General features: G+C 60.2%; 34 protein-coding genes (1 of these 34 running past the window's edge). 14 read left to right on the top strand and 20 right to left on the bottom strand.

All coding sequences use genetic code 11. From position 1 onward, the window contains the following. The 4 genes from H0921_RS11535 to H0921_RS11520 all read left to right on the top strand — a co-directional run. Positions 1-2,154, top strand: partial view of an SMP-30/gluconolactonase/LRE family protein gene (locus H0921_RS11535; RefSeq protein ID WP_194538237.1) — the 3' portion only. The gene continues 975 nt to the left of window position 1, outside the view; 2,154 of the gene's 3,129 nt are visible here — the last part of the coding sequence; its start codon lies off the left edge, out of view; it ends in the stop codon at positions 2,152-2,154. Positions 2,155-2,520: 366 nt separating this feature from the next. After that, the gene (locus tag H0921_RS11530) at positions 2,521-3,531 is read left to right on the top strand and encodes a DUF1559 domain-containing protein (RefSeq protein ID WP_194538356.1); all 1,011 of its coding nucleotides are present in this window, start codon (positions 2,521-2,523) and stop codon (positions 3,529-3,531) included. 120 nt (positions 3,532-3,651) lie between these two features. Then, the gene (locus tag H0921_RS11525) at positions 3,652-5,160 is read left to right on the top strand and encodes a TIGR02996 domain-containing protein (protein ID WP_194538236.1); all 1,509 of its coding nucleotides are present in this window, start codon (positions 3,652-3,654) and stop codon (positions 5,158-5,160) included. 201 nt (positions 5,161-5,361) lie between these two features. Next, positions 5,362-6,159 (top strand): DUF1559 family PulG-like putative transporter, encoded by a 798-nt coding sequence (locus H0921_RS11520; protein ID WP_194538235.1) that lies wholly within the window; start codon positions 5,362-5,364, stop codon positions 6,157-6,159. Positions 6,160-6,359: 200 nt separating this feature from the next. Here H0921_RS11520 and H0921_RS11515 read toward each other — a convergent pair whose 3' ends face one another. From H0921_RS11515 to H0921_RS11500, 4 genes are all read right to left on the bottom strand, one after another. Further along, a complete protein-coding gene (locus tag H0921_RS11515; RefSeq protein WP_194538234.1) occupies positions 6,360-7,199 on the bottom strand; it encodes a PEP-CTERM sorting domain-containing protein in 840 nt (279 codons plus the stop codon). Between the two features lie 366 nt (positions 7,200-7,565). Continuing rightward, positions 7,566-10,493, bottom strand: a complete 2,928-nt coding sequence (locus H0921_RS11510) for an ABC transporter permease (protein ID WP_228499507.1) — start codon at positions 10,491-10,493, stop codon at positions 7,566-7,568. Further along, complete coding sequence (locus H0921_RS11505; RefSeq protein ID WP_194538232.1) at positions 10,493-11,470, bottom strand: ABC transporter ATP-binding protein; 978 nt, start codon at positions 11,468-11,470, stop codon at positions 10,493-10,495. The genes H0921_RS11510 and H0921_RS11505 overlap by 1 nt, the downstream gene beginning before the upstream one ends. Positions 11,471-11,580: 110 nt before the next feature. Then, positions 11,581-12,615 (bottom strand): phosphoglycerate dehydrogenase, encoded by a 1,035-nt coding sequence (locus H0921_RS11500; RefSeq protein ID WP_194538231.1) that lies wholly within the window; start codon positions 12,613-12,615, stop codon positions 11,581-11,583. A 752-nt stretch (positions 12,616-13,367) separates the two neighbouring features. Between H0921_RS11500 and rsfS the strand changes: the two genes are divergently transcribed. After that, the gene (rsfS, locus tag H0921_RS11495) at positions 13,368-13,775 is read left to right on the top strand and encodes a ribosome silencing factor (RefSeq protein ID WP_228499475.1); all 408 of its coding nucleotides are present in this window, start codon (positions 13,368-13,370) and stop codon (positions 13,773-13,775) included. A 146-nt stretch (positions 13,776-13,921) separates the two neighbouring features. Here the strand turns inward: rsfS and H0921_RS11490 are convergent, their stop codons facing one another. The 4 genes from H0921_RS11490 to mnmA form a co-directional block, all read right to left on the bottom strand. After that, positions 13,922-14,281, bottom strand: coding sequence for a hypothetical protein (locus tag H0921_RS11490; RefSeq protein ID WP_194538230.1), 360 nt, complete (start codon positions 14,279-14,281; stop codon positions 13,922-13,924). A 348-nt stretch (positions 14,282-14,629) separates the two neighbouring features. Further along, positions 14,630-15,874: a methylation-associated defense system AAA family ATPase MAD3 gene (mads3, locus tag H0921_RS11485; RefSeq protein ID WP_228499472.1), complete on the bottom strand. Its 1,245-nt coding sequence runs from the start codon at positions 15,872-15,874 to the stop codon at positions 14,630-14,632. Positions 15,875-16,046: 172 nt separating this feature from the next. Beyond that, on the bottom strand, positions 16,047-17,399 hold the full coding sequence (gene dcuC, locus H0921_RS11480) for a C4-dicarboxylate transporter DcuC (protein WP_194538347.1): 1,353 nt from the start codon (positions 17,397-17,399) through the stop codon (positions 16,047-16,049). Between the two features lie 6 nt (positions 17,400-17,405). Further along, complete coding sequence (mnmA, locus tag H0921_RS11475) at positions 17,406-18,503, bottom strand: tRNA 2-thiouridine(34) synthase MnmA (RefSeq protein WP_194538229.1); 1,098 nt, start codon at positions 18,501-18,503, stop codon at positions 17,406-17,408. A gap of 1,071 nt (positions 18,504-19,574) precedes the next feature. Between mnmA and H0921_RS11470 the strand changes: the two genes are divergently transcribed. Continuing rightward, entirely contained in the window at positions 19,575-20,276 is a 702-nt protein-coding gene (locus tag H0921_RS11470; RefSeq protein ID WP_194538228.1) for a carbonic anhydrase, read from the top strand. A 230-nt stretch (positions 20,277-20,506) separates the two neighbouring features. Continuing rightward, the gene (locus H0921_RS11465; RefSeq protein WP_194538227.1) at positions 20,507-22,177 is read left to right on the top strand and encodes a SulP family inorganic anion transporter; all 1,671 of its coding nucleotides are present in this window, start codon (positions 20,507-20,509) and stop codon (positions 22,175-22,177) included. Between the two features lie 528 nt (positions 22,178-22,705). Here H0921_RS11465 and H0921_RS11460 read toward each other — a convergent pair. Beyond that, entirely contained in the window at positions 22,706-23,425 is a 720-nt protein-coding gene (locus H0921_RS11460) for a YdjY domain-containing protein (protein ID WP_194538226.1), read from the bottom strand. A gap of 709 nt (positions 23,426-24,134) precedes the next feature. On the opposite strand from H0921_RS11460, the gene H0921_RS11455 reads away from it, so the two are divergent. The 5 genes from H0921_RS11455 to H0921_RS11435 all read left to right on the top strand — a co-directional run bounded on the left by H0921_RS11455 (position 24,135) and on the right by H0921_RS11435 (position 31,079). Next, positions 24,135-25,118 (top strand): AAA family ATPase, encoded by a 984-nt coding sequence (locus H0921_RS11455; RefSeq protein WP_194538225.1) that lies wholly within the window; start codon positions 24,135-24,137, stop codon positions 25,116-25,118. 210 nt (positions 25,119-25,328) lie between these two features. Continuing rightward, complete coding sequence (locus H0921_RS11450) at positions 25,329-26,756, top strand: arylsulfatase (RefSeq protein WP_194538224.1); 1,428 nt, start codon at positions 25,329-25,331, stop codon at positions 26,754-26,756. Positions 26,757-26,831: 75 nt separating this feature from the next. Next, positions 26,832-28,196, top strand: a complete 1,365-nt coding sequence (locus H0921_RS11445; RefSeq protein ID WP_194538223.1) for a DUF58 domain-containing protein — start codon at positions 26,832-26,834, stop codon at positions 28,194-28,196. Beyond that, complete coding sequence (locus tag H0921_RS11440) at positions 28,193-29,128, top strand: UbiA family prenyltransferase (RefSeq protein ID WP_194538222.1); 936 nt, start codon at positions 28,193-28,195, stop codon at positions 29,126-29,128. The genes H0921_RS11445 and H0921_RS11440 overlap by 4 nt, the downstream gene beginning before the upstream one ends. 298 nt (positions 29,129-29,426) lie before the next feature. Then, positions 29,427-31,079: a M2 family metallopeptidase gene (locus tag H0921_RS11435; protein ID WP_194538344.1), complete on the top strand. Its 1,653-nt coding sequence runs from the start codon at positions 29,427-29,429 to the stop codon at positions 31,077-31,079. 166 nt (positions 31,080-31,245) lie between these two features. Here the strand turns inward: H0921_RS11435 and H0921_RS11430 are convergent, their stop codons facing one another. The 11 genes from H0921_RS11430 to H0921_RS11380 form a co-directional block, all read right to left on the bottom strand. Next, positions 31,246-33,681 (bottom strand): PDZ domain-containing protein, encoded by a 2,436-nt coding sequence (locus H0921_RS11430; RefSeq protein ID WP_194538221.1) that lies wholly within the window; start codon positions 33,679-33,681, stop codon positions 31,246-31,248. Between the two features lie 68 nt (positions 33,682-33,749). Then, complete coding sequence (locus tag H0921_RS11425) at positions 33,750-34,997, bottom strand: S1C family serine protease (protein WP_194538220.1); 1,248 nt, start codon at positions 34,995-34,997, stop codon at positions 33,750-33,752. A 166-nt stretch (positions 34,998-35,163) separates the two neighbouring features. Further along, positions 35,164-37,017 carry a S1C family serine protease gene (locus H0921_RS11420; RefSeq protein WP_194538219.1) on the bottom strand — a complete coding sequence of 618 codons (1,854 nt, stop codon included), beginning with the start codon at positions 37,015-37,017 and terminating at the stop codon, positions 35,164-35,166. A gap of 140 nt (positions 37,018-37,157) precedes the next feature. Further along, positions 37,158-38,417, bottom strand: coding sequence for an NPCBM/NEW2 domain-containing protein (locus tag H0921_RS11415; RefSeq protein ID WP_194538218.1), 1,260 nt, complete (start codon positions 38,415-38,417; stop codon positions 37,158-37,160). Positions 38,418-38,685: 268 nt separating this feature from the next. Further along, positions 38,686-39,795 carry a hypothetical protein gene (locus tag H0921_RS11410; protein ID WP_315851884.1) on the bottom strand — a complete coding sequence of 370 codons (1,110 nt, stop codon included), beginning with the start codon at positions 39,793-39,795 and terminating at the stop codon, positions 38,686-38,688. A 313-nt stretch (positions 39,796-40,108) separates the two neighbouring features. Then, positions 40,109-42,196 (bottom strand): hypothetical protein, encoded by a 2,088-nt coding sequence (locus H0921_RS11405; protein WP_194538217.1) that lies wholly within the window; start codon positions 42,194-42,196, stop codon positions 40,109-40,111. Between the two features lie 382 nt (positions 42,197-42,578). After that, positions 42,579-46,019: a hypothetical protein gene (locus tag H0921_RS11400; RefSeq protein ID WP_194538216.1), complete on the bottom strand. Its 3,441-nt coding sequence runs from the start codon at positions 46,017-46,019 to the stop codon at positions 42,579-42,581. Between the two features lie 99 nt (positions 46,020-46,118). Next, on the bottom strand, positions 46,119-49,598 hold the full coding sequence (locus H0921_RS11395; RefSeq protein ID WP_194538215.1) for a vWA domain-containing protein: 3,480 nt from the start codon (positions 49,596-49,598) through the stop codon (positions 46,119-46,121). Between the two features lie 86 nt (positions 49,599-49,684). After that, positions 49,685-52,561, bottom strand: coding sequence for a BatA domain-containing protein (locus H0921_RS11390; RefSeq protein WP_194538214.1), 2,877 nt, complete (start codon positions 52,559-52,561; stop codon positions 49,685-49,687). Positions 52,562-52,773: 212 nt separating this feature from the next. Then, on the bottom strand, positions 52,774-53,718 hold the full coding sequence (locus H0921_RS11385) for a DUF58 domain-containing protein (RefSeq protein WP_194538213.1): 945 nt from the start codon (positions 53,716-53,718) through the stop codon (positions 52,774-52,776). A gap of 107 nt (positions 53,719-53,825) precedes the next feature. Beyond that, positions 53,826-54,899, bottom strand: a complete 1,074-nt coding sequence (locus H0921_RS11380; RefSeq protein WP_194538212.1) for an AAA family ATPase — start codon at positions 54,897-54,899, stop codon at positions 53,826-53,828. A 460-nt stretch (positions 54,900-55,359) separates the two neighbouring features. On the opposite strand from H0921_RS11380, the gene H0921_RS11375 reads away from it, so the two are divergent. Together H0921_RS11375 and H0921_RS11370 are read left to right on the top strand one after the other, a co-directional pair. Then, a complete protein-coding gene (locus tag H0921_RS11375) occupies positions 55,360-56,259 on the top strand; it encodes a MauE/DoxX family redox-associated membrane protein (RefSeq protein ID WP_194538211.1) in 900 nt (299 codons plus the stop codon). A 440-nt stretch (positions 56,260-56,699) separates the two neighbouring features. Further along, on the top strand, positions 56,700-57,671 hold a 972-nt coding region (locus tag H0921_RS11370), incomplete at its 3' end, for a hypothetical protein (RefSeq protein ID WP_194538210.1).

Genomic DNA, 57,671 nt, shown 5'->3' with positions numbered 1-57,671 from the left:
GTCATCAATGCTGCCAAAGATAGTATCCAATTCTCCCCCGGCGAGGCGAAAAAATCCCTGGCACGCGTCGCACCCGTGTACCAGCTTTACGGCCAGGCGGACCGCCTGCGGCATGTGATTTTCGATGAAGGACACGGTTATAGCAAAGCGATGCGGGAAGCGATGTACGGCTTTATGTGCCTGCACCTCAAAGGAGAAGGAGATGGCAGTCCGATTCCTGAACCGCCTGCCACACCCGAAAAACCGGAAGACCTCCGCTGCTATCCGAATGACACCCGGCCCAAGGAATTTGTGACGGTCCCGAAACTGGCCTTCCAGGAGGCTCGGCGAGCGGTGGAGGCAGCCGATCAGCGGCTACAAGCCGGTAAGTGGGACGAGGCACGGGGGTGGTTGCAGCGTTGGCTTGAAGAGGAAAGTCGAGCCTGTGGCGGAAAGCTGCATCCTCAGGTCGAGAAACATGCCGACGGGAGCCGCACTGTCCAGTGGCAACCTGCCCCTGGCATCACCTTGACAGCGCGGCTGGAATCCGGAAAGTCCCAGGTGATTGTGATGCTCCTGCATATGGATGGCGCCCAGGCTGCCCGGCAGAGCCAGCTATACCACCTGGCCCAGCGTTCCGGTTTGCGCGTGGTGACCCTGGATTTGCGCGCGACCGGACCCTTGGCGCCAGAACGCAATCGCGTAGGCCGGGCGGTCGATCATAATGCCGCCCAGTGGGGCCTATGGCTGGGCCGGCCGCTCTTCCAGCAATGGCTGTGGGATATCCACTCCCTGGTACGGGTCCTGCGGGACATGGGGGAGGTCGCCGAACGCAGCATTCTCTACGTGGGAGAGGGGCCAGCGGGGCTACTGGCTCTGGCCGCTGCTGCCGTCAGTCAGGATGGCGTGGAGTACGGAGCCGCCGCTGTCAACAGTCCTGTCACCCTGATGACCGATCGCCCTTACGAGAATTTCCGCCTTGGCCTGATCGTACCGGGCTTGTTCCGCATGTGCGGCGATGTGCCTCACCTGGCAGCCCTCGCGCGGATCACCCCCTTGGCCATCGCAGGGGGGACAGATCCGCAAGGCCGACCCCTGGGGAGTGCCGAAGTTCAAGCCGCCTACCGCCGCACCGTGGAAGCGGCCCAACGCGATAAGCAGGTCCAGCGGCGCATCATCTTCACTACCCCGGAGAAACTGTTTGTGGACCTCGGAGTAGCTACGGTCCAGGAGTTTACCAATCATCCCATCTTCGAGCCAGGGGCCAGATTGCAAGTCCTGAGTGCACCGGGAACCGCTGGCGAAGGACCGGCTTGGGACCCGCAATGGGGCGTACTTACCAGTGGCGCCAAAGGCATCTATCAGTGGACGCCGGATGGCCAGTCACGCCTCTGGAGGGAAAAAGCGGGCACTAATGGCCTGCTCTTCGACCGGGATGGCACCCTTGTCTGCTGTGAACCCGCCTTCCGCTCCGTCTCGCGCATCGACCGCCAGGGCAAACGGACCGTCCTGACCGATCGCTTCAACGGCAAGAAGTACAATCAGCCCAACGATCTCACTATTGATTCCCGTGGACGGATCTACTTTTCCGATCCCCGTTATGGCGACCGCTCAGATATGCAACAGCGGGACGAGCAGGGACGGACCATCGAAGGAGTTTACCGCATTGACCCGGATGGGAGCGTCCATCGCGTTCTGGGCCGAGAGGTCGAGCGTGCCAACGGCGTGCTGGTGTCGGCGGATGACCGCTATCTGTTCGTGGCCGACAACAACAACGATACGGTTGGCGGGGCACGCAAACTGTGGCGCTTCCGCCTTAAGCCCGACGGCACGGTGGAGCCGAAGAGCCAGAAACTGCTTTACGACTGGGGTCAAGGACGTGGTCCTGACGGGATCAAACAGGATGTGCAGGGCCGCCTCTATGTCGCCGCCGGTTTGAATCGGCCTCATCCCCCAGCCGAACCTGCAACCAATGTTCCGGGCGGCATCTATGTCATCGATCCAGCAGAGGGGCAACTCCTGGCATTCCTACCCGTTCCCACCGACGAAGTGACGAACTGCGCCTTTGGCGGCGACGACCGGCGTACCTTGTTCATCACCGCCGGCGGGATTCTCTACAGCATTCGTACCACGACACCTGGCCGAATCCTCTGGCCGCCTCGAAGTCGGGACTGACCTGGTCCTCGCTCTGGCGGCTGGCCTAACTTCAGCGTCCCCATCAACGGATGGGGTGTGAGTGTGCAATATGCAAGTTAATCATGGTAAATCCATTACCTGGTGATGAAGTCATGGTAATACACATGATTAATTTGGGTTTCAATATGTAAGGTAATAATAACAAGACAATCAGCAATTAAGATATTCCAAAGGGATAGACAAAACTGCTGAGCACGGAGATGATGGGAGGTGGAGCGACGGGGAGAGAGTCGCGGTTCCTGACGGGGCAGGAGTACTTCCAGAAAGATAGACAGACAGACAGCGGCAGTTCGTGAATATCGTGGATTACAGCCGGCGGAGAGAGCCACGGTGGAGGGACGGACCATGGGACCACGGGGCAAGCCGGGATTTACTCTGATTGAGCTATTGGTGGTGATTGCGATTATCGCCATCCTTATTGGACTGCTCCTACCGGCTGTGCAGAAGGTGCGTGAAGCTGCATCGCGGATGACCTGCGCCAACAACTTGAAGCAATTGGCCTTAGCCCTGCATAGTTACCACGACAGTAACGAACGTTTACCCGGAGCTGTCGAGCAAGGAGGTGGCCGTTACAGTTCGCTGTTCGTGGAGGTTCTGCCTTACATTGAGCAGGACCCACTTTACAAGCAGTGGGATTTCACGACACCGTTGACGAATGGAACCACGGGCCGGTCTGCCACGCGGATTAAGGTTTACCTCTGTCCGAGTCATCCAGAGGCGGATCGCACGATAACCCTCGGCAGCGGAGCGTATGCCTTCACGACTTATGGTGGCAACGGCGGAACCCGGCCCTTTCCGCCGGCACTCTCGCCCGTAGACGGGGTGTTTCACACCACAGGGCCTGGTTCGCAACCAGTACCGAATCAACGGGGCGTGAAGTTGGAACACATCAAGGATGGGACGAGCAACACGCTGATGCTGGGGGAGCGGATCATTGGGGATGGTAATCTGGACACGTTTTTGGGGGCGTGGTCTGCCGGGGTCATAACTCCGCCGCCAGACCCTCCGCTGCAGAGCGTCGCCGCTTACGCCGTTTGGGCGCCGCCGCCGGGTCCCAACGCCGCGGGCGGGTTATTGGGAGCGACAGCGCCGATCAATTATCGGCATGGGACGATCTGGTCGCCGCCGGCTTCCCCCTTTCCCGGCGTACCACCGCCGCCTCCGCCGCCTGTTCCGTGGAGCACGCTCGGTCCCCAATGGTGGGCACGCTTGGCCGCCTACGGCAGCTTCCATCCCCACGGAGTCAATGTGGCTCTAGCGGATGGTTCCATCCGTTTCCTCTCGGCTACGACTTCACTGCCGACTCTGGCAGCTCTCAGCACGCGAGCCGCTGGTGATCTGGCCACTCTCGAATGACAGGTTAGCCAGAGGACGGTCAAGAAAGTTTGCCCAATACGCAGGGGTTGTGCCGAGAGCCGGTGATTCGGCATCAGTCCGCCTGACATTCGCTTGGCATGCAATGCATAGCAGCTTACGATGACGCGTATGAATGAGCACAATCACTTCCAGCAGTTGCTCTGGAACAACCCCGACGACGATCTGCCTTACCTAATTTACGCGGATTGGTTAGAAGAACGGGGAGAAGCAGCCCAGGCGGAATATCTGCGCTTGGAATGTCGCTTGCGGCAACTCGCAGGCCATGATTCAGAGTTGCTGGACGGCATCCACCGGCGCATCGAATTATCCCTGGCGCTTCCTTCCGCCTGGCTGGCTGTCCACCGCCGCTTCACCGAGGTGGATTTCTGGCATTGGCCTCAGAGGGAACGATGCTACCAGCAGCCCACACCTCCTGTCTTGTGTGCACTGTCTTGTTGCCAGGATGTCCAGGCAGCCCGACGGCATGTCAACAAAGTCCGGCAGAAAGGTTTGTATCGCGCTGTGGAAATCCTCGTGAATCGGAATGCCCGTCCCCTCCACAGGCTGCAAGAGATTCCAGAATTGGGGGACTATGACATCCTGATCGTCAGACTGATGACAGAGGAAGCTCGGTGGGTGCGGCCTGCCCTTCAGGCTTTGACCCACTTCCCGCCCCCAGTCCGCTGGAAGACCTTGTTCCTGGAGTGTAGCGACTGGACGGCGGAGATCGTCGAATGGCTCCAGGAAGCCCCGGCCTGGCAGGGACTACGGCATCTTCACTTGCTCGTGTTTCCGACCAGCGGTCTGGATGAACCGCACCTCTGGCAGCGCTTGTACCAGGCGCACTGGCTCCGCCACTTACGCGGCTTGCGGTTGCAACTTCCATCTCCCCAGGCTTACGAATCCTTGCTCGCTTGCGGCCCTTGGCCCCACGTGCAATGGCTGGAATGGGATTTGTTGGATCTTCTGGCCCACGTAGAGCAGGTAGAGGTGCCCCTGGGCCACTTGGCGCAAGCCTTTCCGAATCTCCGGGGTTTGCGCGTCATGGGCGGCCTGGCAACTCCCGGCAAGGCCCAGGAATCATCCGGTGCCTGGCCCCACCTTCGCTTCCTGGATTTGCGACCTTCCAGGAATGCGCCTGCCCTGCTAGGCGCCCTGCAAGCCCAGCCGCTATGCACCCAGTTGCAGGAATTGAGCCTGATGTTACCGGCAGATTTCCCCAAGCAGCTATTGGTCCAATTCTTCACCGGTACGCGTTGGCCAGCCTTGCGGAGCTTGTCTCTCTGGGGGCCAGTGGCTTCGGTCCGCCTCTGGCAAGCCATCCGTTCCCATCCTGATCTACAGCAATTACGTTACTTGCACCTTGGAGGAGTCTGGTCCGCCCCGGAAGCTCCTCAGACGGTGCGGACATTATTCCGCTACGGATCCCTGCCCCATCTTCTCCATCTCGGCCTGAGCGGTCTTGCTGTGTCTGCTTCGAGCGTCCAAGATTTGGTGGCTCGGCATTGCCACAACCTTCGCCTTCTGAACCTGGGAGCCTGCCGACTCTTGGGAAAAACGCCATTACGCCGCCGCTTTCGCCACCCCCTGTCTTATCCTCACATCTTTTGGCCGGCTTCCTTACAGTGAACACCGACAGACTGAGGGGACCACGAATTTTCTCGCTGACATCTCACCGAAGCTTGGGATCGTTTGGTCCAGGCAAAAAGTCTGTCGGCTTATCGATGCTCATTTTAGAGTCACAGGCTGCTTCCCCCCTCAATCTCTGACGACTCGGATTGTTCCTCGGGCTTCCCCGTCACCCCAGAGGGCAACGGGGGGTTGGAACGCATGGTTCATTGGAATCGCCCGGCGTATACTTTGGCGGAATTGCTGGTAGCGACGGCTGTAGTCAGTTTGCTCTTGGGGCTGATTCTTCCGGCAATTCAGAAGGTGCGTGAAGCCGCCAATCGCATTCGCTGTAGCAACAATCTCCGCCAAATCGGCTTGGCTTGTCATTCGTATGTCAGTCGTGAGGGCCGGTTTCCGGATGGCGGGACGGGATGGTTTGTCCAGGACGGCTGGCTTGGGCAACTGGCGCCGGATTATGAGGGACCATCCATCTACTGGACAGCCAATCGCCTGGCCTCCTGTCCTTCGCGCCGCCCCCTGACTCTCTGCACGGTGTGGGGGATTGTCCAGGGCCAACACGGCACGCTCAGCGATTATGCCGCCGCGACCCCCGAAGACATTTACCAGAGCACCGGGATGAATCCCTACATTGCCCCGGCACCGCAGACCCTTTATGGCGGAGTCATCGTTCGGCGGGGAGGACTGCCTCGCAGCGTCCGCCCAGAAAGTTGTTCACGGGGATTGTCCAACATTCTGCTTGCCGGGGAAAAGTGGGTCCCCACGTCGGGTTACGGCGGCGGCTTGTGGTTCGATGATGCAACCTGGGCCAATGGCTGGGATGCTGACGTCATCCGTGAAACCACGGTGCCTCCGGAACCGGATCACCGCTCAGGCACGGGACGGCAGTTCGGCAGTGCCCACCCCGGCGGCTTTCAAGCCCTCTTCGCCGACGGCTCGGTCCGTTGGATCGACTATGCCATCGAGCGATCCCTGTGGCGCGAACTGGCCCGGCGATGACAGGACGAGGATGGGGTGAAGACTATTCCAGGAGATACCTCGTAGCTTCAGCGAAAGTGCCGGCATGATAGGCTCGAAAAAGCACGCGGGTGGAGAGGGGCTGGCTAGCTTCCGCTTGGGCGATGCTGCAGGGCGATTCAACGATGGAAGGGCCTTTCCCTCATCCACCCGGCTAAGAGACTAGCGGGGTGCTTGCGCCATCATGCGGCTCGCCGGCGGCGCAGGTACGCACCCAATCCCACGAGACCCACGGCGAGGGAAGCCAGGCTGGCGGGTTCCGGAACCTGGACCTCAAAATTGAAGGACACGGGCGGCTGGTTCTGAAATTGCCAGGTGATGTTATCGACAGCACCGCTGAATTGGCCATTCCAGCCGCTGCCGAAGAAACCGAAGAAACCAATCACCACGGCGTTCGGGAAGTACGCCTGCCACTCTGATAAGCTGGCATCGTAGGCGTAGGGTGTCGAGTTGATGTTGGAAGCGAAGGGAAGAGAACCAATCCTCGTGTTCCACAGGTAGGTACTGGATGTGATGTTCTCGCTTGTCCAGGTGTTGGTAGGTACAGCACCAGAGGTGTTGTAAACCCGTTCAAAAATCAGTGATCCCTGGTCATTAATGGTAGTGAGGTCGCCATCGGCGTCGATCCGGATACCCAAGGCGGGAGCCTGGACATTCGGGTTCGTGCTACTACTGTCCCGATACCAGTCGTAAGACACGCTTTGCAGTTGGGAGAGGCTTCCCAGCGCGCTACCAGTGGTGTAAAGAATGCCGCCTTGCGACGAGCCGCTCGTGCCGTTGAGGTACACGGAGCCGTTGCCATTGCGGGGGTAGGTGTAATTAATACCCACGGTGGACCCACCCTGGCCGAAGTAGGACCAGCCGCTGGAACCAACCAACGGCACGTAGGTAGTGGTGGATCCAGTGAAGTTGTAAAAGTCTCCCGTGGAGTTGTTGGAGTAGATGGGGGCGGCGTGGGCCACGGTGGGGAACACGGCCACGGCTAGGACCGCCCAAACAGGTAGGATCAAGCGTGTGGACATTGGGCATTCTCCTTTCGGTGTCGATTCCTGCAGCACTGCCCGCAAATCAGGTTACACTGCTAAAATTGGAACTACAAGTGGAGTTGGCGAAAAAAATTGACATTTAGCATGGGAATTCATGTATGGCAATAATGATGTTTGTATAACAATCACATTGTGAAATCTTACTCGGCAAGTCTGGTTTCGGTCATGGCTGCTGTATGTCTTGCCATCAGGTTTGTTGCCCTTCACGGGGAGAATGCCTCCGTGGCGAACGGTGTCACGGTTCCGGATTCAGCAAAAAAGGCGAAGCCCGGTCTAGAGTGCAGCTTTCTGGCTGAGGCGAAAGGTTGATCTAGGGTGTAGCTTTCTGGCTGAGGAAGTGGGTCACTGTGCTGTGCGGCGCGGGGGGATAGCGATCAGAAAGACGAGGTCCGGGGGCCGACCGATGTTGAAGGTGGAGCTGATGGGGACGTTGCGCCCGCCCTGGTCCACCTGATCGGGACCGACACTCCAGAGGAGCGGTTCCCCCGCCGGGACGAAAAGTTCCGCCGGCAGGCTGGCGGTGCCCTGGAGCAGGTAGCGTTGATTGAGGGCGGGAGGCGGATTGCGGAGGAGTTCGCCCCGGCGTCCTTCATCGGTGGTGACTTCCGCCTGAACCAAGCGATAACGCAGAGGCTGAGCCTGAGAGGCGTAAGGATCGGCGGGGAGGGACTGGAGCAAGTGGTGCCGCAGCAGCGTGTCGAGGGTGGGGGGATAGTGCTGGAATTGGCGGTGGTAGTGGAGCGTGGCGAGGCGGATGCAGGCGACTCGGCGTAAGGTGCGGATGTAGCGTTCGTGTTCCTGCATTTCCGTGGGGTTGCGCATGCGTCCGAGAATGAGGCTGAAGCCGGGCCGGCCGTAGAGATACACGGGGTCGTGACGCAGGCCGCTTTCCAATCCCAGGCCGACGATGCGGCGCGTGCGCTCTCGTTCCCAAGGGACCGCCCAGGCTAGCAGGATCGCCTCGACTTCCGGCGGGTCTTGTTCCAGGGAGGAAGGATTCAGTCCCAAATAGCTGCCTAACCATTGGCTTGGAGCATTGAGCGCTTCCCGCAACAGGTAGCGTTCGGCGAGGAAGTGGGGTGTTGGATCGAAGTGATGCGTCGGGGCAGTTTGGCGGTCGTGGTATTCCAGGAGTTGAGCCGCTTGCTGGAGGGCTTGGTGGGAGGGGGCACATTCGGCTTCCAACCAGCGATCCAAGGCACTGAGGGTGAGGCGTTCCACGTCGAGGGCGGTGTAGAAACCTTGGAGGGGAGCGGCGTTGCGCAGGTGGCGGACCAATCCAAGGCAGGTGTGGAGATGATCGGGAAAGCGGTCCGGTTGGGCTTGGCTTTGGAGTTGCAGGCCGCGGCCTAGCAGGACAGCCGCCAGTCGGCGGGCATTGTTGTAAGTCGTCGAGGTGGTGGTTCCGGCGAGGAGTTGCGGGTATTCGTAGATGCCGGCGGGGTCGCGTGCGGCCTGGTGGGCCAGGGCCGGCCAGGCGGAACTCGTGGGCGCGGCAGGGGAGGAAGAGGGTGGAGCGGCCTCGCGGAAGAGAGCTTCGAGCCATTCGTTGAGGGCGGGGTCCTCCTGGGGGGTGGGCCAGCCAAGGCGAAGAGCGTTGTCTAGCCGCTCCTCCAACTGTTGGCGCCGTCCAGCCGGTTCGCGGGAGGTAGGCGGGGGCTGATCATAGCGGTTGGCCAGCAAAGCGGCTTGGCGAGCGCACGCTTCGGCTGCCATGCGCATATCCCGGCCGGCGAGGTTGTCATCGAAGGGAGGAAGCGCCGCGATATAGGCGAGGTCCGCCTCGCCATCGGACGAATCGGGGATTTCCAGCACACGCCAGCCTAAACCAGCGGCAAGCACCAGGACAGAACCGCTCAGACCGAGGCCGAGAGTGGTCAGGCCGCGTGCATGCCACAAGCGATCCTTGACCCAAGGGGAGAGCAGGGCAGCGGCGGTGAAAAGCCACACCAGCGGGGGTGTCCACAACTGCCAATGTTGGGTTCCGCCCGCGAGCAGGGAGGGAACCCAAGCGAGGGTACCTACGCCGCCCAGGAACATTGCCACTCCCGTGGCCGGCACCCGCTTGCGAATAAGCAGTCCGCAGAGCCAGCCGGCGGCAAAGCCGTACACCGCCGGCAGCAGCATGTAGCGCCAGCCATGCCAGCCCAGTTCATCGAACAACGGCGAGCGGAATAGGCCAGCCAGCAGGGTGTAGCCGCGCAGGGCTTGCATGGAACCGCTCAACTGGCTGCGCAGGAACAGAGGCAGGGCCAAGGCCGCCAGCAGCAGGAGTAGCAACAGAGCGCTTCCCAGCAGTTTCGTCACGACCAGGCTGCCCAACGGCAAGCGCTGTTCCCCCCAATAGCGGTACACCTGCTGTGTTTGCTCATCGCTCGTGCTGAGCACGGCTACGAGTACGCCCAAAAGCAGGGCCAGAGGCGGCCAGTAAAGCCAGGGGACGAGCGGCGGCACCAGCAGCATTAGGCCCCAAAACAGAGCTAGAGGGAGCAGGAAGAGAGCGGAACGCCGGAGTTGGCGGCGCGTGAGCCAGGCACAAGCGCTGAGCCGGGATGTCCAGCGTTGAAATGGTAAGAGGCGGAGCGAGGCTTGCCGATCCTCCGCAAGCCGGTGGCGATCCACCCCCGTGAAATGCCACAGGGACAGAACCAGGGGCAAAAGCAGCATCGAAACCACGAAGAGATACAGGCCGCGGGGGCGAAGCCAGAATTGGCCGGGGGAGGTCCACCAGAGCATGAGAGGAATCACGAGGAGCACCGCAGCAGCCAAAGCAGCCAGCACCCCCACACCGACGGCTGCCAGGGTGGAGCGGGTCCACGTCGAGCCGAGCACGCCCCAGGCGTAGGCCATCGCCGTATAGATTCCCAAGGCGGCGACGGAGGACCAGGACTGAATGAGTCCCAGAACCGCGGCGGTGAGAATGATGATGCTCGATAACCCGGCTGTCAGGACAAGGCCGGCGAGGAACTTCGCCAGCCAGAGGGGGGCACGATAAACCGGCAAAGTATCGAGGAAGGTGGAAGTCCCATTTTCCCGTTCGCTGGCAAACAAGGCGCTGCCGCAGACCATGCCGGTCGTGACCACGAGCATGACCGTCGCCAGGCGGCCTAGACCCAGATGCCGGACGATCTCCGTGGCGGGCGCGGAGGGATTCGGCGGCTGAGCCAGCAGCGCGACGGCCACGAGCATGCTGATGCTAAAGATCGCCAGCACCAGGACCACGGAGCTGTGCTCACGCCATTCCTTCCAGAGCATGGCCCGGATGAGCATCACGGAATGGCCTCCCGTCGGCGGGGCAGGGTCCCATCGCATCGTTGCACCCAGGGAATCTCCGCACTGTCCTCTGGGACTCCATTGCGCGAGCGGCTCATGAACAAGGCATACACTTCTTCCAGCGATACGGGGGTATCTTCAAAGTCCGTGATCCCCGGCTGGGCTTGCAAGGCCGCAACAGCCCGCGGATTCGGCTCGTGGACAATGACTTGCCAGAAGCGTCCCGTACCGTTGCGGAGCAAAATCGTGCCCAGACCGGTGGGGTCCGGTGCCGTCTCGGCAAAGCGCAGGCTGAGCCGTCGCACTTTCTGGCGCAATTCTTCGAGGGTAGCTGTCAGGAGCATCTGGCCGTCGCGCAACAGTCCGACGTGGGTGCAGACGTTTTCCAGCTCGGCGATGGAATGGCTGGAGATGAAGATGGTGCGCCCTTCCGAGGCCAAGTGGCGCAGGTGGGCGAGGAATTCCCGCCGGGTCAGCAGATCCAGGCCGGAGGTCGGTTCATCCAGGAGCAGGATCGGCGGATCGGGGGCCAGGGCCAGGGCCAGACCAACTCTTGCGTAGCCCCCTTTCGAGAGGTTTTTCAGGGGCATGGCGGGGTCCAGTCCTAGCCGACCCGTCCACTCGCGATAGCGAGCGAGGAAACCGGGGCGATGGAAAGCCGCTGTGAACCAACCGATCTCTTCGACCGTCATCCATTCGTAAAATCGAGGCCGCTCCGGCATGTAACCGACCAGATGGCGCAGTTGGGTGGCGCGGGCCCAGCAATCCAGACCGAGAATGCGGGCCTGACCGGCGTCGGGAGGCAGCAAGCCGGTGAGCAGTTTCATCGTAGTGGTTTTGCCAGCGCCGTTGTCCCCCAGAAAGGCAAAGAAAGCCCCCCGTGGCACCCGCAAATCCAGGTGATTGAGCACCAGGCGCTGCCGATAACGCACAACCACACGCTCCAGCACGATCACGTCATCGTGGTGTGACATGCTCATTCCTCGATGGCATAGCCCATCGCTCAGCATACCATCCTTGGAGCGCGAAAGGAATCAGCGTTTCGGGCCTCCCGACCACCTCCGTGCGAGGTATTCTCTCGGCGTTAGCCCTTCCATTGCCGCCAGCGCCGGACGAAGGCGGCTTGGACCTGGGGATTGACGATCCACTCGGCTGGCCACTCTCCCGCCAGCAAGCGGGCAATCGCCTGAGCGGGGATCCGGGCCATCTCTTCCCGCGAGCGGCGGTCCACTCCCGCGGTGTGGGCTGTCAGCAGGACATTGTCCAATTGTAACAGCGGACTGCCGAGGGGCGGTTCCTCAGCAAACACATCCAGCGCTGCTCCGGCGAGTCGTCCCGATTGCAGAGCTTCGTACAGGTCGCTCTCATTTACTATGCCACCTCGGGCTGTGTTGATCAACAGGGCAGTAGGCTTCATCCACTGAAGGGTTTGGCGGCAGAGCAAATTGACCGTTTGGGGCGTTTTGGGCACGTGCAGGGACACGACATCGGCTTGACGCAAGAGGGTTTCCAAAGGGACCAGCTCCACTCCCTCCGCGGCGGCGAAGGCGTGATCCGGGGCGATATCGTAAGCCAGGACAGTCATGCCGAAGGCCCGTCCGCGCCGAGCGACGGCCTTGCCAATCCGTCCCAATCCGATGATTCCCAGAACCTTGCCGCGGGCCGGTTCGACCACTCGCCGGGGCCACTCCCCCCGGCGGATCGCCTGATCCTGGCCGCGAATGTTCCGCAACCATCCCAGCATCAGGGCGAAGGTATGCTCGGCGACCGCCTCGTGATTGGTACCCGGTGCATAACAGACGGCGACGCCGTGTTCACTCGCCGCCGCCACATCGACTCCATCATAACCCACACCGGCCCGAGCGATCACCAGCAAACCGGCGGCAGCAGCACGCTCGATCACACGGCGCGTGTACGGCTCGCTTCCCGCAATTGCCGCCACGCATCCCGGCAGTTGCTCCAGCAATTCCTCCTCTGTCATTTGAACTTCTTCCAATATCTGGCGCCGCGGAGGATATTCCACTTCCAGACCCGCTTCCCGCAAAATCGGCCCAAACACGGATTCGATTTGGCGTAAAGGTGCTGGACCGACCAGGACCCGACCGCGTGCCCCACTCATGATGCCTGACTCCACTTGTGTCTTCGGTGCCAGTCTTATTCCCTGGAGGATGCCGCTGTGATTCCCTAGAGACCAAAGGATACCCTGGAAGAAATCGGGAATTCAAGCCGCTGCCTCGACTCCTTCCAGCTAGCTCTGTCGCTACTCCTTGATTCCCGGCCAACATCCCTCCCTCCCCTGCAACCCCTCTCGCCTTGCCCTGTTGCCGGCTGCCTTCCATCCTGCGGGCCTTCCATCCTACGGTTTGTTGGCCTTGTGTTGTGGGCACCGGCCGCAACGCTCCGCTGAGGGACACTCCATCTGTGGTGTCTAGCCTACGTTAGGAATCCATAGCCGGTCAGAGGGGTGAACTCTGGTCGGCTTTGCGAGCAGAAGGAGAGGACATATCATGGTATCTTGCCCTTGCCCCACCAAGCCGATGGAACAGGCAGCGGACCAATCGAAGCAGAATACAGGTGGTGGGACAATCGAAGCAGATATCCAATGTGAGTCCCTATGGGGGTGAGCCGGTGGGACAGTCCGACCTGTCCGCGGATGAGCGGGGAGTCAGTGGGTAGGTGCTTGACTTTCTGCCGCGGCGCGTGGATGATGGAAGTAGGTTGGGGAATGGTCCTCAGCCTATCCAGGCATGGCATGGTCGGTCCAGACCCCGGAGGCGCAGCCACGATCCGTTGGAAAGGAAGGTTTCCGTTAGGAGATGATCCGGCGTCCAGCGCCTCCGGAAATCCAACCCATGACCTGAAGGAGGTGTCTTGAGTACCGCCGTGATGACTGTTCCTGCGCCTCGTCTGCTGTCTCGTCCTCTTCCCAGTGCCCTGCATCGGGCCTGTCTTGCTGCCAAGGTGGCCGCCGACAACAAAGGTCAAGACATCCTCGTCCTCGACATGCGAGGCTTGACCCCGCTGTACGACTTCTTTGTGATCTCCACGGGGATCAGCCGCCGGCAGATTCACACCGTGGTCGAGGAGACCGATGCGGCCCTGCGGGCTGTCGGCGATAGCCGCTTGGGGATCGAAGGGTACGAATCCAGCCGGTGGGTCGTCCAGGACTACGGCGATGTCGTCGTGCATGTCTTCGATCCTGACACCCGGGACTACTACAAACTCGAGGAATTGTGGGCGGATGCCCCGCGGATCGATTGGGAAAAAGAAATCGGCTGAATCGGCTCCGACGGGAGCGGCCCTTCCTAAGGGCGGTCCTTAGGTGCGGTCCTACCTAAGGACTGAAGGCATCGCTCGGCTTGGCGAAGGGAGAGAGGCGTCTTTCCTTTCCCCTTCGCGACCCCCTCGTTGTTGTCGATGAATCTTCACCTCGGAGGAAACCACTCTTGTAGAATCTGGCGTAGCTTGAGAAAGGCGGGATCGCTGCAATTGCTCAAGCTTACTTTTTGAGCCAATTTGAGGTAGAGAGACGAGGAGCGCGGGATTCGTTTCTCCCGCAGCAATGCTTCCATAAGCTCCTTGGGCCGCGCGGGCTTGTTCAGCCTACTCTTTTCAGCATGGGTGAGCTTTTGTGAGTACAACTGCTCATCACCATCGGCGATAACTTGCGGCACGTGAGGTGAATCTACGAATACCCACACTTCCAACTCAGGGTCAAGTATTACCGCCTCTGCGTTTTGCCATCCTGATTGTTGTAATTCACGTTTTACTCGCTCTTCTAACACTTCGGCTGTTTCATTGCACCTGCATCCTTCTCGATCGAACAGCAGGGTGTAACCAGATTTTCTGGGGGTGGGGGCTGAACCCGCGAGGTGTTTCCCCAGACTAGCAGAGCTGCCCGGCAGGGAACCCCCAGAGAATTTGGTTGCACCCGAACAGCACGAGAGCATAGCGGTATTTGGCCATGTGCAGTCTCAAAAAATTGGGCGCATAGTTGAGAACTCCCGGATCTCGCCGCGGGTGGATGAAAATGTCAAAAGTGATTGGCCTGATATGTAGGGCTGCGGGCCGCCCTAAAATACCCTTTAGGGCATGCTCCATGTTCTTGTCTGCCACAAGCACAACAAGGTCTTTCATCCTAGTACTCCGCTCGCCAGCAGATCGCCTAGGGTCACCTCTTTTCTCCATGCTGCTAGAGCGGGATGCTGGTCGCCGCGCACAACATCCGTTGCTCCTGATTCGGTGCGCACAAAACACAACAGTTCCACAGGGCGGGCTAGATTCAAGAAGATGGGCGAATGCGTGGCGCAAAACACCTGCCCCTCGTAAATAGAAGAGAGCGATTGATATACCGCTTCCAGGGCTTTCGGGTGGATGCCGTTTTCGGGCTCTTCGATGATGTAAAAGCCAGGTTCTCCTAGATAAGCCAAGAGTGTGAGCGCCAGAAAACGCAAGGTGCCGTCGGAGAGAAGCCAAGAGGGAACACGCGTGCCCTGCACCATGCGCGCCACCAGATAACGGTAACGATCCTCCGACCGTTCGTGAACTTCTATGTCCTGAATTTCCGGGAGAACGGTTTGAACATGCTCAATCCAGTGCTTGAATCGTCTCTGGTCATTTTTTTGCATCCAACTCACGACAATCGGGAGATTTGAGCCATCCGGCTGAAAACGTTCCGGAGCATCGGGTGGGCAGGGATGGCGCATCGCACGACTATCCAGCATCAGGAAGCGAAGATTCTCCAGAAGCAATCTTCTGACCCACGAACTGGCGGGAAAACGTTCCTCTTCAGGAATTAGCCCCAGGCCAGCCTGGTCACGGCTTGGACGAAGAGGGAAATTCCAATCCGTGGTTTCAGAGCGAAAGTAGAGCCGTCCTTCTGCCGTGCGTCCCATGATCTTGCGAAAGCCCGATGGCGTATGTCGGCCCGGCTTGATAATGATTCCTTGGGGTGGCCGACTTTCCTTGGGAAAGCGTTTAGGCGGAGGCACCTGTTCCTCGTCCTCTTTGCGAAACCATAGGTTTTCGCCCGAAAGCGTCATACTGCCTTGATCGCTCAGCCCGACTTGAATTTCGTAACGCACCCGCGGATAGTCGGCCAACTTGCCGTTCTTTCGGAGGCTTTGTGGCAACTCGAACTCAACGGCGATTTCAAAGGCGTTGGACTGCATCCGCCAAGTCAGCTCCTGTAGAGTGCGTGCCCGGATGCGCACAGCCCGTTCAAGTCCGCTATTCAAGAGATCGCGCAAGAAAACGAGTGTATCCAAAAAGGTGCTCTTTCCACTTGCATTGGGACCTACCAGGATTTGGAAAGATGCTAAATCCTGACGAATGTAACGCAAACATTTGTAGGAGAACACTTCGATCCTTCGTATCATGGACCATCTCCTTTTTCATATAATCGGAAAGGACATTCGGGATATAATCTGCGCGGTGATTGCTTTTATTCAATCAAGCTCTGCACGGATTCCAACACGGCCGTGACTCGTGAGGAAGCTCCGGCGAGAGTTCAAAGCCCATTCGAAACTGCGGAAACGCGCCGAGAGTTCTTCAAAGCCCAGCGAAGCAGCGTAGACAGATCACGGTGGCGATGCCGGCGAGCAGCGGCCAGCAGACGCGACAAGCCAGGGATAAAGGCTGGCTGCCGGTCAACTGAGCACACATCAAGGTCACGGCGGCCACGGGAGACATGGTGCGGCCGGCGGCAGACCCGACGGCGGTCAACGCTCCCAACTCCACCGGATCGACTCCCACCGCGAGGGCCGGTTCGTGAAAAAAACCGTAGAGGCTCTGGGTGCTAGCCATACCTGAACCGCAGAGAGCCGCAAACAGCAGCGGGACGAGGGCAGCCAGGGGCACGAGCAACTCTGGCGCCAGAGTGATTAAGTGACCCAGAGACTGAGCCACTCCCGCGGCTTCCATCGCCGTCCCGAAACAATGGGCCGTAACGATCAGACTGACTATGTGCGCAAAACCATAACCCGCTCCCTCGAAAAACTGCTGCATGCAATCCCTCGCCTTCTGGGGAACCACCAGGGCAGCAGCGGCTACTCCTACCAGCATCGCCAGACCAATCACGCGGGTGTGATAAGCGGGGTCCCGCGAGCCATCTGGGCGAGCGGGAGCCACCCAGGATTGGGGAATTTCCAGCCAGTGCAGCGGTGGACCGGTAGCAAAGAGCAGGAGCAGGGGAACTAAGGGCACCAGGGCCGCCGACAGGCGGATCGGTGCGGTCGAAGTTTCGGAGTTCTGCGGCCCCTGATTTGTCTCCGCTCGCTCCCACCACCAGCGGCAGAGCAGCCAGCAGACCAACAAGGCCACGCTCAATTGGACGAGCACCACCGGCGGTAAAGTCGTCCGTGCCTGTTCGGTCGGAGGGGCCAGCGGATGGCCTTCATTAGCAGCGGCGATCGTGAGCAACTCCGGTGCTCCGGGATTGAGCAACTCCCCGCCCACGGATGAACCCAGCAGCAGACACACACCACTCGTGGTAGCCGAGTAACCGGCAGCTCGCAGCAAGGGTATGGCCACGGGTCCGACACATGCTGCTGTACTCGTCTGACTGATCACAGGGATGTTGACGATGAAAGCCGCCAGGATCACCCCCGGAATCAGCAAGGCCCGCACTGGCCGCAGGGGGCGCAGCAGCAGCCGCACCAAATGCTGATCGCAACCGGTGTGCCGCAAAACATAAGCAAACCCCATAGCGGAACAGATCGGGACGACGAACTTTTCGTTGGCCAGGGTGGTGAGAAAGGTGCGTATAATTCGCGGCCATTCCCCAGTGACGGCCCCGAGCAGCAGGGCGGCGCTCAGAAGCACCAGCCGGACATCCCAACCCCGGAGGATCAACACGGCGGAGAGGACTACGACGCCGAGCGCTATCAGGCTGGTGCCTTCCATCACGGGCTACTCCCGCAGAGCACGGGTAATCCAGCCGCCGCCCAATAGACGATCTGCCGCGTAGAACGCCACCGCTTGGCCCGGCGTCACCGCGGCTTGGGGCAAGGCAAAGCGCACCAGGACCCGCCCCTCGCCTTGAGGACGAATGACCGCCGCCACACCGGGATGGCGATAGCGGATTTTGACCCAGCCTTCGACTTGTCCGGTAGGCGGGACACAGAGCCAATTGACCCCTTCCGCTTCCAAGCCGGCCGCGAGAAGTTCGTGGTAATCTCCCACGACGACTGTCTGGGTTTCGGGGAGCAATTCCAGGACGAATTGCCGCCGCCCGCTGGCCACTCCTAAACCCTTCCGCTGGCCGATCGTGAAGCGATCGATGCCGTCATGTTCTCCGAGAATCCGGCCTTGCCGATCCACGATTGGCCCTCTCCGGATCGCCTCCGGCCGTCGAGCGCGGACCACTTCGCTGGGACGCCCGCCGGGCACGAAGCAAATCTCCACACTATCCGGCTTGCTGGCCACATGCTCCAAACCCGCCTCCCGTGCCAAGGATCGAATTTCGCTTTTGGTAGATCCTCCGACGGGGAAGAGGATATGCTCCAGAATCTCCCGCCGAATTCCCCAGAGCACGTAGCTTTGATCTTTGGACAAATCCACGCCTCGGTGCAACTCGGCTCCCTCCGGTCCGGCGACGATCCGGGCATAGTGTCCGGTGGCGATGTAATCGGCCTCCAATTGCCGAGCAAACTCCCACAACTGGCCGAATTTGAGCCAGGTATTGCACACCACGCAGGGATTGGGCGTCCGTCCCCGCACGTATTCGTCCGCAAAGTAGTCAATGATGCGATCAAATTCTGCCCGAAAATCGAGGGCGTAAAACGGTATTCCCAGCCGGTCGGCAACTCGCCGGGCATCCCACGCATCCTGGACTGAGCAGCACCCTTTCTTGTGCTCGGCTCGCGGAGAGACGGCTCCTTCCCCCCCAGGGTGTTGCACGCCGGTGCGCATGAACAAGCCGATGACCTCATGCCCCTGACGGCGTAAAAGCACCGCTGAGGCCGAGCTATCCACCCCTCCACTCATCGCCAGCACCACACGGGCCATTACCCTTATCTCCTCTCCTATCCTTGCTCCCTGCTCTTTCTTTACTCCTTACCTGTTGGCAAGCCTCTCCGATGACTCTCGGCCACCTGAACGGATTCCCCTTCCGATGGTGCAGGGCTATGCTCACCCTTGTGCCGAGCGCCAGGCTGCATCTCCCCTTTTCGCCCTTTTTCCTCGAGACAATGCGGGGGGTTACCAATTTTATACTCCCGCGGCTGGATCGAGTTTCTCTCATTCCCATCAAAACGTGTTGCCCCGCGAGAGAAATCGGCCTGTTCTTCCGGGGGAGAAGTCTAACGTGGCCGGGGCAAAGGAGTCGCACTGGGGGGGCATCCACGCAAGGTCAGTCCAGCTCGGCTGGCAAATTGTACAAAGATGCTATACAATGAATGGCATCAACCGAGGATAGAGGTGATGCCGCTGGGATGGCGAGGGAGGGTGAGAAGTGCAATGAGGCAGACACGAAGCCAACGGTTGCGGTCAGCGCTTTACTGGCTGGCAGTCATGGCTTGTGTTTTGTCCCTCTTGGGCAGCCGGGCCGTCCCATTCCTACGGCTCGTGACCCGACCCAACAGTGCGCCTCTCCATACTAAGCTACCCAGTGTTCCTGCTCCAGTGAATGAGAGCGAGGAGGAAGAGGAACAGCGAACGTCCGACGGTTGGCGGCACCAGCACAAGGGAATCCATTCCTCGGACCGCATCCGGCGTGATCATCCTCGCGCTTCCCAGTGTAGGAAACATTTGCCAGCTCGTTCATCGTCTGCTGCTCTGCGGTATCTCCTGTCGTGTGTCAGGCCTATGTCTCTGGCCTGGCCGGATCCGTTCTGCAACGGTCTAGGCGCTCCCTATCTTTGTTAGACTCCCTTTCTAGTAGTTTTGTCCCGCCAAGTGTACCCCTGGCCTAATTTTGGGCGAGGGCGAGGTTTCCACAACCCGTGGAACAGCTAGACGCCGTTACGAAGTGGGAATATGGGCGGAATATAGTGTGTCGTTCTGTCCCCAGGGACAGGCGGCGGGGATGCGAGACTGCTGGGAAGATATACGGACAAAACGTTGGGAGGAGTCATTGACATGCAAAAACTCATTCAGGGAATTCACCGCTTCCAAGATATGGTGTTCGCTCCGCGGCAGGACTTTTTCCGCAAGCTGGCGGAGGGGCAAGCTCCCCAAGCGCTGTTCATCACCTGCTCGGACTCGCGCGTGGTGCCGGACCTCATATGCCAAACGGACCCCGGCGATCTGTTCGTGATCCGTAATGCGGGCAATATCATCCCGCCCTATGTGCCGGGAACGTCATGCGGTGTGGCTGCCACGGTGGAGTATGGCCTGAAGGTTTTGAAGATTCCCCACATCGTGGTGTGCGGGCATACGAATTGTGGCGCCATGAATGCTGTCATGGATATCGAGATGACGGCGGAACTGCCGAGTGTGCGCCAATGGTTAGGGTACGCTCAGGCATCCGCGAGCATTGTCCGCACGTGTTATCAGCATCTTCCTCCTGATAAGCAGCGGCGCGTGGTGGTCCAAGAGAACGTGCTCGTGCAACTGGAGCATTTGCGCACTCATCCCGCCGTCGCTGCCGCTCTCGCCTCGCAGCAACTGACCCTCCACGCCTGGGTGTACAAAATGGAGACCGGCGAGGTCTTCGCCTATGACTCCTCGTCTGGTCAGTTCGAACTCCTGCGAAGGGACCGCGAAGCCACATCGGGATGGTCCCACGAACCGCCCCTTGCCTCGCCTCAAGGAGTACGCCACGCGTGTGTGGACCTGTAAACGGGATTCCGCCGTGGAGAGTGTGTAACCGCCTTCGGCTCGTCCGCAAGGGGTGCCGGAATGCGAGAGGGATATTACCCCGCAGGATCGGCATGGGACGATTCGGGCCGTTGAGAACGCGTCCGGCTTGAGCAGGCGAACACGTGACTGCGAACACGTATTCGCCAAGGAATGGTTTGAGTGCCTGAGTTGCGGAGATACCCCCCAACATTGATCGATGGAGAGGAACAATGGTGTCAACAAGAGCATCGCGCTGGTCCACACTCTGGGCTGACTTTTTAGCCTCGATCGTGGTGTTTCTTGTGGCCCTGCCCCTGTGTATGGGTATTGCCATTGCTTCAGGAGTTCCGGAGGACCGGGCAGCGGCGGTGGGTATTATCACCGGCATCATCGGCGGCGTCCTGGTCGGCCTGTTGGCGGGTTGTCCCTTGCAAGTCTCCGGGCCGGCGGCAGGGTTGGCGGTGATCGTCGGGCAATACATCGCGGATTATGGTTTTGCCACGTTGGGAGTGATTGTTTTGATCGCGGGGGTGGTGCAACTCCTGGCCGGGGCCTTCGGTTTGGGGCAGATTTTTCGGGCTGTGGTCCCGGCGGTGATTCAGGGGATGCTGGCCGGGATCGGCGTGCTGATTTTTGCAGCCCAATTCCATGTGATGGTCGATGACACTCCGCCGGGCACGGGCGTCGAATTCGGAGGCATAATCAATCTCTACACGATTCCAGAGGCAGTGTGGAAAGGCCTGACGGAAGGACCGCACCAGGCGGCGGCCCTCACAGGGGTCCTGACCATTCTCTCGGTGGTGGCGTGGTCGGTTTTGGCTCCCCGGCGGCTGCGATTCTTCCCTGCGCCGCTGGTTGGGGTGATTTTGGCCAGTCTGGTCGTCAATGCCCTTAACCTGTCAGTGAAGTTTATCAGTGTGCCGGACAACCTATTGGATGCCATCCAACTGCCGACGCCGGATCTGTGGCCCAAACTTTTGGATGGGTCCATTATCCTGGCGGGAGTAGCCCTTGCCTTTGTGGCCAGTGCGGAGTCCCTCCTGACGGCCACCGCTGCGGACGCCTTGCAACAACATGCTCCTCGCACCCGCTACGATCGGGAATTGGCGGCCCAAGGAGTAGGAAACATCTGCTGTGGATTGCTCGGTGCTTTGCCGATGACAGGGGTGATTGTCCGCACCACAGCCAATATCCTCGCCGGCGCCCGAACCCGACTTTCCACCATCCTGCACGGCCTGTGGTTGTTGATCTTTGCCTGGTTCTTCCCGGAGGTTTTGCGCCACATTCCCATTGCCAGTCTGGCCGCCATTCTCGTTTATACCGGCTGGAAACTGTTCAATCCCAAAGCCATCCGTGCGCTCTGGGAGGTCGGTAAGGGGGAAGTGGCGACCTATGCAGTCACATTGGGAACGGTGATAGTCGTAGACTTGCTCACAGGTATCTTGGCCGGAATTGGCCTGGCCCTGCTGCAACTGCTCTACCGGGTCAGTCATTTGGGGGTTCACCTGATCGAGCAGCCGGAGCACCAACGGGCCTGGCTCCGCCTGGAAGGGGCCGCGACATTCCTCCGCTTGCCGAAACTCGCCGCCGTTCTGGAAAACATCCGGCCCGATGTGGAACTGCATGTGGATCTCAAACATCTGACCTACATCGATCACGCCTGTTTCGAGCTTCTGGTCAACTGGGCCAAGCAACATGAAAAGCAGGGAGGACGCCTCATCATAGACTGGGACTCGCTCCACGCTCGCTTCCGGAAGGAGGGCGAAACCAACGGCAATTCCCAGACGGAAAGCCGATCGGGTTCGGAATCCGCAGCTCTGGCCGTCCCACAGGGTGAGGCGAACTCCTCAGACAAGTGCAATACACCCAACCGAGTGCAGCCCGTGAAATCGGTCCATTGATGCCATGTGCGGCAGGATTGCACTCTTTCAATGCAATCGTGCTCAATATGCTAGCAAAGGAATTCGCGGCTCTCTGAGTAGCCTCATTCCTTCCCCCACTCGAAAACCCCAACGATTCCCAGGAAATTGTCGCCCCCTTAGCAGAAAATCGGCGGATCGGAAGGATTGGCACGGCAACTGCCTATACCCCAATGGCGAGAGCCGCAATCGGTCTGTCGGCGGGGGGAGAGGCTGTCGGCAGACCGATTCTTTTTTCCTAATCCCTTAATCCCCTATTTAGGAACGTCGTCCGTTATCGGGGGGAATGATGCGTCGGGAAATGATGCCTCCGCTGGGGGATGAATGAATCCTACCGGCGCTTGGCCATTGGCGCTTTGCAGCCAGGATCGCATCCGAATACGGCCCTTCTCCCTCTCTTCCGGCACAATCAGTCGACCGTTTGCAGGTTTGTAGGCTCGGGGAATGTTGCGGGGAAAAGCTCAGCACACCTTTTCCAGATTCGTTTGGAAGGAATGGACTAGCAATTGATCACCGGCCAGAGCTATCCGCTGAGGCGGGTTGCAGGATGACCCAGACTTTGGACCACAGCGGAGGGATTTGAGCCGTCCGGGCTTCGTAGGTGAGGTTGGCATCGTCCTTGGAGATTTCCGCGGGGATTTCCAGAAGGGAATAGGGGAAGTTCGAGATGCTGATGATGTCGCCGCTGTTGGCACCGTAGAATTTCCGGCCCGTATCCGGGTCCACGATGGTGACGCTGCCTGCGAAGACCCAATCGTGGGGAAGAACCATCTTTTTGTTACGGTCCCAGATCCACTCCTGGGCGGGATGGGTGCGTGTCTGACCGCGGTGGCGGTAGTGGACGAGGACTTTGATCTTGTCACCCGTGGCCGGCTTGTATTCTGGCTGCTCGGTGGTCGGATTGACAAATTGCGTGGGTTTACCAGGTTTGGCTCCCGCCGCCTCCAAAGCGGCATGGATGAATTGGGCATCCGCATCGACTCGGACGATCCCTTCGTGCTCCTTGGTTCCCTTCTTGCACAGAAACACTTCCAGAGGACCTTCCCGCAGACAAACCTCGCATACCAAGCCGACCCGGATGACTTTCTTCTTCCCATCGACTACGCCAATTTCGGCAAAGAGAGTTTTCTCTGGATTCAAGGCCGTGAGGGTATTCTGAGGATTCAATTTGGGGTATTCGGGCAGGGGTTCCGGCTTGTCCTCTTGGGTCGCTCCTGTGGGTGTTTCCATACCGGCTGATCCCACCTCGAGAGCCTCGGTGGAGGACGTGGAATTTTGATCCGAGGAAGTGTTCCTGACGAAGGAAGAAACGGGTGGGGGATCGGCAGGGGGTGCGTGGGGATCGCCACGGGGTACATCGTCCAGTGAAGCGGATGGAGGGGGCGACGGCCAGGAATCGGTGGGGGTGGTGCGGAGGAATGCCAACGCGGCCAGCAATAACCCCGCGGCCAATGTCCCAATCAGAAATGTACTGCGCCAGCCACGCATCGATGGGTGCCCCGATGGAATGTGAGGACGAGTGACTTTCGGCGTAGGCCGAGTTGCAGATGGCTCCATAATTTTCTTATCCTCCTAACATTCAACATACACGATTTCTCTGCGGCTTGCACGGGGTGTTCCTGCGGCGGGGCTGTTCCCTGGGGCCTTTAGGAGAAAGGTGAGCCGGCGAATCCCGGCTGATCGCATCCAGCGGGGGGATGAATCACGTGATCGAATGGCTGGTGGCATGGGGCATCCCTTGCCAGCGCGCGTGAGGGAAAGGGGCCGAGGTTATCGAAGTTGTCCCCAAAGGTCTATTTCTACGAGTCGGGCAGGTTTTGAGGAGCAAGAGTGGTAAGATAAGGGCAGAGTTGGGACTGGGAATCAACGGCAACGAACTCGTCCAAGGTTGGGGGAGAGGACAAGGGTAAGCGTCGGACATCGGGCAAGGGAGAAAGGGATGACGGTCCACGAGGTGGCAGAGCTGACGCAGCGTGTTTTGGCGAACATGGAGAAGGTCATCATCGGCAAGCGCACGGTGCTGATGATAGCCTGGGCGGCATATTTGAGCGAGGGACATATTTTGCTGGAAGATGTGCCCGGTGTGGCCAAGACCATGTTGGCCCGCGCCCTGGCGCGGAGCGTGGGATGCACCTTCAAGCGGTTGCAATGCACGCCGGACTTGCTTCCGAGCGATGTGACGGGGGTGTCGATCTTCAATCAGAAAAGCGGCGAGTTCGAGTTTCGCCCTGGTCCGATTTTCGCCCAGACATTGCTGGCTGATGAGATCAACCGAGCCACGCCTCGAACGCAGTCGGCGCTGTTAGAAGCGATGGCCGAGCGGCGCGTGAGTGTGGACGGCCAGACCTATCTGCTCAAGCCTCCCTTTCTGGTGATCGCCACGCAAAACCCCATCGATCAGGAAGGAACGTTTCCCCTGCCGGAGGCTCAGTTGGACCGCTTCCTGGTGCGGCTGTCGCTGGGTTATCCGACTTTGGAAGAAGAAGGCCAGATGCTCCAGCGGCTTCAGAAAGGCCATCCGATCGACGAGATCAAACCCGTGGCGACAGCCGATGAGGTTCTGGCCGCCCAAGCTGCCGTGCGGGACGTGCACGTGGATGAGAAGGTGCGCCGGTATATTCTGGACATCATCCATGCCAGCCGGGAACATGAGGATGTTCTGCTAGGTGCCAGTCCGCGGGCCACGCTGGCGCTCTATCGGACCGCTCAAGCCTTGGCCGCGATCCAGGAACGCGACTTTGTCGTGCCGGATGATGTCAAGCGCCTCGCCATTCCCGTGCTGGCCCATCGCCTCATCCTCAAACCGGAGAGCCGGTTGCGCAAGCGGACGCCCCAACTGGTGGTACAGGAGTTGGTCGCCGATGTCCGTGTTCCTGTGACGGATCGCCAGCGCGCTCTGGCGGAGGACTACTTCGCCCGTTGAGAGGAGGACGGAGGGTATGATCCGGGAGGAAGAGGCAGCGGAAGGGAAATACAGCCAAGGTGGCGGTGGTGCGGTCTGTGGGGGCAGGCCTTCCGGCCAGGCCGCGAGATTCCATGTTCCTCTGCCGGATATGCTTGCCGCACCCACTCCGTGGCGGCCGTGGCGGTCCCATGTGTCTAGAACCTAACCTGCACGTGCAAGGAGAAAGCGATGAGATACGGAATCGCCAATGGCGTGCTGCTGCTGGCAGTGATAGGGGAATGGGCAGTGTCCCCCGCCCAGGCCCAGGAAGTGTTGCCCAACATTGTGCTCATTGTGGCAGACGATCTGGGGTGCTATGAGCTGGGCTGTTACGGCCAGACGAAGATCAGGACGCCGCACATCGATCAACTGGCAGCCCAGGGCATGAAGTGGACGCATTTTTATGCCGGGAGTGCTGTCTGCGCTCCTTCCCGCTGTGCTTTGATGACCGGGCGGCACATGGGGCATGCTACCGTGCGCGACAATCGGCAGTACCGCAAAGGGCAGGAAGGCCAGTTCCCTTTGCGAGCGGAGGACGTGACCCTGGCCGAATTGCTCAAGAGCAAGGGTTACGTCACGGCGGCAATGGGCAAGTGGGGATTAGGCAACTGGGACACCACGGGCAGTCCCCTCAAGCAAGGTTTCGACTATTTCTTCGGTTACAACTGCCAAGCCCATGCCCATAGTCATTACCCCACCTACGTGTATCGCAACGGCCAGCGGGTGGATTTACCAGGGAATGACGGGAAGACAGGACGGCAATACACGCAGGACCTCTTCGAGGCGGAGGCGTTGGCCTTTCTGGAGCGGAACAAAGATCGCCCCTTCTTTCTGTATCTGCCGTTTATCGTGCCTCATGTAGCGATTCAGGTCCCAGAGGATTCCCTTAAGGAGTATCGCGGCAAGCTGGGGGAAGACCCGCCTTATACGGGGGGTAAGGGATATCTGCCCCATCCCACGCCGCGTGCTGGATACGCCGCGATGGTCACCCGAATGGATCGGAGTGTCGGGCGGATTGTGGCCAAACTGCGGGAGTTGGGACTGGAAAAGAAGACCCTCGTTCTGTTCACCAGTGACAATGGACCGACGCACAATGTGGGCGGGGCGGATTCCGTCTTCTTCCAATCCGCCGGACCTCTACGGGGTCTGAAAGGGAGCCTTTACGAAGGCGGTATCCGGGTTCCCTTCATTGCTTCCTGGCCGGGCGTGATTCCCGCGGGATCGGTTTGCCGCCATCGCTTTTACTTCCCTGACATATTGCCGACGATCTGCGAGGCGGCCGGTATTGAAGTCCGCCATCCCATCGATGGCATCAGTTTCTGGCCAACACTCTGCGGGAAGGGAAAGCAGGAATTGCACCAGTTCCTCTACTGGGAGTTTCCGGGTTACGGCGGCCAGCAGGCGATTATTGCCGGCGAGTGGAAGGCCGTCCGGCAGAACTTGGCCCGCGGGATAATCAAGACCGAGTTGTACCATTTGGGACAGGATGAAGGGGAAAAGCATGATCTGGCTGCCCAACATCCGGAAGTGGCGGCACGGCTGGAGCGCTTGATGCAAGAGCAGCATACACCCCATCCCGATTTCCCCTTGCCCGCCATCGATACGCCGAAGAGGTAGCGAAGAACGAGGGGAAAGATGAGGAGAGAATCATTCGCGGCCGGATACCCGTGATGCGGAGGATGAGTACTGCCCATGCGGTGGGTGCTGATTTTGGTGCTGTTGGTGGGGCTGGCGTTGGTCCTCCAGGCCGGTTTGGCGGCCTTTGCGGGCTATGTGGTCCTGGGCAGTTACGTGCTGTCCCGCTGGTTGTCCCGCCGCTGGATCGAGGACTTGGCAGCTGTGCGGCAGTGTGAAGTGGAGCCGCGGGAGGTCGGGGACTCCCTCGAAGTCACCGTGCACGTGCGCAACGCCGGGTACTGGCCCATTCTGTGGGTGTTGGTGGAAGATTTCGTGCCGGAGGAGTTTTGGCGGCAGCGCCCCCCCGCCGTCCAAGTGAAGGGGAGCCGCTTGCAGGTCGTGAGCCTGGGACCGGGACAGGAACGAACCCTCCGTTACCGCATCACTTTTTTGCGGCGCGGCTACTATCCGATCGGCCCGACGCTTCTGGAAAGCGGGGACGTGTTCGGCTTGCATCGCCGCTTCCGGGTGGTGGGCCAGCCTGTGTACATCCTGGTGCTGCCGCGGATGTTACCTATCCAACGCTACGATTTCATTTCCCGCCGGCCCATCGGGGAAATTCGACTGCATCACCGCCTCTTCGAGGACCCCACCCGCACTGCCGGTGTGCGCGAGTATCAGACGGGTGACCCCTTGTCACGGGTGCACTGGAAGGTGACGGCCCGGATGGGACAGTTGCACTGCCGGGTGTATGAACCGACCAGCCTGGCGGGAGCAACACTGCTGCTAGATTTTCACCGAGGGAGTTATCCCGCGCGCAGCGAGCCATATCGCTCCGAGTTGGCGATCACCACGGCGGCGAGCCTGGCCTATGCCTTGTCCTTGCAGAAACAGCCCCTGGGTTTGGTCAGCAACGGTCGGGATGCCGCGGCCCGGATTCGCGAAGAAAGCCAGCAGGCGGCCAGCCCAACGGCGGTGGAGCAGGACCGGGATCGGCTGCATCAGCGCTACGCTTTAGGGCAAGCGGAACTGCGGCTGCGCCCTGTGGTCGTGGAGACGCGGCGGGGAGTCGATCAGTTGATCCAAGTGCGGGAAACCCTGGCACGCCTGGAGTTGAATGATGGCCTAACCTTCGGAGCGATGGTGTCCTTGATGGCACCTCGCCTGCCCCGTGATGCGACCATCTTGGCCATTCTGCCCCTAGTCCCCGTGGAAGCGTCGGTCGCTTTGGGTCTGCTCCGCCGTTTGGGATTCGCCGTCAGTGTGCTGCTGATTTTGCCGGAGGAAGTCCATGTGTGGGAGGCGTATGGCCGCCTGACCGCCGAGGGAATCCATGATGTCCGGGTTATCACGTCCGAAGCCGATGTGATCCGAGGGGGACAATTTGTGGGAGCAGACAGCGGTCCCGCCCCTTACGCCCTCGATATACCAATAGCATGACACGCTCCTGTTGGCTGGCGTATGCTCAACTGTTGCGGCTTCCCAATGTTTTTACGGCCTTCGCGGATATCGCCTTGGGGGTGATGGTCTTTGAGGCTTTGGCGGCAGATACGGAGCGATCCTGGCTGGCCTGGGCTGGCCTGTTTGTCGCTTCGGGAAGCCTGTACCTGGCTGGCATGGTCTGGAATGACATCTTCGATCGCCACGAGGATGCCCGCACCCGCCCCCAGCGGCCTTTGCCCTCCCGGCGTGTGTCGACACGTGCTGCCATTCTGCTCGGCAGCGGCTTGTTGATCGCGGGAATCGCCGCCGCCTGGGGAGTGGCTGCCGGAGAGGGACTGAGCCTGGAGGTGGGATTCGAGCATCCGGGCTGGATAGCCACGTTTCTGGCTATGCTCATCATGCTGTATGACGGAGTGTGGAAAGCCACCTGGATTGGGCCGTGGCTGATGGGGGGATGCCGTTTTGGGAATGTCCTCCTGGGAGTCTCCTTAATTCCCGGCGACGCCTTGCCCTGGGTGTGGCGCTTGCATCTGGCGGCGGTGGTCGGCCTCTACATCGTGGGCGTGACCTGGCTTGCACGGCGGGAGGAGGGGCGGAGCGAGCCGGGACAACTGCGGGTTGCGGCGGCCCTCATCGTGGGAGCACTGCTACTGGCTTTGACCCTGCGTGCCCGCCTTCCGGAACAGAGCGGCAGTGTCTTGTTCCCTTATTTGCTGGCAGCTTTCGGCGTGTATCTGGGGGATGCTCTGGTGACGGCAATACGTCAACCCCAGCCCCCGATTGTGCAAGCGGCGGTCACCCGCTGCCTGCGCGGCCTAATCCTATTGGACGCCGTCCTGGCCGTCGCCTTTGTAGGGTTACCTGGCTTGATTCTTCTTTTTCTGTTGCTCCCCGCTGTCTGGCTGGGAAAATGGGTCTATGCTACGTGAATCCGCTGCAGGGGAGTTCCATCCCCGCCGGTGCTTGGGAAGCCAGGAAACGATGGCCTGTGCGCCCAGGAGCCTGGGAGGAAAAGGGACTGCTGAGAATTCGAGCGGCCCTCTGTGGCATCGGGGAATTGTTCAGACAAGGTAGGATGGAGTCCGTGCCCTCTGTGGAATCGTTTGCAACATCTGTGGCATCGTTCGCAGCCGGAGGAATCCTATGGGCCCGTTTCATCATGGTGATGGGAAAGCGGCGTTGACTCGCCGTCAATTTCTGGTTTGGGGAGGAGGAGTTGTGAGCAGCATGGCAGCAGCCGAATGGCTGGCGGCGGTTCAGGCGGACCCCTTGGCAGCCGCCAAAGAGTTCATTGCGCAGCACGAGGCGAAGCTCCGCCCCTTGGAGGTCGCCGCGGCGCGGGCCTGGTGGGATGCCAATATCAGCGGCAAGGATGAAGATTTCAAGCGCAAGGAGGAGTTGCAGAACAAGATCGACGCCGTCCTGTCGGACGCCAAGACATTTGCCCGCCTCAAGGAGCTAAAGACGGCGCGCGATGCGGGACGCCTCGCGGATCCCTTGATTGTCCGGCAAATCGATCTGCTCTATTTGCAGTACTTGGAAAAGCAGGTGCCGCCGGAATTGTTGCGCAAGATCACGGCCAAGGCGAATGCGGTCGAGCAGGCCTTCAACGTGTACCGGCCCAAAGTCGATGGGCAAGAGTGGACCGATAGCCGCGTGCGGGCGGTGCTCAAGGAGTCGAAAAGCTCGGAGGAACGCCGCAAAGTATGGGAGGCCAGCAAGGGAGTCGGCGCTGTCGTCGCAGCAGACCTGGCGGAACTGGTTCAGCTCCGCAATCAGGCCGCCCGCCAACTCGGCTTCGCCAACTACCACGCCATGATGCTCCACCTCAATGAGCAGGATGGCGCTCAAATCGTCAAGCTCTTCGACGAGCTGGACAAGTTGACCCGCCAACCCTTCGAGCGTGCCAAGGCGGAAATCGATACCCGCTTGGCCAAGACTTATAATCTCAGCCCCAAGGAGCTGATGCCCTGGCACTATCATGATCCCTTCTTCCAGGAATCGCCGGCGGTCTTTGATGCCGACTTGGATGCTCCGTATCGCCGGGCGGACATTCTGCAACTGTGCCGTGATTTTTACGCAGGCATCGGCCTGCCTGTGGATCGAGTGCTGGCCCAGAGCGACCTTTATGAGAAGAAGGGCAAAAGCCCGCATGCGTTCTGCATCGACATCGATCGGGAAGGGGATGTGCGCGTGCTGGCCAACATCGTGCCCAATGAGCTATGGATGGGAACCATGTTGCACGAATTGGGCCATGCAGTGTATTCCAGTCTTTACATTCCAGCCACGGTTCCCTACGTCCTGCGGGATGCGGCCCATATCCTCACCACGGAAGGGGTGGCGATGCAGATGGAGCGGTTCTCCAAGTCACGCCTGTGGCTGGAAAAGATGGGGGTAAAGCTGGACGACGCCGCCGCTTTCGCCGCCGCTGCGGAAAAAGTCCAGCGCAACGGCCTGCTCATCTTCAGCCGCTGGTGCCAAGTCATGCTTCGCTTCGAGAAGAGCATGTATGAGAATCCGCAGCAGGACCTCAACCGCCTCTGGTGGGACTTGGTCGAAGAATATCAGCAGCTTCGCCGTCCGCCGCAACGCAACGCCCCAGACTACGCGAGCAAGATTCACATCTGCTCGGCACCCGTCTATTACCACAATTACATGATGGGGCAGCTCTTCGCCTCGCAAGTACATCATGCTTTGTCCCGCGAAGTGTTCCGAGCGGACCCCAAACAAGTGGTCTATGTGGGTGACAAGCGAGTGGGCGAGTTCATGAAGCACAAGGTGATCGCTCCGGGCCGGACGATGCCCTGGAATGCCCTAACTCGACACGCCACGGGGCAAGAACTGAATGCCGCCGCCTTTGCCCGCGACTTTGAAGGCTGAACTTGCCCGCGGCAGGAAAGGTACCGGCGCCGATCCTCGAAAGTCGAGGAAGAGCTGCCTTCCGGAGTGCTAGTATTTCGGTTTAAGCCAAGGGCGGGAAGCGATGGCGTGAGGCCATTGCACGCCATGAAATGGCTCAGCTTCTGTCAGGGGGTCGGTCCCTTCCCTAGAGGCGGTCTAAGGAATCCAGCCAGAGCAGCAGATCGTGGAAGGCGTCGGCATCGAGGTATTCCCGGCCGATATTCTTCATTTCTCGATAGATGAGGGGGAAGCGGCGCTCGCGCAGAAGCTGGACGCTTTCCTTAATTTCGGCCAAGGCTGGGTCCTTGTCCCCGGCGGCAATGAAAAAGGACAGCGGCTGATTCGCCAGGTTCTCTTTGGGGTTTGTGCCCAACGTAGCGCCGACCACGGCCACGCCGCGGAACAGGTCCCGTGCATTGAAGCCGACGTAAAAAGCCATTTGCCCTCCCTGACCGGCTCCGTGGGCGACGATGCGATTGCGGTCGATGGTATAAGCGCTCAGCACCGCACGCACATCTTGCAGGACAAAGTCCATCTCGCTGGGCAGCCAGGCACCGTCCCGGCTGGCCGACTTGGGGCCCATCAGAATGAAATGGTGATCCTCGCAGAACTCCCGGAACAGGGCACTGAGGCGTTCATGATCTTTAGCAGGGCCGCGGTCGTGGAACCAGACGATCAGGCCGTGAGAGATATTCGGATCGTAGTTGTCCGGGATGTAAAGCCAGTATTCCCGCCCCAGGGCTTCGTTGAGTCGCTGGAGCAGGCCGGTTTCCACCTTGGGTTTATCCGCCGGTTTGCCTCCTGGGGGGTCCTCAGACCGGCTAGACGATGGCGGCTGTTGCGGAGTTTGAGCAAGCACCGGAAGCACGGGCGTGCCGGCCCACTTCTCCGCCAACTCGCCGTTTCCTCCAGGACGATACTCAGGAGTTGCCGGAGGAAGGGACAGACTGCTTCCCTCGCGGGGGCTAGGAGCCGGGGTTGGTGGGCCTTTGGGGATCGGCAGGGGACCCTTGGGAAAACCCGGAGGCAAGGGAACGGAAGGAGCACCCTTGGGCTTTTCTAGCGCCCGGCCAGCCGAAGAGGGCAGGGGCAATTGCTCCGGTAACACATCCGGCATGGGGATGAGTTTGGCTTTGAGAGTCAGTGTGGCCTTGGGATCGCTGCCGGGCTTGGAGTCATCTTTGGGAGTCTGAGCCTCCTTGGAGTCCGGCGGGCTGGCAGGATCAGGCTGGGGAGCTTTGGGGGGGGCATCCTTGCCAGCGGGACGCTGGATTTCCAGCTTCACTTCTGTGCCAGGCGGGAGGCGTTGCAACAAGCTATGCAGGGCAGCCCGATTGGCTACAGGGGGAAGAACCTTGGCATCGGCGGGGCCGAACTTAAGAATGCGGTCGCCGCTGCGCAGGCCAGCGGCTGCGGCGGGACTGTTGGGATAGACGTAGCGCACCACCACTCCCGGTCCCGGATCATCTCGAAGCGGCAGGATTCCCAGGAAGGCCATGACGAAGGCCGGACTACTGCCCAACAACGTGATTTGGGGAAAAGTCAGCTCCTTGTCACCTCGGCGGACCTTCAGGCGGATGGTGTCTCCTTCGTAAAGGGGGCCAAGCAGGTGCTGCAAGGCGATGTAATGGGGCACGGGTTTGCCGTTGACTTCCAGGATGACGTCGCCGACTTGCAGGCCGGCCCGAGCCGCTGCCGAATCCGGCATAATCGAACCGATCGCTGGCGGAGCGGAGTAGAGATCGGTGCTTTGGGGCGTAATGCCCAACAGGCCGCGGCGGAGGTCCTGGCCTTGCTTCATACGCGGCAAGACGCGCAGGATGTCTTCCAACGGCACGGCGAAGCCAATCCCGGAGTCATACCATTCCACGCCGGCGGTCTCTCCCTCGGCACGGCTGGACATGGGAACGATCACGCCAAAGACACGGCCATCAACAGCGACCAGCGGCCCGCCGTAGTTCACGGGGGATGTCTTGGCATCCGTCTGGATTGCCTTGCCGTGGATTCGGTTGAGGGCGCTGATGATGCCGATACTCATCGACGGAGGATGTTCGATGTCGGGGTCCGAAGTGCGGCCCAAAGCGATGGCCCACTGCCCGACCTGGATTTCTCCCTTAAGCACCGGCGCAGGAACGGGCAGGTCCGTCGCATTGACCTTCAACAAGACCAGCATGCGGCTGTGGTCGTGAGCGACCACCTTAGCAACGAAGGGGGTGGACTTGCCGGGGATGGTCACGTAAATGTCGGTGGGCTTGTGGGCAAAGTTGAAAGAGCTGGTGATGATGTAGCCGTCAGGTGAGACGATCAAGCCCGTGGTGGGGCCGGTTCCCTTGCGGATGATGCCCCCTTTGCCAGGCGGCCCTTTCTTGCCTCCGCCGGGGATCACTTCGGTTCCGCCGACGGTGTCGATTTTGACCACACACGGAGCCACACGAGCCGCAGCGGCTTTGAGAGCGCGCTCGGTGGCCTCGTTGACATCCGTCGAGTTGCCCGGAGTCTGGCCCCGCGCCGCTGGCGCAGCCAAGCCGGACATTCCGATCAGGACCGTGAGCCAGAGGGTGTGCCGTGTCATGGTCATCATGGGTGGTGTCTCGAACAGGCGAATCCGGGTCATGCAAATCCCAAAAACCAGGGTGGAAAGCGTGAGTCCTAGGGGTTCTTTTTGGGCACTAGCGGGGACGGCGGGGTCTTGGGGTCCGGGGCAGGGGAAGGCTGGCGCGGCGGTTGCGGGCGCGAGGAGGGAGGGGCCGTCAACGTCAGTTCCACGGTTTGCAAGGCCTCGCCGCGGCGGACCTCCAGGCGGATGGTCGTGCCGGGTCGTGTGTTCTTGCGAATCCATTCCTGGAAGGCCTTGATGCTCACCACGGGTTCCCCATCGACGAAGCTGATCAGGTCATCGGGTCTCAAGCCGGCTTGAGCGGCGGGGGAACCGGGCACCACATCCTCCACATAGGCGGGCGTGCGCTCCAGAATGTTGGGCACAAAAATGATCCCATGCCAGCCGCCTTCGCCAGCTACGGTCCGCGGCCGGGAGATCGGCTTGTACTCTCCTCGCATCCCCTTTTGGACGAATTCCGGCAAGGAAATCCGGACTGTCCGTTCCTGTTCGCTCTCGCGGCCTTGGTTGTCCTTGACCAGTTCGCGGATTTTCAGCTCCACGCTGGCCTGCACTGGAATGGCATAGTTCATCCAGGTGTCGCTGAGTGTGTTCCGCAATTCCCGCCCAATGATTCCCAGAAGATTCCCTTTGCGATCAATCAGGGCACCGCCGGCGGCACCGGGGTTGTTGGTGATGGCGTCCACAATGTACACTTCGCCGGTGTAGGGAAACTCGAAGACTCCGCGGCGGCCGGCCATCTTCGTGTAGGCCATGATGACGCCCCGTTGCAGGCTGAGCGGCTCATCACGCAAGGCGATCTCGAAGGTGTTGCTGAGAGCCAGGACCCAGTCGCCTACCTGAGCACGCGGCCGGCGGGCAGCCTCCTCGATATCGAAATAATCCAGGTCCAAACCGGAGGGTTCATCGGGCCGCTTTCCTTCCACGCGAATCTTCAACAGGGCAGCATCCAACTCCGGTTCGATCACCAGCACCTGAGCGCGCAACCGCTGGCCGTCGTAGAGGTGGACCACCAGATCAGGCGTGTCCAGCAATTGACTGGCCACGGTCAGGATATGCCCCTCGCGGCTGACAATAATCCCTGTGCCAAAGTTATTGAGCCGGGAGAAACCGCCCGCCCCGAAGAGCTTGACCAACTTCTTGTTCGTTTTTTCCGCCACTTCATGGAATGGGTCGGCTGCCAGAAGCGGACCTGCCGATAGCCACAAGCTGAATCCTAGCCAAAAGCCTAGTCCCCAAGCAGCCAGTCGATGGCAGAAACCGGTCCAGGTACGGGTCATGGTCGTCCATCACTTCCAAAGAGGGCGAAAGGGAGACGTTGTCCAGAGGCTCGTATTCGTCGTGTTTCACTAGTTTGGGGGTTGAGGATTATTGCTTGTTCTCACCGTGAGGGATCATGGGTGTATCCGCGGTACATACCCCCGCGTCTTTATTTGCACGGGTATTTCAGCGCGGCGGAGCCGAGAAGGAGTATTTCTCGACGGTAATGACGGCATAGCGGCGGTCGCCGTGGCGGACTTCCAGGCGGTGGGGCAACAGGCGTCCCTCGACCGGCCGGTAGTCGTGGCAGTAAACTTCGCAGGGGTCGGAGTCCTTGGTGGTGTAAGTTTCAAAGCCGAGCAGGCGGGAGTCTTTGCGGTCGAAGTACCACTTGCACTCGACGGCACCATGCCGGGTCCGTAGGACGGCGCAATCGACACGCAGGCTGGCAAGCGAGCCGGGAGGCGGGCCCTCCAGCGGGAAGGGGTAGAAGGGTTCGTGGCCGCCGTGGGCGCATTCCCCTTCAAACCCTTTGGGTCCTTGAGTCAGCAGGCGCTGATAGTGGTACAGGGCGGCCATCAGGCCCCCGCTGCCGACAGGTTCCCGGAGCAAAGCGGGATCGGACGTTTTCAAGGGGGCCAATTCATAGGAGGCGTTCAGGAGCATCTTCACCAGCGGTTCTTCCCCGCTCGTGAGGATTTCGCAGCGGAAGTTGCCCTTCTGCTCGCCCCGCTGATACTGGCCTTCCAAGGTCCAGTTTCCCGCCAGGGAGCTGAAGTCGCCATGCTTGCGGAAAGCCGAGAGCAGCTTGTCTCGTTCCAATTCGTTGAAGTACCAGTTGGCATACCCTTTTTTGGGTTTGTACAGTTGGGCAGCAGGGCTAGGGGGTAAGGCTCGCGGTTCCTTGCCGGGAAGCGGAATAGGAACGGGGGGCTTCTCCGGAACAGGGCGTTTTCCGGGTTCAATCTCTTGGGGCAAATTGCCCATCAGGCGCACCAGGAGTTCCATCCGTTCATTATTGCGGCGGATGACGATGGGCACGCGCCATTCCTTGGGGAAAATGCCCAGGATGTTTTTATATTGGTTGGTGCTGGTCACGATGCGGCCGGCAAAGGAGACCAGTTGATCGCCGCTGCGCAAGCCGCGGCGGTAGGCATCGGATTCTTCCAGCATCTGGGTGATCACCATTTGGGAGAGAGGGGCGTCCTCGGCCGCCGTTTGCACAATGGCTCCCAAAGTGGCATGGTCAGCGTCCAGGCCGGCGTAGAGATGGCCCAAGAAGTTTTTGATCTGGTTGATGGAGATAGCGTATCCCACGCCGGAATTGACTCGTCCGCGTTTCTCGAACGATCCCCGGCCATTGATGCCGATCAACTCGCCTTGCATGTTGAAAAGCGGGCCGCCGGAGTTACCTGGATTGATGGACGTTTCAATCTGAATACAATCGGTGTATTCCAGCAGTCCGCGCCCTTCGGGAGGCTGATAGCGGTTGGTGCCGCTGACGATGCCGTAGGTGACAGTCGGTGTGAAATCCAGGGCGAGTGAGAAGGGGTTACCCATCGCCAGGGACCAGTCGCCGATGCGGACCTTGTCGCTATCGCCTAACGGCACATAGGGGAAAGGTTTGCCCGGCTCCTTGGGCAGCAGTTTGATCAAAGCGACATCGCCGACCCGGTCGATGCCCACCACCACGGCGTCGTAAAGAACGCCATCGGGCAGTCCCGCTTGCAGGATAGGTCCGGTGGGTTGCACCACGTGGAAGTTGGTCAGGGCGTAGCCGTCCGGGGAGATCAGCACACCGGAACCGACTCCCTGCCCGCCGCGCATGCAGACGGCCACTACCGCCGGAGCCACTTTCTGGATCACGGCGATGCGCTGGGCCTGGGCTTGCATCACCGCCGGCTCGACTTCTGCTCTAGCCTGACTAACAACCGGTCGCTCCCACGAGAATGAGACAGCTATTCCCCCAAGCCCCAGGACGATGGCGGCCAACCATCCCCTGCTTGCGGTGTAGCGATTGCTCCTCGGATTCTGTTTCATGGCTGACTGCGCCTTATGTTATGTTTCGAGAGTGAAGATACCCTCAGCCCTCTATGTTCTGGAGGCGAAGAGTGCAGAAACTGCGCCGGTCCTCACTCACGCCTCTGTGGGAAGCTGCCTCCCGACTCACACTCTTCCTATCATTTGACGAATCGAGCATTGCCCAGGATCAGTCGATTGCCATTGACAGCAAAATCTCCTTCCACGATCAGCCGCAATTGGCGCACGCCTTGGATGTCCAAGGCCAACGGCTTGGGAGGGTCCTTGCGGCGGAGGGTTTGCTGGAAGAGGACCCGGCCGTCTCCTTCCACGGTGAGCTGAACGGCCAGTTGCCCGTCGAGAACCGACTCCGGCAACCCAGCGATGGCCTGAAATTCGCGATATTCACCCCCCGGCTCGACAGTGATGACGGTATCCGGCGCGATCAGTAGGCCTTTGGTGAAGGGAGGCTGGCCTGCCACCTTCAAAACCTCCCCGGACAGTCCTCGGTCCTTGAGAACGGGCAAATGCAGGTGCAGGCGCAGTTCCTTCTCTTCTGCCGGAAGCTCTGGAGCTGTAATTTGCAGCGGTAAGTCCGAGAGGTAGGCCAGGTTGCCGAGCGAAAAATCGAGGCGGGCCAGGGCCGCCAGCTTGGGATAGTGGAAGCGCACGCCAGCCACGGTGGTGACCAGGACGCCCCCCTCCGTCAATTCCACACTTTGAGCGACCAGTTGATTGCCAAACACATCCAGCACTTTGCACAGTTTGGGGGGAAGATTTCCCCGGGGCGGGTGCGCCAGGACCAACCCTCCCGTAGCGCGGGACTGAAGGAGGGAAACTCGCTCTCCCTCGGCACGTTCAAAGTCCAGGCGTGCTCCGTCAGGCGTGCCGCCGTGAATGGTGCCTTGCAGGAAGTTCAAGGTATCTCCTTCCCGGATCACGTAGAGATCCCGTTTGCCTCGTGCATTGAGCATTTTCTTCCACGCCGTCCGCACGGTGGGGTCTTCCGCACCCTTCATCATAAAAAAGACGACATCGAGGGACAAATCATAACGGGGAAGAGGAACATCCTCGGGACCGCTGAGCAGTTCGCATTCCACCTGCCGCTGTTTGATGCTAAAGCGGCTCACCCGCAGAGTGGAACCGTCCGTCAGTTCGATTTCGTGGTATCTTGCCCCTTTGGGCAGAGGCGGAACCGTTCGCCCGAACTCCACAGCGAGGAGGGAGTTGTTGGGAATCTGGACTTGAACCTGGCCGACCCGGAGGGTGATCCGCTCCTTCTCGACGGCGAGAAGGTCGCCGGCCAATTTCTTCCCATCCAGGGTGATCACCTCGGCAGCGGAGAGGGACAGAGCCGCACCCCAAAGCACGAGCATCACAGTTCCCAAAAAGCGGCACCAGGCTGTTATTCCGTGTGGCATGAGAGCTTGGCGATGAATGTTTGGAACCAGAAAAGCTAGGAAAGGGCGGCTTCCAGACCGGCGTGCCAGTGGCCCGAATGGAAACAAGACTCTACCCACTCCAAGATGATGGGAGGGAGCACGAGCGTCCAGCGGTTCCTCCATCCGTTGAGCCGAGCGGTGACCGCAGGGGGTCACCGCTTGAGAGTCCGTTGTGAACCTGGTCATAGCCTGGTCATGACGGGGTTTTGAAGCGGGAGGGGGATCCATCCCGCCGCCTGGCCCACGCTTATTTGCTGTAGCCGTGAATCCGGTTGAGGGCCTTGAAATACTCGTCGATGATCGGCTTGTACTTGGGCGGCAGGTCGCGGTTGATGTCTTCGATGATCTTGGCGCGCTTGTCGGGGGGAAGAGTACCCCAGCTCTCGGCGATCTTGCGGAGTTCCTTTTCATCGACGATTCCTTTTCCGGAGCCGCCCATGATGACGCTATCGGGGGCCGGGTTGCTGGCATTCTGCTGGCTGCCGGGGCGATTCCCGTTGGGTTGGCCGCCATTGGGGCAGTTGCCGCCGTTGCATTGGCCGCCGCCGTTTTTCTGCTGATTTTCCAGTTCCTTGATCAGCTCATCGAGGCGGAAGATGATTTTACGCTGGATGTCTTGGGTTTTTTCGCCGGCGCGGGCCAGTTCCAGGCGCCGCCCGCTGTTGTCCATCAACCGTTCGATGTTGGCCAGGTCTTTCGGATCAGGAGACCAATTTTGCATCTCGAAGAACATCAGGGAGGCGACGAGCTTGTAGCGATCTGGGGCGTCGGCCACTTCATCGAGCAAGCGGAGGATAGAACGGGTAGCGGCGCTCTTTTGGATCGTGGCATGTTCGCACACGGCCTTGTAGAAGAGGAAGGCGGCGGGGTCCACAGCCTTCTCCACCACTCCTCCGTTGAGAGCTTCCAATGCTTCTTCGTAAACCTTGCGATTGACCGCAGCCTTGGCGAAAGCCAACGCAAGGTTGGTCCGCACGAACGGATCCAGACTGCTGTCCCGAAGGAAGGCGGGGGCTGCTTCCGGAGGAGGAGCGTTGGGATCGCGGACCTGCTGGAGAGCGGCCTGAGCTTGGGGCAGTCCCAGAGCTAGCACATCCGCCGTGCGGTCGATGAGCGAGCGCCCCTGATCATTCCAAATCCGGTCGAAGGTGGCGGCATCATAGCGTCCCGTGCTGCGGAGCCACTCCAGGGCTTGGGTCTTGGCAGCTTCCTCCGTCATCGTGCGGAGGGTGCTGAAGCCGAAAGTCGGAGTGCGCCCGGACTTGTTCGGCTCGGCGGCACGAGCCATCGTGCTGGCGGAGAGCACCCAGGCACAACCCGCCGTCAGAAGCGTCCAAGAGAGAATGCGAGCGGACACGGCTAATCTCCTCCGGAAGGTCTATAGTAGGATTCCATCACTTTGCCACTCTGGCCCAATTGCTGGTGAAACTTTGTTCGCTAAGTGTGTTTCACAGGAACTAACCGCCGCCTGGTCAGGCGCCACCCTGCGGCTCTAACTCCTTCACCTCTGAAGACGGTTGAAGGGGTCATTCCTCACAGGTCGGTGATTCTGTTATCATTGTATCCTCATTCAGGATAACCGGTTGGACGTAAGATCACAACAGGGTTTGCTCAGCCGCTCCATGGGAGAGGGGGAAGGTCATCCCCCTCTTTCCGTCCTCGGAGACAGATTACTGGTTCGCCTGCGTGGCGATTTTGTGGAGCATCTCCTGGATGATGCGCTGGCGTTCGCCGAGTTTGCGAATCTCTTCCTGAAGGAGGGGGTCTTTGGCTTGTTCTCCCGGCTCCTGTTTGTTGTAGCTAATCGTCCGTTTATTGACCTGGTCCTGTAAGGAACGGACCAGTTTCAGTTCGTTGAGCAGGTCGATCAGTTTCGGTTTGCCTTGGCGGGCGTTGGGATCCGAAGGCTGGCTGTTGTTGGCCTGGTTTTCCATGTCCTGGCGGGCCTTTTTGAGGGCTTCGCGCATCATGAGCAGTTGATCGATGATGTCCTGCTCGATGTCCTGGGTTTGCTTTTCGACCCGGCCGGCTTCGAGGCGTTTGCGGACTGTTTCCATGTCGCTGCGGACTTCACGCAGGACGCCGGCAAAGACCACGGCGGACCCTTCGTTTTCCATCAGTTGGAGGGCTTTGTCCGCTTCCAGGATGATTTGCATTTCCTTTTCCGCCTCGACCTGGGCTTTTTGCAGGTCCGCAGTCGTTCGTTGACCGTTATTCCGCTGAATGCCCTGATCAATCCGGATGGTGGCTTCCCGGACTTCGATCTGCATGCGGAGCATGCGGTTGATTCGCTCTTCGAGGTTGGCGAGGAGTTTGAGGAGTTCCTTTTCCCGCATTTGTTTGAGGCGTTTTTCCAGTTCCCGGATGGCTTCTTCGATCTTGCGGATGGCGTCATCCTGTTTCTTGGAGGCTTCCTCCCGCTTGTTATTGCGGATATCTTGTTCCGCGCCCTGTTGGGGTGGCACGGCCTCCTGGACGTTTTGCTGGGCGGGGTCCCGTTGCGAGGAATTATTTCCTTGTTGTCCGCCACTTTGTCCGCCGCTTTGTCCGCCGCTCTGGCCGCCGCTTTGCCCGCCACTCTGGCCGCCGGAGGGCTTGGAAGAACCCGCTTGTTGCTGGCCGGAGCTGCCCTGGCTGCCGCTGGCCTGTTGGTTCATCGGCTTGCCTTGGCCGCCTTGCTGCCCGTTGCTGGAACGGGACTCTCCTTTGCCTTCCCCTTGGGACTTGCTGGCTCCTGCCTGTTGCTGTCCAGCGTTGGGGGTGCTGGCGTTGTTGGGGTTCTGGCTGCTGCTCTGGCCCGGTTGATTGGGATTTTGGTTCCCGGCGTTCGGATTAGAGGGATTATTGCCGTTGCCGGGATTCTGGGCAGAATTCGAGGGTTTGGCTTCGGAGGGTTTGGAGCCGGCGGCCTGGGGGTCTTTGGGAGCGTCGCGGTCTTCTCCGGCATTAGCATCGGAAGGGGGAGCGGAACGAGATTCCGCGGGATTGGCGGCATTCTCTCCCGCGGCCTTGGTGTCGCCTTTGCTATCGGGGGTATCGGGACGGGCTTCGGGGGCGGCTTCACCGGGCTTGCTTTCCGGTTTGGTTTCGGCCCGATCGTCCTTACCGGCCTGAGCGTTGCCGCTGGTGCCTTTACCCTCCTGCCCGCCGAGCCGGTTGGCCAGGTCTTGGGTTCGGTTCGCTAGGTCGCGCTGGTCTTTGGCGATCTTGTCGCTATCACTTCGGGGGTTTTCCGTCCGGGCGCGGACGTTTTCCAGGTCCCGCTTGAGTTGCTTCAATTCGCCGAGGGTTTTTTGCATTTCGGCGATTTGCCGGCGGAGGCGTTCGGCTTCATCTTCCGTGGTCAAGGTGAGGAGGATTTCGCGCAGAGCAGCCAAGAGGCGAGCATCCTTTCCCAGGAGTGTTTCAAAGTCACTGCTGGTCGGATTGGGGCGGCTCAGTCCCTGGATCAGTTCCTTGTAGAGGTTTTCCACGCCGCGCTGTTCCGCCAGGTTGAGAGCCGCCCGCAGGACCTTGGCGCGTTCCCGATCCTCCGGGTTGTCGCTTTTTTCCCAGCGTTGGGCCAGTCGGAGCATTTCGTCTGCGAAACGCTTGTAGAGCTTGAGGTTTTCCTCTTCAGTGCTCTTGAGGCGGTCAGCAGGGGGAGGTTGCTGAGCGGCCAGCCAGCCGACACCCCAACACAACACGGCCAGAATCCCGACGGCCCAGCCACGACCGATTCGTCCCAGAACGGGTAGGGGTGACCACGGGCTGTTCATGGATGTTTTCTCCTCTTCAGTGGGTCCGGTTTCAGTTGGTCCGGTACGCCTTCGACGGCGGACACAAGCGATCCCTTGGGCTTGCTCTCGATCCCAGCCGTTGGAGCCGGGCTATTCCCCTGGTGCTCTGGCTAGGTCGCACGACGAGCGATGCTGTCATCACTATGACGACTGACCCTGCCTTTTGACAACTGTAACAATCCACCTTGTTACGATTATACGTTGCTACGCCCCCCTTTGCCTGGACCGACTTGCTCCCCCTTGGCCGGCCTGCTCGTGCGGGATTACGGCAATTGGCCGAGTGCGGAGGCAGGATGCTGGCCGGTGCCCTTGAGATTGTCCGGGCTTTCCCGGACGGGGGATCTGCCGGCAGGGACTAGGATCATTTGACTGTAACCTTGACAGTTACGGGCTGCCCACTCTTGGGGGTGAGAGTAATAGTAAATTCCCCTTCGATGTTGCCGGCGCGCACTTCATAGTCAAACTCATTCTGGTGGGTCTCGAAGTTGAGTTTCAGTTGCGCGGGTACCTGCAAGGCCTGGGGTTGGGAGACGGTCAATTGGATGGACAATTCATCTTCCTCGTATTGACGCCAGCGGATAGTGTGCTTGAGGCGCTTGCTTTCCCCTTTGGCGAGGAAGACAGGTCCAGCGGGGCCGATCGCCGGTTCTTTGGCGAAGCGATCGGCTTCGAGTTCTGCGCGCCAGCGGATCAGTTCCTGACGGATGCGTTCGCGGCGCTCGATCAGTGCCGTCAGCTCGCGGATGAGGCGGTCTTTGCTTTGGGCTTCGCCGAGGATAGAGCGGATTTTACTCAATTCGCGGTAGAGGGCCTGAAGAGCGTTATCGGCCTGGACGACGAGGAGCGGTTCGGCCAGCCGCCCTTCTTCGAGGCTGGTCAAGACCCTTTGCTGGAGCGTTTCCACTTCCGGGAAGGTTTGTTCGGGCAACAGCCGTCCGCTGCGCCATTGTTCGTCTTCCTCCGGGCTGATGGTCAGGGGATTATCACCTAAGACCCGATCGAGGCGGTTGGTGAACGTGCCGTAGTGGATGAGGGTGCGTTCTTCCAGTTGATTGACGATGCATTCCCGTTCGATGCGCCGGAATTCGCGAGCGACTTGCTGAACCAGCTCGCGGGCTTTGCTGAGGTCTTGAGCGCAATCTTTGGCACGAACCCGAGCAGGATCCAGCTCGTCGAGGCGCTGGCTCTCGTGGACGGAGCGGACGTATGCGTATTTACGCTGGGCATCATTGAGGCGGCGCAAGGCATCGTCGAGTTTGACCGCCAGCGCTTCCTCCTCCTTGCCGATCTCGACGAGCAGGTCCGCCGGGGAGACGACCAGCAGGCGGAGCGGTTCGGCCGTGATTGCGGTTTGCGGTCCGGTATCGAAGTTGGTATCCGTGGCGCGGATGGTCAGATCCACGCGGTAGCGCTGCTGGACCTCGCCTGTTGGGGTTTCCAGTCCCAGACCGCTCATATCGAAGTAATCGCCATCCACTTCCCAGCGGAATGATTCCAGGGAACCGTCGGAGCGAGTGGTGCGGCGGGGGAGGATTTCGGTCCGCAGCTTGAAGGTCCGGACCAGGTCGCGGTTTTCGCGAGAGAGGGGTTGCTGTAGGAGAGTAGCTAGATGTTCAGGCGTTTCGCGGCGGAGGGCCTGTTCGAGGCGATAGAACTTGGCCAGGAGGAAGGCCGCTTCTTGCGCAGGGGGTTGTTGGGTGGTGCGCTGGGCCCAATGGGTCATTACAGCGGCTTCCAGCGGAGCGGGACTTCCCGGCACGGGGAGAGGAGCCAAGGCTCGCAGGGCGTGGGCGGCGCGTAAACCCTGGCCGAATTCACTTTCTTCCGGGTAAAAGGTGGCGAGATACTCCACCTTGCTCAATCCATGATCGTCCCGCAGGTAGCTGTCTGGGTGGAAGGGGATTTTAGCCCGCGGGGTCACGTAGTAGCGATTCCCAACGCGGCGGATGATGTCGGGAGCGATTTCCACAGTCGGCGGTTGATCGTCCACCACCTGGATGAGCAGTTCTCGGCGGGAGCGAATGCCATCGGCATTGACCAGTTCCAACTCGCATTCAACCGGAGCGGTGAGGCGGAACTCGTTGCGGAACTCCAGCACGCAAGTCCGGCCTGACGGGGGCGCGGCGGGGGCGTCCGGATCGGCCCTGGCGTCAATCAGTGGCAAGGGGACCGGAGCGGCAGAACCCGGTTTAGCACCGGGAAGTCGTCCCACCTTGGGGAGAACATAGGCGGCGACAATCGGCTCTTCCGTGGTGGCCGTGAGAACCACTTCTGTCCCGGAGGGGACGATCAGAATGCTCTTATCGCCGGTGAGGGAGAGGCGTTGTTCCGGCATGCGCTGGCGCAGACCGCGGAGGGCTTCGTAACCTCGGCCCTGCGGGGCGGGATGGTGCAGATAGGCGGGTTCGTAGGTGGTGGCCGTCAAGAGGGTCAGCGTGGGGGGAGGAACCAGAGTGATCGGGCGCGGCGGTGTGCGGAAATCTTCGGCCTTGAGAACAAAACGGACATCCTCCTTCAGACCACTGATCTCTCCCACGTAGGCGTTATGTCCTTCCGGAGCCAGGGGGCCGCTTCCGGCAGTGCGCCGGCCGCTGTAGCTGTAGAACACCTGAGCGGGAACCTCCAGGTGCCGTAGGGTGCGGCCCCAGGCGGGATCGTTAGCCAAGGCTTCCAGGCGGTGGAACACAGCCAGCAACGCCCCATACTGGTCTCCCATAGCTTGGCGTAAGCGCCGCTGGAGGGCTTCATCCTTGCTGAAAAGGCGACGCTCGAGTTCATCGACCGTCCAGGCTGACGGATCTGTGGGGAGAGTTGGGTTGGTCTCCGGGAAGCTTCCAGGAGCAGGCAAGAGGGGTGCTCCGGCGAGTCCTGCCAGAGCTGTCCGGGTGTTGGGTTCGTCCGGCAAACCCAGGAGCGGGAAAGGAATGGCTGGGATGCTCCGGCCAATCCAGTTTTCGGTTACATCGCTCCAAAGCAGAGGTCGCCATCCTTCCGGCCGGTTGCGGTCGGCGATGACCCAGCGGTAGGAGTAGGCTCGCAGCCGGGCCGCCCCGCCATCTCGTGCGATACGCAGCCCTTGGGCCGTGGCTTCATCAGGGATCAGCAAGGCGCGGCGGGGCCAGGGGGTGTCCCAGAGCAGGATGTCGCGTTCCACGAGCAGGGTCGTCACGTGCCAGAGTTTCCAGGCGGCCGCCCGTGGCTGAAAGCCTCCGACCGCCACGGCATGTATGGCGAAGGACAATAGCACCGTGAGCAAGGGGAGGCCGATGGCCCAGACTGCCATGCGCTGCAAACGCTCCCAGTTGAAAACTTCCCACACGGCAACCCGGCCCACCAGCTCGCGTGCTTCAGCAATCGTTTGCCGGATCATGGCTGGGGAATAACCGTAGCGAGCCATCCGTTCCACATCGGCCAGCTCGACCGCGGTGATGAGACGGTCTCCTAGCAAGTCCGGGAAGTGTCGTTCCAGAACCAAGGCCAGTGATGGATACGACAATTCGGTTGTCAAGCGGATAATGATCCGCCGCACGAGGAGAGCGACGAGGAGGATCAGAGCGGCCGTCAAAGCGGCCCCTCGCAGCCAGCGTCCACTTTCCACCACCCAATCCCAGGTGAACAGTTTGAACACGCCGTAGTCGACCAGCAGGAGAAAGGCATACCAGCCGCCGAGGAAGATCAGGGCGGCGAGAATCCCTTCGATCACAACATAACGGCGGATCAATCCCCGGAGCTGTTCCAGGGGATGGACCAAGCGTTCATCCAGCCGGGTGGGACTCGAGGGAGTAGGAACAGAGGTAGCCATGGTTCTCATTTTCTCCTGCGAGCACAGGTAGCGTGGCGGTGCTGGGTCTCCTGCGCTATTGAGCGATGACACTTCACCGGGAGTATCGGGGTTGTTCGCTCAGGCCAGACGGAGCAATTTCCGCACGGCCCATTCCACACACAGCAGGCTGATAACCACCAGCATCACCCAACTGACGGGCAGGTATTTGCCGCTCCAGGCGCTGGGAATGTTACGCTCCCACCAGGAGCCATCTTCGCGCTGCTGAGGCAATTGGATGCCCCGGTCCCAGAGATCGTTGACCGGCCCGCGGATCAGTGAGCTTTGCTCTTCCGCCCGGAAGCAGTCCGGGATGAGGCTGAGCGGGGCGCGGTCGTCCAGGGTGAATTTCAGTTTAGGAGTTCCGCCTTCATCTTTAGGGAGCTGCTGGCTCCAGAGGGTCCGAACGCGTTCGGGGACGCGCCGTTGCAGATCGGTATCGAAGGGGCTGGCCAGGGCTAGCAGGGCCGCATGGTCCGGGGTGGTGTTGTCCAGCTCCGGGTTGGCCCGCACGAGGTGGAAGCGGCTTTGCAGTACTTCGCCGGCGCTGTCCGGAACTTCAATGCGTACCAGATATTCCCCTTCCGGAGGGAATTTGCGGGCGTCGGCGACGACCTGGCCAGTGTAGTACCCTTCAAAATCGTTGCCGCTGAGTTTGGGTTGCAGTGGCAGGCCGGCTTCCACCAACTCCGGTTGCTCGCTCGTGGGGGCAATTCGCCAGATGCTGAACTTGGGGCTGATAGCACCGCCGCCTTCCAGCGGATAAGGCCGGGAACTCGGATCGAGAATCTGCGCCTGAACGCGGATGAGGGAGCCGACGCGAAGCTCCTTGCTAATCAGAATGCGTCCGCGGCTAGCCTTGACATTCCGCTTGGCAGCCATGTAGCGGAGGAATTTCCCCCAAAACCGCTCATAGTATTCCCGACCTCTGCTGGGATAGGATTGCAAGCGGTAAAGCTCGGGCGAGGCGAGGAAGGCGGTGCGCCAAGCCGCTGCTGGGTTGTTCGTGACGAGGAAAGGCCGGCGGGCCAATTCGCCGCGCTCATCAATCTCCGCAAACTCTGCGAGAACATGCGCGCCCGGCTTAACTTCCTTGACAGGATAGCAGGAGTAAAAACCGCGCCGGGGGAACAATTCCACCTTGTAGTCCGGATGTTTGCTGTAGCGTTCGCGATCGGTGAAGAACTGCTCCCACCCGGCCACAGGATCCTGGGGAGAGACGCCCTTGTCCGAGGGCTGGGTCAGCGGGTCCACTTCCTCCAGTTGCAGCAGATCGGAACCGGGAATGGGGTTGAGATACAGGCGGCGGGGGTGTCGAGATATGGCCCGGATTTTGACCGCGATAATATCGTCAGGAAGCACCGGCAGGATTTCCAGGATCGGATTGAGCTGGCTGCCGGCTTCCATTCCCCGGCGGATCAGTTGGGCCGTGTGGATCCGATCGGCGACGAAGATCAGTCCTCCTCCTTGCCGCTGGACCCACGTTTGCAGTTGTTCGGCTTGCTGCTGCGTAATTTCCGACCAATCCGGATCGAAAGCCACAATCAGGTCATACTCGTTGAGGTTGTAGCCTTTCTCGTCCGGTGCGACCTTCCTGTCCGCCAGATCGAGGCGGTCGGGGAAGCGCTTGATCAGCCGCTCTTCAGGATTGGGCGTCAGTTGGCCGCTGCGCCCCGCGTCATTCTGCACGAGTAATGTCAGCTCGACCCGTTTATCCTTGGCTTCCCGCATCAGGAAGGTGCGCAGGAATTGGAACTCCCGGTTGGCGGCGGAAGCCCAGAGCAACACGCGCAGGACCTTCTGCTGCACCTGGATGCCGAGGCGCTCACGGGTGTGCTCCGCTTCGGGGAAGACTTCGTCAGGATGACGGGGGATGCGGGCGCGGACCGCCCAGACTCCCTCCTTGAGCACCGGCTTTTTGATCGCCGTGTCCTTGGACTCTTCCGTGAGGATTTTGCCTTGCGGATACTGCTGGAGTTTGGCCGGGTCGATCTCGAACTCGATCTGCCCGTGAGGCGGCTCGCCGGGAGTAAAGGTGATCTGGTAAGGTTCCTTGCGAGGATGCGTCTGAGCATTGAAAGTGAAATCCGGCTGGCGGTCTTTCAGGTCTGTAACACGAGCATCCTTGCCCAAGTAGAAAACATCGAGTTCTACAGGAACGCTCTGATGGGCCAGATTGACGCCATCGGCATGGACGGCCACTTTGAAACCCTGGTCCGGAGTGACGACGTCATCGGTTTGCACTTCGGTGATGGCAATGCTCGTGAAGCGGCGTTCCACGCCGACAGCGACGGTGAAGATTGGGATTTTCTCCCGGCTGGCTCGCTGGCGGACCTCACGAATGACGGCATCGCTGCCGAGGTTGCTCCGTCCATCGGAGAAGACGATGATCCCTTGTGTCATGTTCGGAGCTTCTCGGTTGATCGCCGTCAGGATGGCATCAGGGATGTTGGTTCCCAGAACGATGGCGCGAGCGACTTCGATCCGGCGGTCCAGCTTGCGCAAGTTGTCCCGCAGGATGGCGTCATCTTCCGGGGACAGGCCGGCGACGAGGGGCTTAGGCGGTTCCTGGGGGTTGGGGCTGAGTCCTTCGTCACGCCGAGCGTACCATTGGGTAGCCCAGTCTGCCCATTGGGGCGGTCCCGCGCGGCGCTGTCCGGCGGGGGGGCGCGGTCCGTTCCAGTCCGGCGTCGTGGTGTTCTGCAACGCTTGCTGGCCCGCCGGTGACAAACCGCGCAACAGAAATGGGCGGAAATCATAATGGGCGAAAGCTTCCCACTCCTGACGGGACCAGGGGGCGCTTCCCCGTTCCATCACCTGGGGTGTCTCATCCAGTCGAGTCCCGAAGGCATAAACAACCACAGGGTTATTCTGGAGCAGGCGGTGGACGAATTGCACTTGCTCATCGGTGAGAAACTCGATGAGGTGTTCGATCCGCGTGCGGGGAGTCCGTGGGCCGCCACTGCTAACTTCATCGCTGACCTGGGTGATGCTGGGGGAAATATCCAGCAGCACAACAACCCGCGAGCGCTTCTCCGTCTTCTCCCACGTCTGCTGAGCAGGGAGCAGAAAGACAGCGAGGAGTATGGCGTAGACGGACAAGCGCACCAGAGCCAGCAGGGTGGCCCAATACCAGCGGATCGAGCGGCTATCCCGCAGGTATTGCACGGCGACGTAGAAGGCGGCTAAGGCGAATAAGACTCCGACGCTGATGTACCATAGCACGGGGTTGCTTTCACCGGGCGTGCCTTCCGCTTGTCCGCTGCGGATCTGGGCTGTGTCTCGCTGATAAAAGGCGTAGAGGAACCAGAGGATGCAGGTCGCACTGCTTAGGAATATGGCCCCGTTGAGCAAGCGCACGATGGGTGCCGGCTTGCCAGGGCCAGCTCCCGGCCCGCGAGAGTAATACCGCTGCGCGGCGATCCGGGCTGCGAAGAGCAGCAAAGTCAGGACCACCAGCGTCAGCGGCAAGGCGGCCCACAAGTCCGCGAGAAACTGCGGGAATGATTCCCCGAGTCGGCGGAAGACGAATTCCGTGTCGCGTGTGGTTTCTGGGGTCATTGCAGTCTCGGCGTATCAGGAAATCCGTTCGGGTCTCTCTTTTTGTTGTTTTGGAGTCGCATAGGGGCGAGGTAATGGTTGGGTTTTCAGGAGGCGGCCACTGGTGTCGACGGAGCGGGGGCGCCATTGCCGGAGGGTGCCGGCGGCGGAGTGCCCCGTGCGTAGGCCGCGGCAGCACTGGGAGCGTGGGCGGCGACGTCTTCGGGACGGCTGTGATAACTGAGACGCACCGCCATGGCCTGCTCCAACACCAGAATCACCAGGATTAGCAGGTAGAGCCAGCGGCCGCTGGACAAGTCCGTCGGCTTTTGTTTGAGGCTGTCCAGCCAGTCGGCATCCGCTGCGGAGTGGACCAGCGCGCCTCGGGCCAGTTCCGCCAGGTCGGTTCCGCGGGCGCGGGCCAAGTCCCCTTCACGCTGGCTATCCAGATTGAAGACGGCGGCTAGATATTCCGGCTTTTCCGCGGGCTCGCTGGGGGGATCGTCCTCCTGCCGCAGCCTCGTCAGTGTCAGCAGCAGCGCGCCGGGCCGCTTCTCGGTGGTTTCCAGTTTCAGTTCGCCTCCCTCCAAAGACAGAATCAGTTCGCCGAGTTCCTCCCGCAGGACTTCTGCCTTACCGCGGTCATTGCGGGAAGTATCGCTCGTCAGGAAGAGGCGTTGGGCCGTGGGCTTGTAACGTCCCGCTTCCAGGCGGAGGGTGAACGGTTCCCCGACGCTGCGGTTTTCATCCAGGCCGCCACCGATGAGATATTTCTGCATCTCTTTCATGACGGCGACCCAACCGGCGGCTCCGGCGCCGCTGGGCCAATCGGTCCAAGGTTCCCCCGCCGTGGTGGTCATGACGGTGACCCGGCCGCTGCCGAAACGCTTGGCGAGGTAGAGGGGGTCGCCATATTTGCAGTCATCCCGCAGGTTCTGGGCTTCCCGCCGCAACTCGGCCATTTCCGGCTGACCCCAGAACTCCCGCAACTGAGCCTCGCGCGGGTCCCCTTCGCTGACCTCATCGGCTAGCAAGCGGTCCAAGCGGCGGGCCAGCTCCGTCAACGGCATTTCCGTATTGGCAAACAAAGCGCGGATGTTCTGAAAGTGTTCGCTAATCAACGGACGGTACGGCTCGAATTTCGGCTCGGCGTACTTCTTGACAACTTTATCTTGCAACTCCATCACGCGGGCTTCGTAGTGGGCTATCGGTCGATCGTTGGGCAGGCAGAACAGTTCCTGCACCGTGCGGTCGTCCCGCGACTTCCAACTCAGGCGCGACACCGGCCAGTGCTGATCGATATTGACGAAGAAGAAGAAGCGTTCGATGTCCTGAGCTTTGTCCGGGTCGCCCCGCTCATTGGTGTACAGACCGGCGATGGCCGGATGTTGTCGGGCGGAAGCTTCCCGGACCAGGATGCGCTTACTGAGCGACAGGCTGCGGAGAAAGCGCTGTTCCTCGCTGAGGGGTGGGGTGGGGTCATTCCGCAATTCGATGGGGAAGAAACCCTGGCCATCCCGGAACATCAGGCGGTTGTAAGCCTCGCGGTTGACGCGCGGGCCGAGGAAAACGCCCACCCCTCCCCCTTGCTGGATGTAGGCCTCGAGCTTGCGAACTTGCGACTCGCTCAACTGGGGGACGTTGAGCAGGAAGATGGTGCTATACCGCCTCAGGTCCTGCTTATCCAAGGCATCCGGCTGGGCCGTAATCCACTCTACGCTCTTGAACGCTTCCTGGAATAAGCGGCGGAGATAGAAGGAATCATTGCTCTTTTTGTCGGGATTGGCCAGGTCTTCATCCGGTCCCACGATAGCGAGCACAGCCAGTTTGTCCCGGACTTCGATGACTGCATGCCGGACGTTGTCCGTCGCCAGAGCGTCATTCGGCACATTGGCCAGGACGGCGGTGACAATGTGGAAGCGGGACAGGGGGTTGTCCTTATTCCCCGCATCGGGGAACTGGACCTGGATCAATTGGGTGCGTTCCTGTCCCGCAGGGATGAGATCGAACGGCAATTCGGGGATGATGTGGCCGACGCCGTCGAGGAAGAAATAGACTTGCACGTCCCGCAGGTCCGTGCTGCCGAAGTTTTTCAAGCGAATTTCGAAGTCCACCGGGTCATTGCGGGCGGCCAGGCGCGTGCGAGGGCGGAACTCCACAATCCCGACGTTGTCGCTGTAATTCAAATGGCGGCTTTTGTCTGCCGGGCGGGGCGGCTGGGCCACATCGATCAGATGGACCTGGACCCCGGCATCGTGTAGCTCCTGAATCTTCTGCCGCAGGGCTTCCCCTTCCTGAGACCAATCAACGGTGCGCAGGTCGGTCAGGACGTGGACGATCCGAGCCACATCGGCGCTAGCCCCTGCCTGGTCGCACTCCTGCTTTGCCTTCTCCAGCCCACGAACCAGGCTGGACCGCACGGTTGAGACTTTCGGTTGCTGGGACAGGGTGGCGCGCACGGTTTCGATCAATTCCGAGGTGATGCGGCGCGGCCCGCTATCCGCCGCCGGGTCCGGCTGGAGCAGATCGGTCAGGTCGCTGAGGCGATACAAACGCAGGGATTGGGGCGTCGTGGCTTCCAAGGTGGCCGGCAGGATTTTTTCCGTCAGATGCTGGCGGGCGAGAGCGTAAGCGTCTTGGCTGCGCTGAGGATCGCCGCCGGTTTCGCCCATACTGGGGGTGTCGTCCAGCAGCACGATGTGCAGGGTCGGTCGCGTTTCCTTACCGGCCAGTGGGTCCAGACCCAGAAAGCGGGCGAAGAGCAAGGCGGCCAGAAACACCAGCAAGCAACGCAGAAACAGCAGAATGAGCTGTTCGATGATCAGCTTGCGCCGCATCCGCTTCTGCGCCTTGAGCAGGAACTCCATCGCTGCCCAAGGAATCCGCCGGAAGCGCATCCGGTTGATCAGATGGATGATGATCGGAGCGCTGATCAGTGCCGCGCCCACCATCATCGTCACCGGGTGTAAGAACAGCGACCACATGGTGCCAAGTCTCGCCTTCGGTTTCCGGGATCAATCCATGTCAAGCCACGCGGCAATGGGGCCGGCAGCAACCAGTCCGGACGCTAATCGGTTCCCGCCGTTGGCTATTTCCTCTCGTGTACTCGTCAGGGTATGCCCCACCCTAGAAGTCTGCCCAACCTTTGCCCCAGTGTGCAGGGAAAAGATCACAGCAGGTCCATCCCCAGGTATCCTCAACGCCGAACCAGCGAGTTCCGCTGGGACATGCGTTGGAAGAGGAAGCGGGCTAGCACGGCATCGAGGTAGTCGCTGGTCCGGACCAGATGGTACTCGACGCCGATCCGGGTACAGCCGCGGCGCACCTCCGTCAAGTATTCCTCCAGCACCTCCAGGTAACTGTCGCGTAAAGCGCGGGGGTCGCAGAGCAAGTGTGGCTGGCCTTCCAGTCCCTCGAAGCGGGTCATGCCGGAAAAGGGAAAGAGCAGCTCGTCGTCATCGAGGATGTGGAAGACCATAACATCGTGCCGGCGGTGGCGGAGCATTTCCAGACCCTGGAACAGCGGCGGGCGATCGACCAAAAGGTCGGAAAAGAGTACGACCAATCCCCGCTGCGGCATCGACTCCGCCACACGCTGGAGGATTTTGCGGATGTCGGTTTTGGCGCGGGGCTGGCTGGTGTGCAAGGCCTTGGTGATGGCGTCCACATGGGGCAGGCCGCTGCGGGGAGGCACCACCTCGCGCACATCCTCGTCAAAGGTGATCAGGCCGCAGGAATCCTGCTGCTTCGTGGTCAGATAGGCCAGGCAGGCCGCCGCCGTGGCTGCGTATTCGTACTTGTGCAGCGTCCCCGCTTTACGATGCCGGGCTTCCCCGTAGAGCATCGACTCGCTGCTGTCCACCACCAGATACGCCCGCAGGTTCGTCTCCGCCTCGAATTGCTTGATCACAAACTTGTCCGACCGCTGCCAGACTTTCCAGTCGATCCGCCGCAGATCATCCCCCGGCACATACTCCCGGTGCTGGACGAACTCGACCGACTGGCCATAAACCGGGCTTTTATGCATGCCGCTGAGGAAGCCTTCCACCGCTTGCCGTGCGCGCAAATCCAACGGCGAAATCCGGGCGATGACCGTGGGGTCCAAAAAGCGGCGGGGATCGCTCACATCACGTTTCGCCATAACAGGTGTCCCCTGGAAGCTCTGAACGAGGTTCCACCGAGGTGTGGCCCCCGTTGGAACCGTTGGCAGGGTGGGTCCAGAATGTGCTCAACACGCTGGCTTCGATCTCAGGCCGCAAAAATCTTCTTGAACCGCTCATCCGAGGTCAGCGCGCCTTCCTTGTCCGGGGTTTCTTCGAGCAGTTTTTGAATGACCAGGTCCGGCGTGATCCCTTCCGAAGCCGCCGTGAAATTGGTCAGAATCCGGTGACGGAGGACGGGATAGGCCAGGGCCTTGATGTCATCGGTGGTGACGTGAGCACGTCCATAGAGCAGAGCGCGCGCTTTGCCGCCGAGAATGAGGTTCTGCACCGCACGCGGCCCGGCGCCCCAGCTCAGCCAATCTTTGATGAACTTCGGTACTCCCGGTTCTCCCACCCGCGTTTGCCGGACCAGGGCCAGCGCGTAGTTGATCACATGGTCCGTGACCGGCACCTTCCGCACCAGCGTCTGAATCTCGATGATCTGCTCGCCGTTGAGCACCGGCGTGATCTCCTCGGTTTGCACCCCGGTTGTCCGCCGAGCGATCTCGAATTCCTCCTGATAGCTCGGATACTTGACGAACACTTTGAACATGAACCGGTCCTGCTGCGCCTCCGGCAGGGGATAGGTCCCTTCCTGCTCGATCGGGTTCTGCGTCGCCAGGACGAAAAATGGATTGGCCAGCTTGTGGCGGACGCGCCCCACGGATACCTGTCGCTCCTGCATCGCCTCCAGCAAGGCCGCTTGCGTCCGCGGAGGGGTCCGGTTGATCTCGTCCGCCAGAATCATGTTGGCAAACAGCGGCCCAGGGCGGAACAGCAGTTCGAACGTGCCCGTGACTGGGTTCTTCTCGATGAAATCCGTTCCCGTAATGTCTGCGGGCATCAAGTCCGGTGTGAACTGAATCCGGCTGAACTCCAGGTTCAAACACCGCGACAGCGTGCTGATCATCAACGTCTTGGCTAGCCCCGGTACCCCCTCTAGCAAACAGTGGCCCCGTGCAAACAACGCGATGAGCAATTCCTCAATCACCGCTTCCTGACCCACGATCACCCGGTGCAATTGTTGCTTGATGCTATCGAAGGCAGCCTTGAACTTTCGGATCGCTTCCAGGTCGCTTTCCTGCATGGCAGACGCATTGGCGGCGCTCGTTTCGCTCATGGTTTCTCCTTAGAGGCGGCTATACTGCATCTCTTCTTACCCACCGTCGTTATCGGGCGTCAGCTCGATAACAGCTCCTTCCCCTCGCTTGGAGGGAGGTTTCATGGTTATGACGCCTGCCCCACGCCTTGACTAACATCTCCCTCGCTCCCTCCAGGAAAATATGGTAGCAAGCCATGCCGCAACGGCGCCGAGAAACCCAGGCCTCCCTCGAATCGGCCCCGCCTTCGACCCACCCCTCATCCTATCCGCATGCCTCAACGCCCGGCTGATCTCCAGCACACAAGCGGCTAAGGGGCAAGTGGCCTCATTAGTCTCGCACCCTTGGCGATCTTCCCGCGCGATGGCATGCCATCCAGATGTTCCCCCAGCCGTCGCCCGACAAAAAAATTCCGATTGCCTCTTGACGGACTCCCCGGACCGGTTATACTCGCACTAACTCGAAAACCATCTCGAATGTATGGGTTCCCGCGAGGAGGCCGATCATGTCCTCCCAATCGCTACAGTCCCCCCCCGCGGAAGAATCGGTAGGGAGTTCCTGGTTCTGCGCCTGACCCTGGGATTGTTCCTCGTCGGTGCTGCGGGATTGAAAGTGCACGCCCTGTTCGTCAGTTCTCCCCTTCAGGAGTCGCCCTTGTCTTCCCCTCGCTGGCAACTGACCGCAATTGTGACCGAACTACTGCTCGGCACCTGGTTACTGAGCGGCCAATGGTTGCGTGCCGCTTGGATAGCAAGTCTGGCCTTCTTCTCTGTCTTGGCCAGTGCCAGCCTGTATCTGGCACTCCTGGGGCAAACCGATTGCGGTTGTTTCGGCCGGCTCGCGGTCAATCCCTGGGTGACCTTCCTGCTCGATCTGGCGATCCTGGCCGCCCTGTTGCTATTTCGGCCTCGAGGCATTTCCCCATCATTCCAAATGAGCTATGGCCTAAGAGCGGCAAAGGTCGGAATGGCGGCAGCACTTTTGACGCTCTTCGTTGCCGTTCTCTTTCTGGCGATGGTGGACCGCCCGGCAGATGCCTTGGCTCGCTTGCGCGGAGAGCCACTCACCGTGGAACCTGCTGTCAGCGAAGTGGGTGAGGCCGCTGCCGGAACTCAACGCTGGTTCACGGTTCATCTGGTCAATCACACGGATCATCCCATCCGGGTTGTGGGAGGCACGGCAAGCTGTGCCTGTACGGCCACCCAAGACTTGCCTGTGACCGTGCCGCCTTACGAAATGCGACCGATCAATATCCTGATGACCTTTTCTGGAGGGGCGGGATACTTCCAGCACCGCTTCGCTTTGTTTACGGACCACCCTTCCCAACCCGTTGTGGTGGCACGCTACGCCGGGCGCGTAGTGCGAACGCCATCACCGTGAGGAAACATCTGCTTGCTGGGGGCTTCTCTGTGGTGGAGAAGCGGCAAGCCGGTGCAAAAGCAGCTCCGAAGTAAGCTGCTGAGACAGAACGGAGGATGATGTCATGACGCGACTCTACGACACAGTCGGTTGGCTGCTAAGCAGCCTGGGTTTAGCGTTGCTGGTGTGCGGTCTGGTGCTCGTACCGCAAAACCGGCTGCTCTCTAATGATCCGGTCGATATTGTTACTGGTGGCTGTGCGGGACACAAGGTTTGCAACAGTGGGTGTGGGAATCAAAATCCCCCCAACTGTACAACCAGTAAATTAGATTGCAGTCAGGGTACTAACGATGATTGTTTATTCTGTGTCTGTACCAATGTTGATGAATCTTGCATTTGTAAATAAATGTTACTTGGAGCAAATATTCCCGATTTTGTCTATATTGTTGGAGGCGACAGTCATGGCGGCATTCCGGTCTATGGTGCTGAGTTTGTGGCTAGGTGGTGTGGTGGTGGGTGGGGTGTGGTGGGCAGTGTTGTGCCAACAGGGGATGAGCCAGGCTGTTGCCCAAGCGGACGGAAGTTGGCGGGAACGCTTTCTGCGGGAAGCCCCCGCCGCCTGGAAGGAATACGCAGAGTTTGCCCGTTGTTTGCAGGGAAGCTGTACAACACGATACTTGATACATTCAACGGGGAAGAAGATGCTGCATCGTACTGAGATCAAACAGAATAATGAATGTGGGATGTATACATATGAGGTGGTGGAGGGAGATGTAGTGAGGTTGGCTGTGGAATTGAAGGCGTACAATTCAAAGTACAGTTTTATGTTGGGTCGGCGGACATTAGATGGGGAGTGGCTGGTGGTGCGTTATGGTGTCGAGGCCGATCAGATAGCATTACGTCAGGAGACACGCGAAGGTATTGATAGCACTTCATCTGCTCCAGTGCGGGCGGTTCGGACGCGGTTGGTGGATTTGGTGGGTCAATCGACGTTTCGGGTGGTGGAGGTGAAGGGTGTGGAGTATGAGGGTCGGGAGTGCGTGGCGGTGCGGTTTGAGAATCCGCATCCGATGAGTCGTCAGCCGTTTGTGCCGGAGCAGGGAGGTGTGTTGGTGTTGGACCCGTCGCGGAAGTGGTGTTTGTGTCGGGCGGAGATTCGGAGTCAGTATTTGGGGGATAAGGGTCCGAAGGATGTATCGGAGGTGGTGGTAGTGGAGACGCGAGTGGGGAAGTCTGGGTATCCGATTCCGGTACGTCGGACGCTGCAGAACGATGGGGGAGTAATTACGAGCGAGTATGATTTGCGTGATGAAGGGGTGGAGCCGTTGGAGAGGGAGTTTACGTTGTCGGCGTTTGGATTGCCGGAGCCGGTGGGTGTGGAGTGGGAGCGTCCGGTGCGGTGGTATTTGTGGCTGATGCTGGCGGGGGTGGTG

It is taken from the genome of Thermogemmata fonticola (assembly GCF_013694095.1).
Lineage (GTDB): Bacteria > Planctomycetota > Planctomycetia > Gemmatales > Gemmataceae > Thermogemmata > Thermogemmata fonticola.
Note: the sequence above shows the minus strand (reverse complement) of the source record. Positions and strands in the feature narration are given on the sequence as shown.

Coding starts and splice junctions, on each gene's coding strand:
- H0921_RS11515 (WP_194538234.1), bottom strand. CDS start 7,199: ATGTCCACACGCTTGATCCTACCTGTTTGGGCGGTCCTAGCCGTGGCC.
- H0921_RS11430 (WP_194538221.1), bottom strand. CDS start 33,681: ATGATGACCATGACACGGCACACCCTCTGGCTCACGGTCCTGATCGGA.
- H0921_RS11400 (WP_194538216.1), bottom strand. CDS start 46,019: ATGGCTACCTCTGTTCCTACTCCCTCGAGTCCCACCCGGCTGGATGAA.
- H0921_RS11455 (WP_194538225.1), top strand. CDS start 24,135: ATGACGGTCCACGAGGTGGCAGAGCTGACGCAGCGTGTTTTGGCGAAC.
- mnmA (WP_194538229.1), bottom strand. CDS start 18,503: ATGGCCCGTGTGGTGCTGGCGATGAGTGGAGGGGTGGATAGCTCGGCC.
- H0921_RS11465 (WP_194538227.1), top strand. CDS start 20,507: ATGGTGTCAACAAGAGCATCGCGCTGGTCCACACTCTGGGCTGACTTT.
- H0921_RS11405 (WP_194538217.1), bottom strand. CDS start 42,196: ATGAACAGCCCGTGGTCACCCCTACCCGTTCTGGGACGAATCGGTCGT.
- H0921_RS11440 (WP_194538222.1), top strand. CDS start 28,193: ATGACACGCTCCTGTTGGCTGGCGTATGCTCAACTGTTGCGGCTTCCC.
- H0921_RS11385 (WP_194538213.1), bottom strand. CDS start 53,718: ATGGCGAAACGTGATGTGAGCGATCCCCGCCGCTTTTTGGACCCCACG.
- H0921_RS11415 (WP_194538218.1), bottom strand. CDS start 38,417: ATGCCACACGGAATAACAGCCTGGTGCCGCTTTTTGGGAACTGTGATG.
- H0921_RS11470 (WP_194538228.1), top strand. CDS start 19,575: ATGCAAAAACTCATTCAGGGAATTCACCGCTTCCAAGATATGGTGTTC.
- mads3 (WP_228499472.1), bottom strand. CDS start 15,874: ATGATACGAAGGATCGAAGTGTTCTCCTACAAATGTTTGCGTTACATT.
- H0921_RS11450 (WP_194538224.1), top strand. CDS start 25,329: ATGAGATACGGAATCGCCAATGGCGTGCTGCTGCTGGCAGTGATAGGG.
- H0921_RS11460 (WP_194538226.1), bottom strand. CDS start 23,425: ATGGAAACACCCACAGGAGCGACCCAAGAGGACAAGCCGGAACCCCTG.
- dcuC (WP_194538347.1), bottom strand. CDS start 17,399: ATGGAAGGCACCAGCCTGATAGCGCTCGGCGTCGTAGTCCTCTCCGCC.
- H0921_RS11435 (WP_194538344.1), top strand. CDS start 29,427: ATGGCAGCAGCCGAATGGCTGGCGGCGGTTCAGGCGGACCCCTTGGCA.
- H0921_RS11380 (WP_194538212.1), bottom strand. CDS start 54,899: ATGAGCGAAACGAGCGCCGCCAATGCGTCTGCCATGCAGGAAAGCGAC.
- H0921_RS11505 (WP_194538232.1), bottom strand. CDS start 11,470: ATGTCACACCACGATGACGTGATCGTGCTGGAGCGTGTGGTTGTGCGT.
- H0921_RS11500 (WP_194538231.1), bottom strand. CDS start 12,615: ATGAGTGGGGCACGCGGTCGGGTCCTGGTCGGTCCAGCACCTTTACGC.
- H0921_RS11425 (WP_194538220.1), bottom strand. CDS start 34,997: ATGACCCGTACCTGGACCGGTTTCTGCCATCGACTGGCTGCTTGGGGA.
- H0921_RS11525 (WP_194538236.1), top strand. CDS start 3,652: ATGACGCGTATGAATGAGCACAATCACTTCCAGCAGTTGCTCTGGAAC.
- H0921_RS11520 (WP_194538235.1), top strand. CDS start 5,362: ATGGTTCATTGGAATCGCCCGGCGTATACTTTGGCGGAATTGCTGGTA.
- H0921_RS11445 (WP_194538223.1), top strand. CDS start 26,832: ATGCGGTGGGTGCTGATTTTGGTGCTGTTGGTGGGGCTGGCGTTGGTC.
- H0921_RS11390 (WP_194538214.1), bottom strand. CDS start 52,561: ATGTGGTCGCTGTTCTTACACCCGGTGACGATGATGGTGGGCGCGGCA.
- H0921_RS11510 (WP_228499507.1), bottom strand. CDS start 10,493: ATGCTCATCCGGGCCATGCTCTGGAAGGAATGGCGTGAGCACAGCTCC.
- H0921_RS11375 (WP_194538211.1), top strand. CDS start 55,360: ATGGGTTCCCGCGAGGAGGCCGATCATGTCCTCCCAATCGCTACAGTC.
- H0921_RS11420 (WP_194538219.1), bottom strand. CDS start 37,017: ATGAAACAGAATCCGAGGAGCAATCGCTACACCGCAAGCAGGGGATGG.
- H0921_RS11395 (WP_194538215.1), bottom strand. CDS start 49,598: ATGACCCCAGAAACCACACGCGACACGGAATTCGTCTTCCGCCGACTC.
- H0921_RS11530 (WP_194538356.1), top strand. CDS start 2,521: ATGGGACCACGGGGCAAGCCGGGATTTACTCTGATTGAGCTATTGGTG.